Raw genomic sequence first — 52,085 nt, forward strand, 5'->3', positions numbered from 1 at the left:
TAAGCGCGACTCACCACTATCGAAATGCAATGAGAGTAATCGGAACCGTGGGCCTGCCGGGGAGCGGAAAGGGCGAGGCCGCCGCCGTCGCCGAGGAACACGACATTCCGGTCGTGACGATGGGCGACGTGATTCGTCGGGAGTGTCGGGACCGCGGTCTCGACCCGGCCGAGCACCACGGCGAAATCGCCGGGGCGCTCCGCGAGGAGAACGGCCCGGACGCCATCGCTCGGCGGTCGCTTCCCGTCATCGAGGAGGCGCTCGAAGAGAGCGAGATCGTCCTCGTGGACGGCATCCGCGCGGGCGTCGAAGTCGAGCGATTCGAAGAGGCGTTCGGCGACGCGTTCACGCTGGTCAGCATCGAAGCGCCGTTCGAGGTCCGGGCCGAGCGCATCGAGGCGCGGGGTCGCGACGCGACCGACGACGGCGAGTCCCTGCGCGAGCGAGACGAGCGCGAGCGCGGGTTCGGGATGGACGAGGCCATCGCACGCGCGGCGGTCCGAATCGACAACACGACCACGCTGGAGGCGTTCCACGAGAAGATCCGCGCCCTGCTGACCGAGGGCGTCGAAGGACTCGAACGCGAGCAAACCGCAAGAGAAGCATGATCTACAGCATCGACGTGCAGATTACTGCACCCGTCACGGACACCGAAATCGCGGACCGAGTCGCCACCGCTATCACGAACATCTTCCCCGGCGCGGAAACCGACGAGCAACACGGCGAGGTCGTCGCGGAGACCCACTCGCTCGACCACTTCTCGGAACTACTCCACCGCCAGGAGATACTCGACACCGCCCGCGGCGAGTTCCTCGGGAACCGCCGCGGGAACACCCTCGCGTTCGACCTGAAGAAGCAGGCCGCCTTCGAGGGCGTCGTCAACTTCGCGGTGGGGAACCCCGACGAACTCGGCGACATCCACGTTCGGGTCCGCGTCGAGCAACCGAGCGTCGAGGAGTTCGTCGACCACGTCGCTCCGCCGACCGAAGAGGGGAAGCCTGTCACTCAGGACGACTTCGAGTAGAACGACCATTCGATAGACATCTCCTCCACCGGGGTTTCCGCTAGTTTCTCCTCGGCTCTCGGGAGGACTCTCACCGAGTTCGAGAAACTAACGCACCACAGTCCACGTTCCACGACGGTTCAGAGGGACCGCAGTTCCGAACCGAGCTCGTCCAGTGCCTCGTCCGCCGCGGAAACCGATTCGCTCGTGCTGAGGAACCCGTGTGGCTGGTCCGGGTGGTGGTCGTGGCGGACCTCGACGCCCGCCGACTCCAACCGCCCGGCGTACGCCACGCCCTCGTCGCGCAGGGGGTCGAACCCGCAGGTGACGACGGTGGCCGGCGGGAGTCCCGAGAGGTCGGGCGCGCGGAGCGGCGAGGCGTAGGGGTTCGCGCCGTCCACCTCGCTCCGGAGGTAGCTGTCCCAGAACCACTGCATGTCGGACTCGGTCAGCAGGGGGCCGTCGCCGTTCTCGGCGTAGGAGTCGGTGTCGAAGGCGTAGTCGGTGATGGGGTAGAGCAGGAACTGGCGCGCGAGGTCCGGAGCCGATTCCACCTCCCGAGCTCGCAAGGCCGTCACTGCGGCGAGATTCCCGCCCGCGCTCGTCCCGCCGACCGCGAGTCGGTCCGGGTCCCCGCAGAAGGCGTCGGCGTTCTCGGCGACCCATCGGAGCGCGGCGAAGGCGTCGTCCACCGCGGCGGGGAAGGGATGCTCGGGCGCGAGTCGGTAATCGACCGACACGACCACGCACTCTCCACGGCGCACGAGGCGGCGACACACCCCGTCGATGGAGTCGAGGGTTCCGAGGACCCACCCGCCGCCGTGGTAGTAGACGAGGACCGGCGCGTCGTCGGAGTCGGTCGCAGTGTCGGCGGACTCTCCGAGGTCGGCGTCGCGGTAGACCCGAATCGGTATTTCGCTCTCCGGTCCGGGAATCGCCAAGTCGCGCACGAACTCGACTTCGGGCGGGTCGTCGCCGGAGAACACCTCGTCCTCGATTCTGCGGGCGGACTCGACCGACATGGCCGACCACTCGGGGACGCCTGCGGCCTCGATCTCCTCGATAATTTCCACGACTTCGCGGTCGAGTTCGGTGCGTCGGAGTTCGGTCATGCTCTCGGCTTGGGAGGCGAGTGGGAAAGTAGTGGTCCTGTTTTGCACGGGACGAAGACATCGCCGCTAGAATCGTCTGCCTTTTCTAAAGCAATAATCGAACGTGTTTAGAGATGTTTTAGTTGTCTTTACATTGATATTAGTCACGTCACCAGGGAAGCCAAATTCGCTACTCCGCGCGGCAACGAGTCGAAACGCCCGGTCGTTTCGAGGGGAACGACGGGAACGCGACGCTAGCTACCGTGAGACGAGAACGCGACGCTACGACACGACGAAAACGCAGCCGTGTCTCGAGTCGATGAATTACAGCACCGCACTGCACCGCCACTGCAGCGCGCCCCCGTTCTTCCCCGCCGGGTTCGCGCCCGTCGGAGATCTCTCGGCGCGTCCCGTGGATCGTCGGTCCGAGTGGGTCCCGCGGTCCGAGACAACCCATCGAAGCGAGATTCGTGACCGTCCACGCGGTTTCGGCCGGTGACGCGGGTCAGTGATTCGAGGAGTAGCTAGCCGCGTGCTATCGTCGTTCCCTTTCGCTCACCCGTCCCGCCCTCATCTCGCCCTCGGTCGCGTCGTCGGTCCCTGCCGACAGGGCGACGAGATTTTCGAGTCGATGCTCGAACTCTTCTTCGGAAATCTCGCCCGCAGCGTATCGCCGCTTCAGGGTCTCGATCCCGTCGTCCTCCTCTTCGGCGTCCTGCTGGTCGGTCACCGAACGGTCGGGAGCGAGTAGGATGGTCGGAACCGCCGCCGCTGACAGTAGCGTGAGTACCACGCCGACACCGACGAGCAGGCTTGGGAGGTTGCCACTCCAGGGACTCGAAATCAGCGAGACGGTCTGGTAGAACAGGATTAATGTGGTAACCATCGACACACTGGCCATCACTCGCCGCCATCGTCGGCTATCGGGGGTCAACACGCCGAGGACATCGGAGGAGCGCGTCGTGTTTCGGGGACGGACCATACAGGCGCCGTTACCCGAGAAGTGTAAAATAAGTTCTGTTAAATGGGTGGGTATTATCCTCGCGTTCCGAAGTCCGGTCCGAAAGACCAAACTACTAACCCGGTTCCGCCGCTCGAATCGCGCATGGACGCCGACGCGGACTTCGAACTCGGGGCCGACTACGCCTCCGAGCGTGACGAACGCGACCCCCTCGCGGACCTCGCCGACCGGTTCTACGACCCCGACGACGAGTGGTATATGGACGGCAACTCGCTCGGACTTCTGTCGGAGGACGCCGAGGACGCGCTCGACCGGGCCGTCTCGGAGTGGCGCGAGATGGCGATTCGCGGGTGGACCGACGTCGACCCGCCGTGGTTCTACTACGGCGAGCAGTTGGGCGACAGACTCGCTCCGCTGGTGGGTGCGGACGAGTCCGAAGTCGTCGTCGCCAACTCCACGTCGGTCAACATCCACACGCTGGTCGGGACGTTCTACGACCGCACCGAGGGGACCAAAATCGTCGTGGACGAACTCGACTTCCCGACCGACCACTACGCCGTCCGGGCGCAGTTGCGCCAGCGCGGCGTGGACCCCGACGAGGCCCTGACCGTGGTCGAGAGCCGCGACGGCCGGACCATCGAGACCGAGGACGTAATCGACGCGCTGGACGACGACACCGCGATGGTGTTCCTCCCGTCGGTCCTCTACCGGAGCGGCCAGTTGCTCGACGTCGAGGCGATTACCGAGGCCGCCCACGACCGCGATATTCTGGCGGGCTTCGACCTCGCGCACTCCGTCGGCGTCGTGCCCCACGACCTCTCGGCAATCGGCGTGGACTTCGCGGTCTGGTGTAGCTACAAGTACCTCAACGCGGGTCCCGGCGCGATCGCGGGCCTCTACGTCCACGAAGACCACTTCGGCGCGAAACCCAATCTCGCTGGCTGGTGGGGCCACGAGAAGGAGACCCAGTTCGAGATGAACCAGACCTACACTCCCGCGCCGGACGCCGGAGCCTACCAGATCGGCACTATCCCGATTCTCTCGGCCGCACCGCTCGCGGGGTCGCTCGACGTCTTCGAGGAGACTTCAATCGAGGCGGTCCGCGAGAAGTCCCTCCAACTCACGGAGTACCTCGTCTTCCTCGTGGACGAGCGTCTGCCCGACTGCGAGATAGGGACGCCGCGGGACCCCGAGCAGAGAGGCGGCCACGTCGCCGTCGAGCATCCCGAAGCCTATCGGGTCGGCGAGGCCCTGAAAGAGCGCGGCGTCGTCGTGGACTTCCGCCCGCCGAACGTCGTCCGAATCTGTCCGTCGCCGCTCTACACGGGCTACGAGGACGTGTGGGAGGTCGTCGAGCAACTGAAGCGAGTCGTCGAAAATCGGGAGTACGAGGAGTTCGCCGAGCGCGGCAGCGGCGTGACCTAACCGCGACCTCCGCGGTTCACTCCCGGACCTCGAACTCGACGCCGAGTGCGTCGAACTCCCCTGCACCGCCCCAGTAGAGGAACCGGTAGGTGCCCGACTGGAGGGGTTCGCAGGCCGCGTGTTTGTCACCCTCGACCGAGAGGCCTGCCTGCGTGAGCCGTCGCCGCCAGACGAACCCTTCGCCCGGGTCGTGTTGCATTCCGAGGTCCTCGTACCACGGTCGCTTCGTGAACAACACCGGCTGCCACCCGTCGTCGGTCTCGCGGTGGATGTCGTACTTTTCCTTGATTCCGGTCGTCTGCTTCTCGTCGCTTCGGTCCGTGAGTCGGACCGTCACGCAGTCGCCGAGCGCGAGCGTCGTCGGTTCCGCGGTCAGCTCGAATCCCCCGCCACTTCCCCACCGAATCTCGCCGTCGGTGTAGCTGCTCACTCATTCCCAGTCGTCGCCGCAGGTCGGTGCTGGCTGGTCTTTCGGCGGGCAGTCCGGCGTTTTCGTCCCTTCCGGCGCGTCGTCCGTGGTCGTCTCCGTCGTGTCGGCCGTCGTCGTGTCTGGCACGTCGGTCGCGGTTGCAGTCGTCTCGCCCGTCTCCGTCTCCGGGGTCCCGTTCGCTCCCGGGACAGCCAGCAATCGGGAGGCCGACCGATGCGCTCGTGAGGGCTTTCAGGGCCGTTCGGCGTCGCATGGCCGAGAATGTTTCCCTATTCGGTAAAAGTCTTGTGCTGCTAACACGACTGCGACCGCGTCACACCAACACCTGCACCACCACGAACAGCACCACGACGCCCAGCACGTCGCAGACGTTCGTCACGACCGGAATCACCACGTCGTCGGGGTCGAGCTCGAAGCGATACGCCGCGTAGGTCGCCACCAGCGTCACCGCGATGGCGACCACCGCGAGCGCCGCACCGCTGGCCAGCGCCACCGCGACGACCGTGAGCAGGGGGAGTTGAGCGTTCCCGAGCGCGAGCGACAGCACCCACGCGCCCGCGCCGACGACCGGAAAAATCGTGAGCGCCAGCGCCACGGTCGCCACCGCGTTGCCCGCGAGATGGTCGTCCGTGGGGTCGAACGAGAGCGTCCCGAGGTGGAACGCGGTCGAGAGTCGCGCGGCCAGCACGCTCCCGAGGTTTCCGGCGGTTCCGATGGTCACGGGCACGAGAGTCAACAGCGAGGGGTAGGTCAGCAGCGTCGTCTCGAACGACCCCAAGACGAGTCCGCTCCCGATTTCGACCACCGTGAGTACGAGCAAGACCGGCAGCATCGCTCGCGTGATGGCCCGAACGCTCCACTCGGTCTGCACTTACACCCCTCCCAGCGTCAAGACGAACCGGACCGCGAGCAGGAGAAAGGAGATACCGAACACGTCGCCGGTCGTCGTCACCAGCGGACCGACCAGCGTGTCCGGATTGTACCCCCGACGAAATCCGACGAACACGACCAAGACGACCGCGACGGTCAGCGCGATTCCCGAGAGCAGGCCCGCCACCAGAGCGATGGCGAGCAGGGTCGGCAGGGGTGCGACCGGTTCGGCGAGCAGTCGCAGGACCAGAAACGCCACGGTCGCCGCGAAGAGACTCGCCAGAATTCCGTTGCCGAGCGCCGCGGCCACGGCCGCCATCACTCGGTCGTCGAAGTCGAGCGCGGGTTCGACCAACCCCTGGTGGAGACCGGTCGAGAGTCGCGCCCCGAGCGACCCGTAGACGTTCCCGCGGGTGGCCAGCAGGGCGGGCACGAGGACGAGCAGGCCCGGTACGTCCCGCAACTCCGCGCGCATCCCGCCGAGGACGACCCCGGCGAACAGGCCGCCGATTACGCTCGCGGCCAGCGCGGGGAGGGCTTCTCGATACGCCTGCGCGGCGACTTCGCGGACGGACATCTACCCACACGTCACGTCGCTCGGACAAAAAAGCGGTGTGTTGGCGTCTCAGTCGAGTTTCGCGTGTCGCCTCGCCAGATACGCTATCGCCGCGAACACTCCGAACAGAACCACACCGATGGTAGGGAGTTTCCGAGCGAGTGGGAGAAGTAGAACGACGACGCCACCGACGGAATCAGTCGCCGAACGGTCCCATACCGCCCATTCCGCCACCACCGCCGCCACCGCCGCCGCCCTGCATCTTCTTCATCATGCGCTCCATGTTGCCCTGGCCCATGCCCTGGAACTGCTTGAGGGTCTGGGACATCATCTTGTGCTGTTCGAGGAGTTCGCGCACGCGCTCCTCGTCCTTCCCGCTCCCGCGGGCGATTCGCTCGACCTGACTCGCGCCGATGGCGCGGGGGTTTTCGAGTTCCATCTCGGTCATCGAGTCCATGATGACCTCGAACGACCGCATCCGGTCCTGGGTCACGTCCATCGCGTCGTCCGGGAGTTCGTCCATCAGACCGCCGCCCATGCCCGGAATCATGTCCATCACCTGGTCGAGCGGTCCCATGTTGTTCATGGCCTGCATCTGGTGGCGCATGTCCTTCAGGGTGAACTCGCCCTTCAGCATGTCCTCGGGGTCCCAGTCCTCTTCGTCCTCCTGGGTCTCCTCCATCGCGCGTTCGACGCGCTCGGTGAGTTGCTTCAGGTCGCCCATCCCGAGCAGTCGAGAGATGAACCCCGACGGCTCGAACCGCTCGATGTCGCGGACCTCCTCGCCGGACCCGAGGAACGCGATCGAGGAGCCGGTCTCGTTGACCGCGGTCAGCGCGCCGCCACCTTTCGCGGTACCGTCGAGTTTCGTGACGACGACGCCCTCGATGCCGATGGAGTCGTCGAACTGCCGGGCCTGTTCCTTCGCGCCCTGCCCGATTGCAGCGTCCAAGACCAGCAGGTTCCGGTCGGGGTTCACCGCGCGCTCTATCTCCTCTATCTCGTCGATGAGGTCGTCTTCGAGCGCGTGGCGACCCGCGGTGTCCACGATGTGAACGTCGGCGTCGCTCGTGGCTTCGAGTCCGTCGCGGGCGATTTTCACCGGGTCCTCCTCGTCGGGGTCGCCGTAGAAGTCCACCTCCGCGCGCCCGGCCATCTCCTTGGCCTGGTCGTACGCGCCCGGGCGGAAGGTGTCGGTCTGGACGATAGCGGGTCGGAGACCCTTCTTCGAGAACCACCACGCCATCTTGGCCGTGGTGGTGGTCTTCCCCGACCCCTGCAAGCCGGCGAGCAGGATAGTCTGCTCTTCGAGGGGAATGTCGGTGCTGTCGCCGACGAGGTCCACCATCTCTTCGTAGACGATGCTGAGAACGTGGTCCCGTGCGGAGGTGCCTCCGGGCGGTTCTTCCTCCAGTGCGCGCTCCTTGATGGAGTCCGAGAGGTCCATCACGAGGCTGACTTCGACGTCGGCCTGCAGGAGCGACCGCTGAATCTCCTTGACGATGTCCTCCACGTCCTCCTCGGTCACGCGGGTTTGCCCGCTGAGTTGGCCGAGGGAGTCGCGGAGAGAACTTCCCAAGTCGTCGAGTACCATTGTTACCGTAGGGTAGGCCGCGCGGGCGTTAAAGGCTTTTTCTCAAGAAATCCCTGGCTCGGCGCGGCCGCAGGCCGCTCCGTCTCGGGCGCTAAAGGCGGTATTCCACCGGATGCGGTCGAACTGCCGACCTCGACGCGATAGTCGAAACCGACGGCCCCGGCATCCGATGCGGTCGAAACCAGTTCGACGACCGCGCTTTCGACCTCGCGGCCGGACCGCCCATCGCCCAGAGACACACCAAGCGCGCGATGTTAGTCGGTCGGAGCGACACCGACGCCGGACTGGAAGTCGAATCACCGATGTTCGGCCACCTGACGACCACCGACGACCTGATGGAGGGCATCACGGCGTTTACGGGCGACGGTGAGCCGAACTTCGAGGAGACGGAGGCCAGCTAGAAGTCGGAAGTCGAACTTGGAGCGTCCGGGACTACTTCCGGTCGAAGGTGTAGCCGCCCTTGGCTGATAGCGACGAGTCTGGTCACGGTGAACGCAGTCGTGGCGGTGCGACGCCGGTACGCCTGACGGGTGGAAAGTACGTCGCGGCACGCCGGTCCCCCGGCTCTCACCGTCGAAGACGACTCGTACTAACCGAACGCGTCGGGCCGAACGGACGGCAAAATCAGTGCCGGACTACTCCTCGTCGCCGAGGAGGCGGTCGACCAACTGCTCGGGGTCGAACTTCTCGATGTGGTCGTAGCCCTGTCCGGTGCCGAGGAAGAGGATGGGTTTGCCCGTGACGTGCGCGATGGAGATGGCCGCGCCGCCCTGGGAGTCGGCGTCGGCCTTCGTCAGAATCGCGCCGTCGATCTCGGCGGCGTCGTTGAACTGCTTGGCGCGCTGGACTGCGTCCTGTCCGGCCACGGCCTCGTCCACGAAGAGGGTCATGTCCGGGCCGACCACGCGCCCGATCTTCTCCAACTGGTCCATCAGTCCCTCGTCGGTGTGGAGGCGACCGGCGGTGTCGCCCAGCACCACGTCGATGTCGTGGGAGTCGGCGTACTCCACGGCGTCGTAGATGACCGCCGCGGGGTCGCCGCCCTGTTCGTGGGCGATGAGTTTCTTGTCGAGGTTGTCGGCGTGTTCCTGAATCTGCTCGTTGGCCCCGGCGCGGTAGGTGTCGCCGTTGGCGAGCACCGCCGAGAGACCACGCTCCTCGAAGTACTTCGAGAGTTTGGCGATGGTGGTCGTCTTTCCGACGCCGTTGACGCCCGTGAAGATGATGGTGACAGGCTTGTCGGCCTCGGCGATTCGCTGGTCGAAGTCGAACTGGCCGACCGAGATGACCTTCAACAGCGAGTCGTGGAGCGCCTGCTCTACCACATCGGCGGTCTCGCTGTTGAACGAGCGAGTCGCACCGACGAGGTCCTCTCGGATGTTGTCCAGAATCTCCTGGGCGACGCTCATCTCCACGTCGCTCTCCAGCAGCGCCATCTCCAACTCCCAGAGCGGGTCTTCGAGGTCCTGTTCTTCGATGACGATTTCGCCCTTGGCGAACGACTTGGCCTTCTGCGCGAACCCACCGCCGGACGAGGCGCTCTCGTCTGACTCCGAGTCGGACTCGGCGTCTACCGACTCTTCCGTAGCGGCGTCAGCGTCGGCCTTTGCCTCGGCGTCGGCTTTCGCCTCGGCTTCGGCTTCCGCTTCTGCCGTGGCTTCCGCTTCTTCGGCCTTCTCCTCGGTCGTCTCCTCTACGTCCTTCCGAAAACTCCCGAGTTTGTCCTTCAGGCTATCGAACATCGCCGATTACTCGTCCTCGTCGTTCTGCTGGCCCTGCATCTGCTGCATCTGCTGTTGCATCTGTTGCTGCTGGAGTTGCTGGGCCTTCTGCTCCAGTTGAGCCGACTCTTCTTCCACGTCGCTAACCTCGTCTTCGAGGTCCGAGATGCGCTCGTCGAGCGTGTCCTGTTTGTTTTCGAGCGTCTCGACCGCGTTCTCCTCGTCGCGCTCGGCCGCGTAACCGCCGCCCAGTTCCACGACGATCTCGTCGAGGTCCTGAACCTCTGCGCGGACGTGTGCGCCGCCACCGAGCGGGACCTGCACGGTCGAACCGCTTTCGAGCGCGTCGATGGTCTCGATGGCTTCGTCGATGTCGCTCTTCTCGTCGCGGAGGTTCTCGATTTCGCCTTCGAGTTCTTCCTGCTGCTCTTCGAGTTCCTGAAGCTGCTGGGACAGTTCCTGCAGTTCGGGGTTGCCGCCACCCATCATTAGGCTTCGACCTCCTCTACCTCGACCTGCGTGCGCTTCAGTCCGTGACGTCCGCCGAAGTTGGTGTAGGTGCGCTCCTCGGCCACGTCCTCGTTCTCGGCGTCGACACTCGTTTCGAACTCCTGCCAGCCGTCTCTCGACTGGAACTTGCCGCGAACAGTAAACTCACTCATGGGGGAATCTGGGACGCGCGGAGGGAAGAATCTTCCTACTCGGGGACGGCCGGTCCGAACTCGGTCGGCCGGTTCGGACGCGCTTCGGCAGGTCGGTGGGGTCGCCGCGCTCGGCCACGACGCCACGCTCGGCGAGCGACCGGAACTCGCGTCTGCCCGCGTTCACGTCTCTCGTCGGCCTTCTGCCGGGCGCCCGCGTTCCAACTCGTCGAACAACGCCTTGACCCGCTCCTCGATTTCGTCCCGAATCGCCCGCACGGCGTCGAGGTCCTGCCCGTCGGGGTCGTCGAGTCCCCAGTCGCGGTTCTCGCCCGACCACGTCGCCGGACAGACGTCCTTCGCGGAACAGCCCATCGTGATCACGTAGTTGCAGGCCTGCAACTCCTCGTGGGTCACCTCGCGCGGCGTTCGGTCCGAGAGGTCGAAATCGCGCTCGGCCATCACCTCGACCACTTCGTCGTGAACGTGGGCGGCGGGGTCGGTGCCGCCGGTGACGATTTCGACCTGCTCCGCCTCGCGCTCGGACGCTCCGTGACGCTCGTCACGCTCGGACGCTTCGCGTCGCTCGCGGGCCTCGCGCTCGGCGAACGCGGTCGCCATCTGACTCCTCCCGGCGTTCTGGACGCAGACGAAGGCGACTTTCACGCGTCGTCCTCCGATTCACCGTCTTCGCCCGCGAGCGCCGCGAGCAGTCGCTCGGCCCGGTCGGTCGTCCGGTAGTAGCGCCACCTGCCGTCCTTCCGGCGGACGACCAGTCCGGCGTCGGTGAGTTCCGAGAGCGCGTGGCTTATCCCACTGTCGCTCACGTCCACCAGCGGCGAGAGTTCGCAGACGCAGAGGTCCGACTCCGCCGCGGCGAGCAGTTGGACGATTCGATACCGGGTGTCGTTGGCGAGCGCCGACAGCGCCCGGACGCGCTCTGGCACCTGCTCGGCCTCGGTCGCGTCTCCGAGCGCGCGCAGGTCGTCCAGTCGGTTCTCCACGTCTGTCTCGCGGCAGGATTCCGTCTCGTCGGCGAGGAGTCGCCGGAGCCGGTCGTCGGCTTGGGCCATTGGTCGAACGCTTGAACAGGTGTTCAGATAAGCGTTGCGCGTTAGCGGACAGAGGTCTCCCCCAGACACTCCTCTATATTTCTTTCGACAATACAAATACGTCTCAAACACCGAAAACCACGCCCCGGTCGTCTCGACCACCTCGGCACGCGACCAGCGACTACGGCTCGAACGCGCGGAGCGCGTCGAGCCGTTTCGCGGCGCTCCCGTCGGCGAGCGCGTCCCGCGCTCGCTCGACGCCCGCGCCGACCGACTCGGCGTCGCCGCCTGCGTAGACGCGGAATCCGGCGTTGAGCGCTATCGCGTCGGCGACCGGTCCGTCGCGTTCGCCCGTCAGCACGTCCTCGGTGACGCCGGCGGAGTCTGCCGGGAGGTCGTCCACGCGGAGGTCCTCGCGCTCGAACTCGACGCCGAGCGCGGTCGTCTCCACCTCACCGTCCTCGATTTCGCCGTCGCCTCCCGCACTACCGTCCCACTCGGCGACTCGCGTCGTACCGGGCCGAACGTCGTCGTACCCCTCGATTCCCTGCGCCATCACGACTCGCTCGACGGGCAGTCGCTCGCTCTCGCGGACGGTACCGGCGATGCGCTCGGCGTACGAGAGGTGGTAGAAACTCCCGAAGTGGACGCTCGCGTTCGCGGGGTTCGCCAGCGTCTCGACGGTGTTGATGGAGGTCCGGACCCCGATGGACTCCCGGGCCGGACGACGCTCGTGGACGAGGGGATTGAACCGCGACTGAGCGTAGAAGCCGAAGCCCACCTCGTCCACCATCGCCGCGCTCTCGGCCGGTTCGAGGTCGGTGGGGACGCCCAACTCGGCCAGCACGTCCCCGTAGGTCGTACCGTACTTGGCGGGGAGGTCGGGGCCGCTGTGGGCGACCACGGGCGTTCCCGCGGCCGCGGCGACCAGTCCGGAGGCGACTCCCAGCACGGCGGTCTTCTGCTTACCGTCGTAGTTGCCGCCGCAGTCCACCGGGTCGGCGTCGGGTTCCGCGACCCGGACCGACAGCTCGCGCATGGCGTCGGTGAACCCGGCCAACTCCCGGGGGGTACTCTCCTTCCAGCGATTCGCCAGCAGGAACGCCCCGAGCGTCTCCGGGTCGGGGTCTCCGGCGAGAACGCGGGCGAACGCCTCTCTGGCCTGCTCGTAGCTCATGTCGTCGGCGGTCTTCGGGCCGGAGCCACAGACCTCGGTCAGGAGTCGGCGGAGCGGCCATTCGCCCTCGATTGCGGCGTCGTCTCTCCTCGACTTCGAAATCTGGTCGCCGCTCACTGCTGGTTCACCCCGATTTCCTCTTCGACGCGGCCGACGCCGACCGCCGGAGCCACCTCGCCCGCGGACCCGCCGAGACAGTTGGCGACCGTCTCCCTGACGTTCACCACGTCGCCGACGACGGTGACGGCTGGTGGTTCGACGTCGGCGTTTTGCGCCTTCTCCACGATGGTTTCGAGCGTTCCAGTCACGGTCCGCTCGGACGGAAGGGTCGCGCGCTCGACCATGGCGACCGGCGTGTCCGGGCAGACGCCGCAGTCTTCGAGGGCCGCCACGTTGTCCGGAAGCCGCCCCACGCCCATCAGGACGACGAGGGTGCCGCCCGCCGAGACGATGCTGGCGAGGGCGTCCCAGTCTATCGCGCTGTCGGGCTTGGTCGGGTCCTCGTGGCCGGTGACGACCGCGAGCGCGGAGGCGTGGTCGCGGTGGGTCGCGGGGATTCCGGCGGCGCTCGGGGCCGCGATGGCGCTGGTCACGCCCGGCACGAACTCGAAGGGGACGCCGTGGCGGGCGAGGTACTCGGCCTCCTCGCCGCCGCGGCCGAAGGTGGTCGGGTCGCCGCCCTTGAGCCGAACCACGTCGCGGCCCGCCCGGGCCTCGCGGACGAGCAAGTCGTTGATCTCGGCCTGGGGCGTCCGCTCGCCGCCGGGACGCTTGCCGACGTTTTCGACGCTCGTGCAGTCTGGAATCGTTTCGACGAGGTCGTCGCCCACGAGGTTGTCGTGGAAGACGACGTCGGCCTCGTCGAGCAGTCGCCGGGCCTTCACGGTCAGCAGTTCGGGGTCGCCCGGGCCGGCACCGACGAGGTACGCGGTTCCGGTGGTCGTGTTCTGGTTCGGGTGGCTCATGGTTCTGGTCGGGTCTGTGCGGAGTCGGTTCGAGTTTGTACGGAGTCGGTCCGAGTCTGCGCGGCGTCTCGCGCCCGCCGGTAGCGAACCCGGTAGACGTTCGCGGGGTCGGTCAGGTCGCCTCGCGGGACGGACGCGTCGCTCTCGGTCGGTCGGTCGTCTGTCGATGCCTCCTCGCTCGCCGTCGGTTCGCGTTCCGGGTCGGCCACTGCGCCCTCGTGGTGGTGGAACTCGCGGGCAGCCGCGACGAGGAACGAACACGGCTCACGGCAGGGAATCTGCCCCTCGTCTTCGAGAGATTCGCCGCCCTCGCCGTCCCATGTCCGGCGCTTCGTACAGTTTTCACAACACGCCTCGACCGCCCCGGCCACTTCGGCCTGCGAGCAGTCGGCGACGCACTCGTAGATGCCAGTCTGGCGGTCGGCGACCTCGCGGAACGGAACCGGGTCGAGGTCGCCCGTGCGCTCGGCGGCCCAGTGTTCGACGCTGGCGGGGTAGACGACCGAGACGGCCCGGAGCAACTCCCGCCGGTCGAGACCCGAGCAGAACCACCCGGTCGGGAGCGTCGATTCACCGACGAACGGGCGATACCGGCCGTCGTCGGCGTATCGAACCAGTTCGTGGAGGTCGGTGACCGACCGCGCGTCGAGGTCCTGATCGGAAACGCCGCGGTCGCTCCGGTGGCGCAGGTCGTACCTGCCCGCGTCGGTCGCGGTGACTGCGAGTTCGCCCCAGATTCGGGTGCCAACGTCGGCCGTGTCGCGCTCTCCCTCGTCGCCGGGTGCGTCCTCGACCCACGAGACGAACGCGTTCCCGGCCGCCTCGCGGACCGGGCGCGAATCGTCCACGTCGGTGGGTTCGCCGAGACTCGCGCCCGCTTCGGCCGCCCGCTCCAGCACCACGTCCGCGACGAGCGGGTCCGTGCCCACCGCCGAGGCGTACCAGATGCGCCGGTCTTCGACGGTTCCCGGGACGGGGTAGCCGGTTCTGGGGTCGTCGGTCAGACCGAGCAGTTCTGGAATCTCGTCCTGGGTGTGGAACCCGTCGGCGACGAACAGCGGGACGACGGCTATCTCGTCGGCCGAGAACTGGTCGAGGACGTCCTCGACGTAGGGGGCCTCGTCCATGAACAGCGCGCCGACTTCGGCGAACTGGCCCTCCTCGCGGAGCGCCTCGACGTGGTCGTAGATGGCGTCGGCGCTGTTCGGATTGCGCTCGGTGCCGTGGCCGATTACCGCGAGTGCGGCGTTCTCTGTAGTGACACCGTCGAGCATCCGCCGGGCGCGGGCCGCGATGACGTCGGTCATCGCGGGGTGGGTCCCGACCGGGTCGGCGTACTGGAACGTCGGCGCGTCGTCGCCGCGGTCACGCTCGCCGAGACCGAACTCCCGGGGCAGGACCTGATCGACGAAGTAGCCCTCGCTGACGAACAGCGGGACGACGACGGCTTCGTCGGCGTCGATAGTGTGGCAGACGTTTCGGAACGACGGCGACTCCTTCCAGAACGCCGGGCGAACCTCCGCGAACGCGGCGCGTTCGCGGGCGGCCTCGACCGCGACCCGAACCGGTGTCGCGGAGTCGGGATTTCGGTGCGAACCGTGGCCCGCGACGACGAGTGCTCGCTCAGTCATCGCTCGTCCCGGTCGCGTCGGACTCCTCGGCGTGGTCGTCGGCCTGTGCGCGTTCGACCTTCTCGGCGTATCGATTCAGGTCGTCGGCGAGCGTCCGGGCCTGCTCCGGCGAGAGGTCCGCGTGGTCGGCGTGAGTCGGGAGCGCGTCGAGTCCCGTGTTGTCGAGTTCGAACTGGAGTTCGACGCGGTCGGGGTCGTTGCGCGGCGCGGTCACGTTCAGCGTGGCGTACGCCGACTCCTCGAAGCCGTGGCCCTCGGCGCGGGCGTCCACGAGGTCGAGCGTCGTGTACGCGTTGACTTTGAGTACGCGGTCGGCCATGGTCAGTCGTCGCTCGTGATTGGCTCGCCCTGCGCGTCGGTCGGCGCGGGCGAGTCGTCCAGTCCGTCCTCGTCGGCGTAGGGGTACCACGTCATCTTCGTGTTGTGCATGTACGGGTCCTCGTAGTCGGTCTCCTCGGGGTCGGCGAGGGCCTGAATCTCGTCCTCGTCGCGCTCGCCGACGAACTCCCGGAAGCTCTGGCCCGCCTCGCGCTCGGCCTCGAACGCTTCGAGCAGGTTGCGAATGTACCCCGGCACTTCGTCGGCGGGCACCCGCATCTCTACCCAGTCGGCGAACTGCGGGTTCTCGCCGAGACCGCCGCCGAGTCCCACATCGAACGCCTCGACCGGTTCGCCGTCCTTGCGCGCCTTCATCCCGCGAAGCGAGATGTCCGCGATTTGGGGCTGGGCGCAGGAGGCGGTACATCCCGAGAGGTGGACGTGGAAGTCCTCGACGCCCTCCGGAACCGGCACGTTATCTTCAAGCCAGTTGGCGTACCGGACCATCCGGTTCTTCGTCTCCACGATGGACAGCGAGCAGTACTCGGTGCCGGTGCAGGCGATGGACCCCCGACGGAACGGATGAGGGTCGGGCGAGTAGGAGTCGAGGAACGACTCGTCGAGGAAGTCGTCGAGGTCGTCGGGCGAGACGTCGCCGACGATGAGATTCTGGCGCTGGGTGACGCCTATCATCTCGGAATCGTAGGATTCGGCGAGGTCCGCGAGTTCGATTACCTCCTCGGCACCCATCCGACCGACCAGCACCGAGAGACCGACGAAGTGGTTACCGTCGTTCTGCTCGTGGACGCCGACGTAGTCGCCGGGGGCGTCGGCCCGCCCGGCGTTGTAGTCGTACTGGTCGCGCAGGTTCTCGCCCGCGGTCGGGAGTTCGTACTCGACGTACTCCTCCTGAAGAACGCTGCGGACCTTCTCGGGTCCCCACTCGTCCACGAGGAACTTCATGCGGGCGTTGAACCGGTCCTCGCGGTCGCCGTAGTCGCGGAACAGTCCCGAGAGACCCGCGGCCACGTCGCTGGCGTTCTCCGGGCGGCAGAACACGTCGATGTCTCGGGCGAACCGGGGTTCCTTCCGGGCGAGACCGCCGCCGACTCGGACGTTGAATCCTTCGATTTCCTCGCCATCGACGGTCTTGACCGCCGGTTCGAAGGCGAGGTCGTTGATGTCGCCCTGTCCCGCCCCGCGGGTGTCGCCCGTGACCGCGACCTTCCACTTGCGGGGGAGGTTGTCGTACAGGTCGTTGCCCTTGAACTCGTCGTGGAGGTCCTGCACGACGGGCCACACGTCTAGGAGTTCGTCGGCGTCCCGGCCCGCGACCGGCGACCCGACGATGTTGCGCCACGAGTCGCCGCAGGCCTGAATCGTGGAGAGACCGACTGATTCGAGTTTCTCGAAGATGTCGGGCACGTCCTCGACCTTTATCCAGTGGAGTTGGATGGACTGGCGCGTCGTGAAGTCGGCGTACGCTCCGCCGAACTCGGGGTTCTCGACCGGACCGGTCGCGTACTCCCGGGCCACCTCGCCGACGACTCGGAGCTGTTCGGGCGTGAGTCGGCCCATCGGGACGCCGACGCGCATCATGAAGTACGACTCTTGGCCCTTCCGCTGGTGGTACAGCCCCCACCACTTGAATCGCTCGAACCACGCGTCGTGTTCGTCCTCGGGGATCGCGTCCCACCCCTCCTCGGCGAACCGCTCCAGGTGGTCGCGTATCTCTACGCCGTATATCTCGTCTTTCCAGCCCTCGACTTTACTCGGCATGGGCATCCAAACGGAAGCCACCAATAAAGCCGCGGTTTCCCCGTCAATCTTCCCCGAGGCTCCGGACAACCGGCGGGAATTGCGGTCGTCGGTGACGCGCTGTTTCGGCTACTCCGAGGTCGCCAGCCGCGTCCGTCGCCGCGGAACGTGGACGCTCGACGGAACCACGCCTCTGAACTCGTCGTTCTCTCGGTCTACGCGACCCAGCGTCAACCAGTCGGTGACGCCACTGGCCCCGCACTCGACGCACTGCCCGGCGATGCGACCTTCGATGTCGGGCCAATCGACGCCGACCTCCACGAACCCCTCCGCGAGGAAATCCGCGGGTTCACACCCGCAGAAGTCGTGGCGCGCGAGTAACCACAGTTGGCTCACGGGGACCGACCGCGAGTCGTTGACGCTGAGCCACGCCCCGTCGTCTAACTGGTGAACGGAAACGACCATGCCACCGTGGAGTACCAGACCGGCGGTAAGCGTGTCGTCGTCCGCGACGCTTGCCGACTGTCACTCGATTCGTTGACGCCGGGTTCGCGCCGAAACCGACGACGCTGGCCTCCAGCGTGGCACCCCGTCCGTCTCCCTCCACTGAGCGCCGTCGTCACTACCGGAGAGACTCGCCCCTGTATCTAAGCATCGGTAGCGATTACGGACGAACACGGCCTTATCTACGTCGTCTCCCTACTACGTTCCAATGACTGCCGAGGAAACACTCGACGGACCTCCGACGACGGAGGAGTCTACAGACGAGGATACCGACCCCGACCAGAGCCATCTGGCCGACGTGGAAGACGGAGCGGGATGCACCGAGATATGGGAACACCTGAGCGACCGACGCGAAGACGACTCCGACGAGAAGTAGCGCGAGGGCCGGGAGTGGCGTAATCGGTCCGCGACGCATCCTCCCGGAGATAACTCTCTATTGCTTTAGGAGAGAAATACCAATACAAAGACGACAAAATGTTGTCTACTACTCGATGTAGCCGAGCGCCTGGTCGATGCGACCGAGTTCCGGGCCGGTCGTCTCCTGCCCGACGACGTAGCTGTGTTCGTTGGCGAGCAGGCCGGAGCCGACCAGCGGCGCGCCGTAGTTGATGGTGCCGATGTCGGCGGGCACGTCCAGCACGTCCTCCAGACGGTCGAGTTGGGCGTCGGTCGTCTTCGGGTGACAGAGGACGCCCCGGTTCGTGGCGACGGCGGCGGTGCCGACGGTCCGTACGTCGGCGAGCTCGCCGCGTTCCACGTCGACTTCCAGCGCGTCTTTGACGGCTCGGACCGCCTTTCGCGGGAGGTCCGGATGGACGTAGGCCCCGCTGTCGTTGGCGAGGACGACGTTCCCCGCCGCGTTGATCTTGCCCGGGAGTTCGCTCACCGAAACGCCCGTGGCGTCCTCGATGCGGTCGCGCTCGCGGTCGGTGACGCGACTGCTGACCAGCAGGCCGTTCTCGTTGCCGACCGCCAGCGCACCGACGGTAGACGACCCGCCGACCGTGGTCTCGATTGCTTCGACGTCGAGTTCGTCGCTCACGTCGGCGACGATGTCGCCCTCCAGGTCCGGACGGACCAGCAGGTGCTCGTCAGTCGCGCGAGCGAACACCCCGACGTACGACGACCCGACGAAAGCGGCGCGGAGCAAAGCTCTACTCGGCGTGTTCCGCTTCGACGATGGTCTCGCCCTCTTCCTCGAAGCGGGCGGCGCGAACGCGAAGCTTGCTCGGGGGCTTCTTGCGACCGCGCGACCAGACTGCTTCGTTGATGGAGGGGTCGAGACGAACCTCGTCGTCTTCGACCTTGAAGTGCTGTGCGAGGTGGTCGCGGACGAGCGTCATGGCCTTGTCGGCGCGCTCGTGCTTCGCCGCCGCCTTCGCGTCGCGGAGCGGTACGGTGATGACGCGCTCCTCGAATTCGTTCGCGCTCATTATTCGTCGGTGTCGTTACGCCGCCAGTTTCGGCGCTTGGGGTTGCGCTGCGTCTCGCGGTCGGTCTTCATGATGACCCACGCGGGAACGCGACTGTTCTGCCGGTCGAGCTTGGACAGGCGCTTTTTCTTCGCCTTCGACTTTTTACTCATGGTACCACGTTCTTCCCCGCCATCGCTTAAAATCTTGTTCCTTTGAGGCCGGTCCGAGAGTCCGTCTGTCCGGGGCCAGTCCGGGCGATGCGCTCGGTCCCGACCGCCGACGCGCTCGGTCTCCAATCGACGACTCCCGGGTCAGATTCGGCCGTGCCGCTCGCCGAGAGCCAACGCCTCGCGTCGCTCTGACTCGTCGAGTTCGACCAGCGTTCTCGGATTTTCGAGGTCGTCGCGGTCCTCGGGCCGGTCCCGTAACTGCAACTGCCACCAGCCAACGTCGCGCCACTCGCCGCGCTTGTAGCCGACCGACTCGTAGACGCCGACCTGCTCGAAGCCCAGCGACTCGTGGAGCGCCACGCTGGCCTCGTTGGGGAGCGCGATTCCGGCGTAGGCGTTGTAGAACCCCTGTAGTCTCAGGAGTTCGAGGAGGGATTCGTAGAGTCCGCGTCCCAGTCCCTTCCCACGGTGGTCCGCGGCGACGTAGACCGACACGTCTACCGACCAGCGGTAGGCCCCGCGCTTGCGATGGGTGCCCGCGTAGGCGTAGCCCGCGATTTCGTCTCCGCTTTCGGTCTCACAGACCAGCCACGGATACCGCGGGAGCGTGTCGGCGATTCGGTCGGCCATTTCGCCCTCACTCGGCGGTTCGTCCTCGAAAGAGACGGCGGTGTTCTCGACGACGGGAGCGTAGATGTCCCGAACCGCGGCGGCGTCGGCTTCGTCGGCGAGTCGAATCCTCATTTCAGCGCGAACGACTCGACCGTCGAGTACTCCGGCCCGTCGTCGGTCAGGACGCTCTTCGTCAGGCGGACCTCCGTCACCTCGGCGGTGCCCACGGTCGGGTCCAACTCCTCGACCTTCTCCTGGACCAGTTCCTTGCCGCCCGCGTGCTTCATCCGCGCGAGGGTGACGTGCGGCGTGAAGTCGTGGTCCTCGGGGTCGAAGCCGAGTCTCGTCACTTCGCGCTCGATGGCCTCGTGGAGGGCCGTCATCTGTTCGCTGCCCGCGCCGACCCCGAGCCAGAGGACCTGAATGTAGCTGATGTCCGGGAAGACGCCCACTCCCTCGTAGGTCGCCTCGAAGGGTTCGACCCCGGCGTCGGGGACGGCCCGCCGGAGGGCGTTTTTCACCCGCGGGAGTTCGCCGCGGTTCACGTCGCCGAGGAACTTGAGGGTGACGTGGGCCTGCTCGGGGTCGATGAAGTCGAGGCCCGAGGCGTCGGCGAACTGCTCTTGGACCGCCCGAACGTCGTCGGCGAAGTCGTCGGGCAGGTCAATGCTGACGAAAAGTCTCATTCGCTCTGTGTTTTGGTCGGACACGTGCTTGAAGGTGGGTGGTCGTGCGGGCGAATCGAACTTCGGATTCCTATGGCGTAGTCCTTAACACCGCTGAACGCCAAACCGATTCACATGACTAACTCGAAGGACGACGACCACGACTTCTCGGAGGGCGAGGGATTCGACGAACCGTACGAGGAGTTCGACCTCGACCCGCCGGAACTGGACGTGGACCCCGACAAGGTGGACCCCGTAGACTCCCGGGTCGTCGCCGACCTGCTCGACGACCAGAACGTCGGCGACGACGTCGACGTGGAGGAACTCATCGACGTGGGGCTGAACTACATGAAGATCAACCGGTTCGAGCAGGCTGCCGACACCTTCGAGCGCGCGGCCCAGTACGCTCCCGACGACAGCAAACTCGAACAGGAAGCGTGGACGAACAAGGGCGCGGCCCACGCCGAACTCGAAGAGTGGGACGCCGCCATCGGCGACTATCGGGAGGCCATCCGAATCGACGAGGACAGCGAACACGCCGCCACCGCCGAGACGAATCTCGCCTACGCCCTCTGGGAGTCGGGCCGGAGCGAGCAGGCGCTCGAACACGCCGAGCGCGCGGTCGAGATAGACGAGCGATTCGCCGAAGCGTGGTTCAACCGCGGGTTCTTCCTGCTCGAACGCGGTCTCGCCGAGGACGCCTTGAACAGCCTCGAAAACGCCATCCGACTCGGCCTCCGAAACTCCCAGATACTGGATGAGAAAGCTCGCGCCCTCGAAGAACTCGGCCAGTACGACGAGGCCGAGGAAATCGCCGAGGAGGCCGAAGAGCTACGCGAGCAGGCCGAACAGGAACTCGTCGAAGAGCGCCAGCAACAGCAAGAACAGCGATGATTCTCAACGAGCGCGAGACCGACGAAGGGTTGCTCGTCGCGGTCTGCGACGACGACGTACTCGGCGAGACGTTCGAGGACGACGGCGTCTCGCTGACCGTCACCGAGGAGTTCTACGGCGGCGACGAGGTGGACGAACAGGCCGTCGTGAACAGCCTGACTCGCGCGTCGGTCGCCAATCTCGTCGGGAGCGAGGCGGTCGAACTGGCGATTCGAGAAGGGTTCGTGGACGAGGAGAACGTCCTCGACGTGGAATCGACCCGCCACGCCCAGTTCCTCCGGATGTAGCCGTCAGTCGGCGTCTCCCCGGTCGCCCTCTCCACCGTCGCCCTCGCCGAGGGCCGGGAGGTTGACCACCATCAGCGACAACACCGAAACCCCGGCAAGCCCCGCGCCCACCGACGCCAGGCCGGTGTCGAACGCGACGGCGGCGACAGCGTGGAACGCGCCGACGAACGCGAGGCCCAACAGGAGCAGACTCGCGCCGAGTCGTCGTTTCGAAACCATACAGTGCCATCGGGTCGCAGGCTCTTAATCCCGTCCCCGGGGACCGCTTTCACTCCGGTTTCGTCCACCGCGTGCTCGGTCCCGAACGAAACCGATACCGGTTACGACGGGCCGTCCGGACCGAAGGAATGTTCTTGCTCGAAACCGTACTTACTACCAATGGGACTTCAGAAATCGGACGCGCTCGACGCGGAGCGCATACGCGAAGACTTCCCCATCCTTCAGCGGGAGTTCGACGGCGAGCAACTCGTCTACCTCGACAACGGCGCGACGAGCCAGACGCCGAACCAGGTCATCGACGCCATTTCGGACTACTACCGGAATTACAACGCCAACGTCCACCGGGGCATCCACCAGCTCAGCCAGGAGGCCTCCGTGGCGTACGAGGAGGCACACGACACGGTGGCCGAGTTCGTCGGGGCCGACGGCCGCGAGGAGATGGTGTTCACGAAGAACACCACCGAGGCGGAGAATCTCGTCGCCTACGCGTGGGGGCTGAACGAACTCGGGCCGGGCGACGAAATCGTCCTGTCCGAGATGGAACACCACGCCTCGCTGGTGACGTGGCAGCAGATCGGCAAGCGGACCGGCGCGGACGTGAAGTACATCCCCGTAACCGAAGACGGCTACCTCGACATGGACGCCGCCGAGGACCTCATCACGGACGACACCGAGATGGTCAGCGTCCTCCACGTCTCGAACACCCTCGGCACCGTCAACCCCGTCTCGGAACTCGCGGACCTCGCCCACGACCACGACTCGTACATCTTCGTGGACGGCGCGCAGGCCGTCCCCACGCGACCGGTGGACGTGAAGGACATCGACGCCGACTTCTACGCGTTCTCGGGCCACAAGATGCTCGGCCCGACCGGCGTCGGCGGTCTCTACGGCAAACAGGAGCTTCTGGACGAGATGGAGCCCTTCCAGTACGGAGGCGGCATGATTCGGAAGGTCTCCTTCGAGGAGACGACGTGGCACGACCTGCCCTGGAAGTACGAGGCCGGGACGCCGCTCATCGCGCAGGGCGTCGGCTTCGCCGAGGCTGTCGAGTACCTCGAAGACGTGGGAATGGAGAACGTCCAGCGCCACGAGGAGCGCCTCGCGGGGTACGCACTCGACCGAATGGCCGAGTTCGACGACGTCGAAATCTACGGCCCGACCAGTCCGGAAGACCGGAGCGGACTGGTCTCGTTCAACCTGGAAGGCGTACACGCTCACGACCTCACGTCCATCTTGAACGAGTCCGCCGTCGCCATCCGGGCGGGCGACCACTGTACGCAACCCCTCCACGACAAACTCGGCGTGGCCGCCTCCGCGCGGGCGTCGTTCTACATCTACAACACCACGGACGAAATCGACGAGCTGATCGACGCCATCGACGACGCCCGCCAGCTGTTCGCGTAATAGTCAGATTCGAAATCTTTTACCGCGGCTGTTCCGACCACCGACTCATGATAGACGAGGTACGGGAGCGTGCCGAGACCTACTTTCGAGGCGTTTCTCCGGCGCACGATTGGCACCACGTCCAGCGAGTGGCCCAGTTGGCCGAGACGCTGGCCGAGGAGTACGACGTGGACGACGACGTACTGTTCGCGGCGGTCTGGCTCCACGACGTCGGCCGGGCGAGGGAGGACCGCGGCGAAATCGCGGACCACGCCGAGTGGGGCGCGAGGGAAGCGGGCGGGATTCTGTCCGACCTCGGCGCGGACGAGGAGACCATCGGCGCCGTTCGACACTGCATCCGGGCGCACCGCTACTCGAACGACGTGGAACCGGAGACCCCGGAGGCCGAGATTCTCTGCGACGCCGACAACCTCGACGCGCTCGGAGCCGTCGGAATCGCACGCATCTTCAGCTACGGCGGCGAACTCGGCCAACCGATACACGACCCCGACCTCCCGCCGGAAGACGACGACACCGACGCCGGAGAGACCCAACTGAACCACCTCCACAAGAAGCTCCTCTCGCTCCGCGACCGGATGTACACCGACGCCGGTCGGGAAGTCGCCGCCGAGCGCCACGCCTACGTCGCCGAGTTCGCCGAGCGGTTCGAGCGCGAAGCGATGGGCGAACGCTGAGTCGTCTCCACCGCACACGCTCGACCGGAACCGGCCGCTTTTTGGCGGTTCCGTCACACCGTCCGGACATGGTCGACTGGACGCTTGCGGCCGTGATGGCGATTCACGTACTGATGGCCGTCCTCTGGACCGGCGGCTACCTCGTAACGGGAATGCTCGTCATTCCGGCGGCGCGGCGAAACGGGGACCCCGAGTTCGCGTTGGACGTGCTGGACTCGCTGAAGTGGTTCGCGTTCGGAGGTATCGTGGTGATGGGCGCGTCGGGCGGCGGCGCGCTCTGGTTCCTCTACCAGAACGACCTGCCCGAGGGTCCGCGCGGAACTGCGCTCGTCGCCATGATGACTCTCTACGGCGTCTTCGCGCTGACGAGCATCTGGTCGTGGTACGAGACCAAGATCGCCCGCGAGGACGGCGTCCGGGAACTTCCGACGCGACTGAAGATGGCCTTCCGGACGAACTCGCTGGTCGCCACCCTGCTCGTGCTGGACGCGGCGCTCATCGGATACGTGGTCTGACGCATAGTCTCCGATAACAAATTTTCATTCCCCTAAGCAATAAATACACTAGTTAAATAAACTATTTTATTTCCCGATACCCGTCCCTGTTCCCTCGCGCTCGTAGCGAGCGGCCGATGGGAGCGAGCGCACGGGATGCTGCCGACGGCCGAGCAGGCCGAGCGAGGACCGGAGCGAAGCGAAGGGACGAGCGTCGGCTTTTGACCGACCGCAGCAACAGGTTGTGCGGTAGGCTTTTAGGTCGGACTCGCCTATTCGGCAGTAACAATGGGCATGGGCTCGGACATGTATCGCCAGCAGATTCTCGACCACTACAAGAACCCCCGCAACTACGGGGAACTGGAGGAGAAGACCTTCTCCCACGCTGGCGAGAACCCGATGTGTGGCGACGAAATTACGATAGACGTACAGCTCGACGAGGACGACGAGGTCATCGAGCGTGTCGCGTTCCGCGGCGACGGTTGTGCCATCAGTCAAGCCAGCGCGAGTATGCTGAGCAAAGAGCTGAAAGGCATGAGCGTCGAGGAGATGCAGGAACTTGACCGCGACGACGTTATCGACCTGCTCGGAGTGGACATCAGTCCGATGCGGGTCAAGTGCGCGGTCCTCGCCGAGAAGGTGGTACAGGACGGCGCGGACATCTACGAAGGCGAGAAGCAACTCGACAAGACGACGACCGAAGAAGACAACGACTAGCGGGCTTTTGACGTTTTGCGTTTTCGTGAACTCGCTGGTGTGGTAGCACTGCGTTCGGGGATTTCTGTGAAGACGTAGGGAGCTACTGACACGTCTGTGAACTGCACTGCAACCGCGAACTGCAACAGCACCGCGACCGCGAACCGCACTGACGCCGACTCCAAGGAGTTACCGCACCGCAACCCTACAGCACCGCCCTCACACTTCCCCAGCCTCCTCCGTCACTCCCTCACTGCGTTCGGTCGTTCCGTCGTCCCTCGCGCGATAGGGCGCGGCACGAGGCCGCGCCCGCCCGCGCCGGAGTCGTGGTGGAGTACAGCGCACGGGCCATCACTCGGCGGATCCGAGCGCTCGCGCCATCGCCAGCAGGAAGCCGAGGCCTTGCTGGACCTCCGGGTCGCGGACGGTCTTCACCAGACCGACCGGGCCGACGCGCTCTGGCGACTCCTCGTTGGCCTCGCCGACCGCCGCGAGCATGGTCTGAAGCCCCTGCGCCGTCTCCGGGTCGGCCGCGGTGTCGGCTACCTCGCCGAGCGCGGTGCCCGAGTGTGCAAGGTTCGTGACCATTTCGTCGTCCATCGCGCCCGACAGGAGGGGGACGACCTCGGCCAGTTGCGCCAGTTCGTCCAGCGTGCCCTGCCGTTGGAGGCGGACCAGCGTCTCCAGCGCGTCGGCGAGTTCGTCGCCGCTCTCGCCGACCGACTCGCTCAGCCTCGCGGTCTCCTCGGTGGCGAGACCGTCGGCGGCCTCCGCGAGCGTGGCCGCGGTGTTGGCCGTGTCTGCGACCATCCGGTCGTCTGCCGCCACGGTCACGAGTTCGGTGGCGTCTAGGAGTTCGCTCACGAGGCCGAGTCGGTCCACGAAGTCGGCGACCTCCTCGGGGTTCTCGGCGATAGCGGCTTCGAGCGCGTCACGCGTCTCCTCGCCCGCGGCGTTCTCGACGTCCGCCTGCTCCTGCTCTTGCTCGGTCATCGTGACCCCCTCACAGCAACCCCTTGGCGGTCAGCCAGTACGACTCGTTGTACGAGAGCTTCGCCCAGTGGATGAACCGCGACGGGTCGGGCAGACTCGGCTGTTCGCCGTAGTTGAACTTCACGAACGTCGCCTCGTCCATGCCCGTCTCGATGAAGCACACCGTCTTGCCGTCGTAGCGCGCGGTCGGGGTCCGACCCCGGACCCTGCTGGCGATGCGGTCGGCGACGACGCCCGCCTCGAAGTGGGCGACGCTCCCGGCCTTGCTGGTCGGCACGTCGGCGCTGTCGCCGAGGACGTACACGTCGTCGGCGCGCTCGGATTCGAGGGTGTGGTTGTCCACGTCGGCCCAGCCGTCGTCGCCGAGTCCGGCCGCCGAAATCAGGTCGTCGCCGGTGTGAGGCGGGATGGCGACGAGGAGGTCGTACTCCATCTCGGTGCCTTCGGCGGTCGAGACGACCTGCTCGTCGGGGTCCACTTCGGTCGCGTTGAAGAACGTCTCGACCGCGATGTCGCGGTCATCGAGTCGCGGGGTAGCCCACTCGGCGATGGACTCGAGCCCGTGCGCCCGGCCGATGGGATAGGTGTAGGTGATGTCCACGTCCTCGCGTCGGCCCTGCTTGCGAAGCCAGTCGTCGGCCATGAAGACGAATTCGAGCGGTGCGGCCGGGCACATGTGCGGCGTGCCGACGACGCTCAGGACGAGGTGGCCCTCCTCGAAACTTGCGAGTTCGGCCCGGAGGGTTTCGGTACCGTCGGGATTGTAGAAGTGGTGACCGCCCTCCTTCAGGCCGGGCGTCTCCTCGGGCACGACGCTGGCCCCGGTGGCGATGGCGAGGTGGTCGTAGCCCAACCTCTTCCCGTCCCGTCGCTCGATTCGCTTCGCCTCGGCGTCCACGTCCACGACGCGGTCGACGTGCAGGTCCACGCGGTCGTCCAGTAGTTCCGAAAGCGGTCGCCGGGCGTCGGCGACCTCGCGCTCGCCGAACGCGACGTAGAGGAACGTCGGTTTGTACGTGTGGTTCGGGTCGTCGGTGACGAGTTTCACGGCGACCTCCCCGGCGTCGATTTCGGACGCGAGGTCCTCCGCGAGTCGGTTGGCGAGGACTGTGCCACCGGTGCCACCACCCACGACGACGATGGTTTCGGTCATGATTTCCTCACGTAGATGCTCCAGTAGTCGCCCCGGTCCACGGTGTCGAGCAGTTCGTGTCCGGCCTTCTCGACCCACGCCGGAACGTCGTCCTTCGACCCGCTGTCCGTGGTCTGGAGTTCGTACACGGTTCCCGGTTCACCGCTCTCGACCTTCCCGATGAGGTCCATCATCGGACCCGGACAGGTCGCCTCGCGGGCGTCTATCGTCACGTCTGCCTCGATTGTCGTCTCGGTCATGGGTTTCCTCGTTCGAACGGACGGACTCCCCTGGAATAATATTGTGCTCTAGTTCCAAGATTGTGGGAATCCGAATCTTCGGGCCCGAACGCCCGCCGGAACCGGAAGATAGCGTGCCGTCAACCGAGGTCGTAGTAGTCGGTGAACACCTCGACGGTCTCCTTGAACAGCGCGAGGATGATGGGACCGACGAAGATGCCGATAGCGCCGAGGAAGTAGGCCGCGCCGAACACCCCGAGGAGGATGACGCCCGAGTGGAGTGACGACTCCTTGTCGATGACCAGCGCCCGGAGGTAGTCGTCGGTGACCGCGACCACCGTCATCCCGTAGATGACCAGCAACACGGCCCCGAGAACTCGGCCGTTCACCGCGAGATAGATGGTCGCACCGCCGAGTACCGGAGCGACGCCGACGATGGGCACCATCGCCAGAAACATCATCACCACGGTCCAGAACGCCGCGTTCGGAACTCCGAGCGCGAACAGGCCGAGGCCGGACACGAACCCCTGAATGGAGGCGACGAAGACGTGACCCTTCAACACCGCCCACGTCGCCTCCTCGGCCTCGGCGTAGAGGTCGTCCTGCACCGCCCGCGGAAGCGGGGTGACGTTCTTGGCCCATCTGACCAGCGTGTCGCCGTCCTTGAGCAGGTAGTAGAGCAGAAAGAGGAGCAGGAGGAGGCCCAGCGTGAAGTGAACCCCGGCGCTCGCCAGTCCGGAACTCCGCTCGGCGAGCGCGGAGGTGAAACTCCCGAAAAGTTGGTCGAAGCGCCCGCCGATTTGGACGCCGATTACGCGTTCGACGATTCGCTCGACGGACTGGTACGTCGGCAGTTCGCTCACGCTGGTCGGGAGTTCGCCCACGTCGGCGAGCGCGACTCGCAGGAACAGTCCGACCGGACCGACGAAGAGTACGACAGTCAGAGTGACGAGCGTGAGCGCCGAGAGTCGCGACCCGATTTCGGGGGCGAGACGCCGCTGGGCAGGCCTGAGGACGAACGCCAACAGCATCGCTCCGAGGACGTAGGTGAGGAACGGTCTGACGACGAGAAACGACAGCCATGCGAGTACCCCGACCAGAACGGCGGCGAACGCGGTCCGCGCCTTCATACCTCCGACTAGAGACTTCCGGAGTGTAAAGTCCAAGCGGCCGAAGCGGAGGGTAGCGGTCGGTTTCGCGCGGTTCGGCGTCGGCATCGTCGAGCTCGTTACGAAAGAATGGAGAACATCCGGATAGAAATTATAATTATTGCTAAGAGAAACGTTTTGAATCCCAATTACACGCGAAGCGAAGGAAAGAGGTTGGACGTCGTTTACTCGGGCTTCAGACCGGCGTCTTCGACGCGCATGACGGCCTCGCCGTCCGCGAGGTTGGGCGCGTCCACGAGGCGGACGATACGCTTGTCGCCCTTCGACTTCCGGAGGTAGATGCGGAACGTGGACTTGTGGCCCAGGATGTTACCACCGATTGGCTGAGTCGGGTCGCCGAAGAACGAGTCGGGGTTCGACGCGACCTGATTCGTCACGACGACCGCGGTGTTGTGGAGGTTGCCCACCTTGTCGAGGTCGTGGAGGTGCTTGTTGAGTTTCTGCTGGCGCTCGGCGAGTTCGCCACGGCCGACGTACTCGGCGCGGAAGTGAGCCGTGAGCGAGTCCACGCAGAGCAGGCGGACGGGATACTCGTCGTCCTGGGTCTCGTTGGCGAGTTCCTCGGCCTTCTCGGCGAGGAGCATCTGGTGGTTGGAGTTGAACGCCTTGGCGACGTGGATCTTGTCGAGGAAGTCCTCCACGAGTTCCTCCATTGCCTCGTCTTCGTCGGGCGTGCCCTCGATTTCGCGCTCGTCCATCGCGGCCTGAATGGCCTCGTCGGGCAGGCCTTTGACCATGTCGTCGATACGCTCTGGTCGGAACGTGTCCTCGCTGTCCACGAACATGGCGCTCCCGCCGAGACCGCCGTGTTCGCGCGGAAGCTGGACGTTCACCGCGAGCTGGTGGGTTACCTGCGACTTCCCGGCACCGAACTCGCCGTACACCTCGGTGATCGACTGGGTTTCGACGCCGCCGCCCAGCAGGTCGTCAACCTCGTCGATCTTCCACTTGAGCTTCCCTATCTTCTCGCGGCGCTCCAGCACGGCCGCTCCGGTCTCGAACCCGCCCACGTCGGCGGCCTCGCGGGCCGCCTGAACGATGTCGGAGGCGGTCGAATCGCCCACGTCGGCAGTGTTGGAGAGTTCGCTAGGGGCCGCGACTGCGAGGCCCTCGTAGGAGTCGAAGCCTGCGTCTCGGAGCTTTTCCGCCGTCGCCGGACCGACGCCCGGCAGTTCTTCGAGGTCTGCGTCTGCTGCCATCGTATGCCTGCCTTGTGCTCCATGGGTTATAAACCCCAGTTAACACCAAACTGAAAGTGAAAATGTGGGACGGGAGCGGGGTGGTGACGTTCGTCTGACGGGGTTTAAAATGAGAAGAGTCGGAGTGCCGTCGGTCCCGCGCTACTCCCACGGGTGCCGGCCGGGAGAGTCGGGCAGGAGCGCGTACCAGTACTCTTTGTTCGCCTCGATGTCGAGTTCGCCGTCGAGGTTACTCTCCAGTTTGAACTCGGCGCTGGAGTCGCGGTCGTCGGTCCCCTTCGGCACGAGGGGGTAGTACGCCCCGCGACGGAACGAGTAGACCCAGTAGGCCTTCTGTCCGTCGCGTTCGAAGGCGAAGAGGGCCGCGAGGAGTCTGGACCCGTAGCCGCGCTCCATCAGCGTGTCGGCGGCGAAGTTGAGGCTGGTCACGAGGTCCTCGAAGTCGGAATCCCGGAGGACGACCCACGAGTAGCCGTAGTCGTCGGTGCGGGCCTCGGTCTCGGTGCCGGTCTCCTCCGCGCCGACTTCCAGAATCTCGTGGACCTCCTCGACGGCGTCGGAGAAGTCGGCGCTATCGACCTCCGAGAAGCAGAGCGCCGCTTCGCCGACCGCCTCGTAGCCCAGTTCGGCCTCCATCGTGATGTACGCGGTGCTCATCCCGAACAGGTCCTCGGGGTCGGCCTTTCTGGTGGCGTCGGCCTCGGCCCGGATGCCCAGCACTTCCCGCAGTCCGTCGAGCAGTCCCATGTCTCTCCCTTCGGGTTCTCGGATAAAAAGGGTCGGCTACGGGACCGAGACGCTCATCGACGCCCGGTAGTACGCTCCGTCGTACTCGACGTAGGTGCCGAGCGACCCGTCGGGGAGTTCGCCGCTCCCGAGTCGTTCGAGTAGGCTCCGGAACTCGTCGGAAATCGGGTCGAACTCCGAGTAGTAGTCCTCGCTGGCTTTCCGCAGCATCTCCTCTTGTTCGGCGGTGAGGTCGGACGGGCGGAAGGTCGCAGTCACCACGGTCTCGGCGGCGCGTCGCTCGAACGCCGCGTCCGAGGTCGCCACCTGCTCCAGCGCGTAGGTGTACTCGGTTTCGGTGACGGTCCGCTCCTCGACAGCGAGGCGGACGTACCGCTCGCGGTATTTCAGGTACTCGTGTTCCGGTTCGGGGAGTAGTTCGGTCTCGCTCGCGTCACGACGAAGCACGTAGAACTCTCCCTCGTCGCCGGCGGTGGCGAGAGCGAACTTGACCGCTCGGCGGTCGCTGTGGATGTACCGGTCGATATCGACCGCCGATTCGACTTCGCTGGCGTCCACGTACTCCCCACGGAGCGTCGGCCGGGACAGGGATTTCTCACCCGTCTTCTCGACGCTGACCCGGTAGTAGACGCCCTCGTACTCGACGTACGCGCCGTCCTCTATCGGTCGATGACCGTAGACCCAGGCGTCTTCGTCTCCATCGACGGCGTTGGCGACCAGTCGTCGCTGTTCGGGCGCGTAGTCGTCCGCACCGAGGGCGGCCGCTTCGGCGAGACCGCCGGGACCGACCGAATCGAGCGACAGGTCGTAGCTTCGGCTGCCGTTTCCCGCGCCGAACAGGACGCATCCCGGGAGGGAAGCGACGCCGAGGAAACTCACGGTAGTGCGACAGAACCCGCGTCTGTTCATGCAGTCGAACAGCGAACGAGAAAGTGAATACTTTGTGTACCGCCGCCTACATCTCGCGTTCGAGTTCCCGGAGGCGCTCGACGCGCTTCTCCGTGCTCGGATGCGTGCTGAACACCTTGCCGATGAAGTCGCTCTTGACGGGGATGATGAAGAAGGCGTTCATCTCGGACTGCTCGCGGAAGTCCTCCTTCGGAACCTTGCTCATCCCGCTGTCGATGGTCATCAGCGCGGAGGCCAGCGCCGAGGGCTTGCCCGTGATGGTCGCACCGCCGCGGTCGGCCGCGAACTCGCGGTAGCGCGAGAGCGCCCGGATGAGCAGGAAACTGATTATCCAGACCACCAGCGACGCGACGATGGCGACCCAGACGGGGGCCTGATTCCGGCCGCGATCGCCGCCGAACCACCAGCCCCACCGGACCACGAGGAACGCGATGGTCGAGAGGAACGACGCGATGGTCATCACCATCATGTCGCGATTCTTGACGTGGGCGAGTTCGTGGGCCAGCACGCCTTCCAACTCGTCCTTGTCGAGCGTCTTCATCAGACCCGTCGTCACCGCGACTGCGGCGTTCTTCTGCGAGCGCCCGGTGGCGAAGGCGTTGGGAACGCGACTGTCCACCACGGCCACCTTCGGTTTCGGCAGGTCGGCCTGCTGGGAGAGTCGGCCGAGCGTTCGATGGAGTTCGGGATACTCGTCCTCGCTGACCTCCTTCGCACCCATGCTCCAGAGGGCCAGTTTGTCGCTGAAGAAGAACTGGCCGAGCGAGAACGCGCCCATCACCAGCACTATTCCGAGTAGGCTCGCGTACTGGGAGAGGATGGCGATAAAGACGATGTACAGCACGAACAGCAGGAACATCGTCAGGGCCATCCGGCCTCGTAGCCCCCAGTCTGCTTTCCATTTCATGTACGACCCTAGGGGTTCACCGTTTTTAAACGTTCGTCGCCCCCGACCTCCGGACTGCACCGCCATCGGCGGTCGGTTCCGTCCACGCAGAATCTACTTGGTCCTCCCCGCTGTCAGTTTCTCGTAGTGTCTCACCAGTCGACCAACCCGGTCCGGCGGGTCGGGGTCGCCACCGGACTCACCGTTCTCGGGGTCCTCTTCAGCGTCTTGCTGTCGATTCCGGCGCTCGCGGTGTCGCTGAACGCACTTGCGCAGTTCACGCTCGCGCTCGTCCTCTCCGAACTGGGGTTCGTCGCGGCCGCGCTCCTGTTCCTCCGCGCGACCGACCAGGGCCTCGACTACCTCCGCGTCCGGATTCCGGACTCGCGTGCGCTCGGGTTCGTGGTCGCCGGGACCGTCGCGCTGTTCGTCTACCGACTCGTCGCCATTCTGACCGCGCAGGCCGTCGGTCTCCCGCTTGCGGGCAACTCCGTCACGCAACTCGCTGAGGAGGGCGTCCTGTCAACACTGCTCCTGCTGGTCCCGCTCTCTATCCTCGTGGTCGGCCCGGCCGAGGAGTTGCTCTTCCGGGGAGTCATCCAGTCGTATCTCGACGGCGCGTTCTCACGCGCGCCTGCGGTGGTTCTCACGAGCGTCCTCTTCGCGCTGGTCCACTTACCGACGACGTGGGTCGCCACCCCGAACCCCGTTGCGGTGTCGGTGACGCTCGTCATCCTGTTCGGTCTCTCGATTCTGCTCGGGTATCTGTACGCCTGGACCGACAATCTGGTCGTCCCGATTCTGGTTCACGGTCTCTACGACGCGCTGCTGTTCGGCTTGGCGTATCTGGTGTTGTCGTCGGACGTGTTACCTGACGGGTCTTCGATGGTCGCCCTGAACGTTTAGGCCCGTCTGGTCGTACCCCGAGTCGATGCCACAGCAAGCAATCGTCACGGGCGGTCTCGGACGCTCCGGCCAGTGGATAGTCGACCACCTCGCCGACGAGGGCTGGAAGGTGGTCTGCGTGGACCAGACCCATCCCGGGTGGGAAATCGACGCCCGCGACAATCTCGATTTTCGGGCCGCGGACCTCACCGACCGCGGGCAGACGCTCGACCTACTCGCCGAACTCGACCCCGACGCCGTGGTCCACTGGGCCGCCCTGCCCTCGCCGACGCGACACGCCGGAGGTCGGGTGTTCGAGACGAACGTGCTGGCGGCGTACAACGTCCTCGTGGGCGCAGGCCGGGCGGGTGCGCGCGTCGCGTGGGCCTCCAGCGAGAGCGCCTACGGCTTCCCCTTCGCCGAGGAGAAGCGCCTGCCCGACCGCCTGCCAATTCGGGAGGCCGACGCTCTGCGCCCGGAGGACCCCTACGGAACCTCGAAGGTCGTCGGCGAGGAGGTGGCCAAGATGGTCACGCGCCGGTTCGGGGTCTCGGTCGCCTCGATTCGACCGTCGTGGATTCAGTACCCCGGCGAGTACAACTGCGTCGAGGCCCGCGAGGACCTCGCGGCGGGCGCGGGCAACTTCTGGTCCTACGTGGACGCTCGTGACGTGGCAGGCGTCGTCGCGGCCGCGCTGGACGCCGACTTCTCCGGTCACGAACCGTTCCACGCCGCGGCGGCGGACAACTATCTGGAGATGCCCATCGAGGATGCGCTCCAGGAGTACTTCGGCGAGGTGCCCGACGACTGCAACGTCTCGGGCGGCGAGTCGGCCCTTTCGGTGAGGAAGGCCGACGAAGTGCTGGACTGGGAACCGGACCACTCGTGGCGTGAGGCGGCCGACGAGGACGTAGTAGGCCCGGAGTTGACGCGTAACAGTTGACGCGTAACGGTTGAGTCCACTGTAGACCCCCGACCACCGTTTCCGATACGAGTCCGGAAGCGACGTCGTGCGACCGTATCGGCGCGGTTCACCGCGGTTCTCCGACTTCCCTTCTCGGCGACAACCGGGCGTTACCTCGGGGTACCGAACCGGGTTCGTCCCGTATCGGTCTCTTTACGCGTGAATAATCGGCTCGGGAACAGTTCACCCGGAAGCGGTCGTTCTCGGACGGGCTATCACCGAATCCGAGTTACGGTGTCCCCTACGGGGCTAGTCGTCCAACAATCACTTTTTCGCTGTCAACACGTCCTTGTTCCGTAGACGCATACCTGGACCCGGAGGGGTGGCGCGAACAGTGCGGCGATTACCGAAACTATAACGCGGTCGGATATTCAGAAACGAGAAAGGGAACTGGACCGTTGCACGCCCGTAATTTCCGAGCAGTGTGTTGATACAAACGTTACTCTTCCTAACGATGATGCGGGTTGATGTAGAATAGCATGGGTAATGATATCATGGTGCGAGAAACTGGACCATCCGCGACAGCATCTCGTCGAACCGTTCTCAAGATTCTCGGCGCAGCGGCAGCGACGACAGGTGGCGTCGGTACGGCGGTCGCGCGAGACAGGCAAGCGAGTGCCAGTCTCGAAAAACTCGGTCACTCCCTACTCTCGAACGTCGAGGGAGGGTACACCGAAGCCGCTATCCGGGACGACGGTCGGTACGGACTCACCGGGAGTTTCCTCGGAACTGGGGGGAGTTATCTCGTCGACCTCGAAGACCCGAGTAATCCGACGGAAGTACATCGACTCCCATCGTCACCGCTCGTCAGGAACGCCGACGTGAAGTTCGACAGTCGAGACGGTCTCTACTACCGGTCACAGGAACCGAACCGGGGTGACGTGTCGGTCGAGGGTGCGGCCGTAATCGACTACGGGTTCAGCGAGGGGTCCCCCGAGAATCCGGTCTTCCTCTCACATCTCAACTCCGGACCGACCCACAACCTCTTCCCACATCCGAACGCGTCCGTGGTATACACCGTGAACGCTCACGAAGGGGAGTTCGGTTTAGACGTCTTCGACGTCAGCGACCCGGCCAACCCGAGTAAAGAACGGGTTGCCGGACCTCCCGGTGCACTTCACGACATCGTCATCGACCCGAACAGCGAACACATGCACGCCGCGTACATCGATGGGGAGACGCGAGGTTACGTCATTCTCGACGTGAGTGACCCGCTGAGTCCGAGCGAGGTAGGCAGATTCAGCTACGTGGACAGACCGACGTACAGCGATGCGGGCATCGTCGGCTTCGAGAACGCCCATTACGCCGATTACGACCCACGGGGACTCGGAATCGTGGGAGACGAAATGGCATACGGCATCCCCGGCGGGAAGCACTTCTTCGATATCGGTTGGGAGGAGGGGTCGCCGAGCAACCCGATACACGTCGGATTCACCCGGTCGCCGAACGCCGAGATGATGGACCCGGACCCCGACAAAGACGGCGAGGTCGAAGGATGGGAGGCGTTCGACTGGACGACGCACAACCACGACGTGGTGCCGATGGGCGACCAGTCGCTACTCGTCAGCGGCGACTATCTGGAAGGGGTAGTCCTCTACGATATGACGGACCCGACGAATCCGACGCCCATCGACCGGTATCCGACCAAAGATAGGGCCAACGAGGTCGAGGGGCCGATATTCGACGTCGGCCATCCGCCGTTCTGTTGGGGTGCCAACTACAACGAGGCGACCGGTATCGTGTTCGTAACCGACCTGATCACCGGGGTGTACACGTTCCAGGTCAACGCGTAGCGCCGCACTCCGCGACGAACTACGCCGAATCGGCCGTGACGAACAGCGCCGTCGTGGGTCCGTGGCGGCCGGGGTTCGGCCCGGGCGGTTTTTTCCTCGGCACCCGAAATCCGCACATGAACCGGACCGACCGCGGGAAGGTGCTGCTACTCGGTAGCGGGACGCTCGGTTTCGGGTTCGGCGCGCTCCTCGACGTGGTGGTCTTCCACCTGACGCTCCAGTGGCACCACCTCCTCTCGGGCCGGATTCCGACGACGACGCTCGGCGGCCTGCAGGCGAACGTCTACTACGACGGCCTGTTCTCGCTCGCCATGCTCGGCGTCGCGCTGGTCGGCGCGGGCCTGATGTGGCGGGTACTGAACCGGTCGTCGGAACCCTACTCCGCGATGCGAACGTTCGGGAGTCTCCTCGTCGGTGCCGGACTGTTCAACGTCTTCGACGGCACCGTGGACCACTACGTGCTGGGGCTTCACGACGTGGTTCACGGGACGCAGGCGTTCAACCCCCACTGGGTCGGTGCGAGTTTGTTGCTGTTGGGTGTGGGAATACTGATTTCGACGAGGTAGGGTTTACTCGTCCGTTCCCTCCCGTCTCGTCGGCGCGGCCGTCTCGCCAAATGAGAAATGTACGGTCTCCCGGCGATGTAATCGAGGGTGTACGTCGATGGTCCCCTTCACTCGATTCGCTGGCCTCTCGAAAGCTAGTGTTGACTGACTCCGTTCTTCAGACTTAAACCCCCGAACGCCCTACGAACGCCCATGACTACTGAAGCCCGCGAGTTCTGTCCGAACTGCGGGGACCCCATCGAGGTAGACCCCGCCGAGCGGACGCCCCTCCCAGACGCCGCCGGAAAGCGCGGCAAGGAGCAGAAGCTCTGCGATTCGTGCTACTTCGACCGCTTCGACCTCGTGGACGCGCCCGACCGCATCGAGGTGCTGGTCTGCGCTCGGTGCGGTGCGGTCCACCGCGGCAACCGCTGGGTGGACGTGGACGCCGACGACTACACGGACATCGCTATCGAGGAGGTCAGCGAGGCGCTGGGCGTCCACCTCGACGCCTACGACGTGTCGTGGCAGGTCGACCCCGAGCAGGTCGACCAGAACACCATCCGGATGCACTGTCACTTCTCGGGCATCGTCCGCGAGACGTTCGTCGAGGAGGAGGTCGTGGTGCCCGTCAAGATTTCGCGCCAGACCTGCACGCGCTGTGGGCGCATCGCGGGGGACTACTACGCCAGCACGGTCCAGGTCCGCGCGCGGGACCGCGACCCGACCAGCGAGGAGGTAGAGCGCGCCGAGGCCATCGCCCACGAAATCGTCGCCGACATGGAGGCGACCGGCGACCGAGACGCCTTCGTGACGGAAGTGAGCGAGACCGACGACGGCGTGAACATCAAGGTCTCGACCACCAACATCGGGAAGAAGATCGCCGCCAAGGTGGTCGAGGAGTTCGGCGGAAGCTACTCGGACTCCGAGACGCTCGTGACCGAAGACGAGGACGGCGAGGAGGTGTATCGGGTCACGTACGCCGTGCGCCTGCCGCCGTACTCGCCCGGCGAGATTATCGACCTCGCGGACGACGACGACGGCCCGGTTCTGGTCCGGAGCGTTCGCGGGAATCTGAAGGGGACGCGACTCACCACCGGTGAGCAGTACGAGGCCGGATTCGAGGAGGGCGACGCGCCAGAGGCCCGGCGACTCGGCCGGATGGAGGACGCCGAGGAGACGACCCTCGTCGCGGTCGAAGACGAACGCGCGGTGCAGGTGCTCGACCCCGAGACCTACAGGACGGAGACCATCGCGCGGCCCGACTACATGGACCCCGACGCCGAGACGGTGCCGGTGCTGAAGAGTCGCGCGGGCCTCCACGTCGTGCCCGACGAGGGCGGAGACGGTGAGGATGGCGAGTAACGACGGTCTCGACCTCGCCGCGGTCGTCCGCAAACCCGAGAGCGAGGCGACCATCGCGGCCCTACGGGACGAAGGCGTCTACGACGCGACTCGGAAAGTTCGGGAGTACGACGAGGAGACCGTCGCGATTCCGGTAACCGACCCGCCGCAGGAGACGCCGGTGTCGAAGGTAGTCGAGCAGGTCGCCCCCGAGCGCAGACTGCCGGACCTCGACGCTCTCCTCCGCCAGCGCGGGTGGTCCGACGAGGAAATCGAGCGCGCGCCGGGGTCGTGGGCGGTTGTCGGGAGCGTCGTCCTCGTCACGTTCGAGGACTGCCCGCGCAGAGCCGAGGTCGGCGAGGCCCTGCTGGACCTCCACGGCGAGGCCGACACCGTGCTGGCCCACGAGGGCGTCTCGGGCGACCACCGCGAACCCTCCGTCTCGGTCGTGGCGGGCGCGGGCGACACCGAGACGGTCCACACCGAGCACGGCACACAGTACGCGCTGGACTTCGCGGAAGTCATGTTCTCGCCGGGCAACAAGGCCGAGCGCGCCCGGATGGGCGAGGTGGTCGAACCGGGCGAGCGCGTCTTCGACATGTTCGCCGGTATCGGCTACTTCACCCTGCCGATGGCACGCGCCGGGGCCGAGGTGACGGCCGTCGAGCGCAACCCCGCCGCCTTCCGGTTCCTCGTCGAGAACGCGATGCTCAACGACGTGTCCGAGCGCATCTCGGCGTTCCGCGCGGACTGCCGCGACGTGGAGGTGGACCCCCGAGCAGACCGCGTGGTGATGGGCTACTACGAGGCCCACGAGTATCTCGACGCCGCCCTCGCCGCACTCGCTCCCGGCGGGGTCGTCCACGTGCACGAGGCGACGCCCGAGGACCTGCTCTGGGACCGCCCGGTTTCGAGGCTTCGAGACGCGGCCGAGAACGCTGGTCGGGACGTGGAGGTTCTGGACCGCAGGAAGGTCAAGAGCCACAGCGAGGGCGTCTGGCACGTCGTCGTAGACGCACGAGTCGAGTAACCGGTCGAGAGAAGAGTCGGAGAGACGCGACCCGACCTGTGACGTCGGGCGAACGCTCGGTGAACAAGTCCACCGAGCGCGACTGACGAGGTAGAAGGTCGTCGTTTTCTTCGTTTCCGCGACCGCAACCGCCGACTCGGAGGACGACAAGCCGCTAGCTACTGCTCGAACCGGTGACTCGTTCAGTCGGCCGACCTCGTGGACGGTCCACCGGCCGTTTCGTGAATCGTCGCAGAACACAGGACGCGCTGAAGGGGGCGATTCACGGGACGCGCAGAAGGTGACAACTCACGGGTCGGAGAGCGGTTGCGGTGGCGGTGCGGTACGATTAACTCAAGCAATAGCTAGCTTCCCGTCACCTTCGCCGTCTCCGGCGCGTCGGTTCGGACCCGTCTCGCTACTGCTCGGCCGCACTTTTAAGCGTCGCCGTTCTGACGTCAGCGTATGCCCAAGTGTCCGTCCTGCGGCGGTGACGCGGCGAATCCGGACTACCACCAACAGATGGTCGAACCCAAGTCGAATCGAGACGGCGTGACCGTGACCGCGACCACCGGTCAGCGGTACTGGATGGTGTTGTGTCCGAACTGCGACGCGATTCTCGGCACCGTCCAGAAACGGCAGTAGGCGAGAAACGTCTGCATATGGATGAGGAATGAAAATAGTTGTTTAGGAATCATCCACCTATGTCTGCCTGGAGTGGACTTCCGACGAGAACTGGCATCGAGTCCGCCGCGGTGGTCCGGTCGGCCCGCCGTCGCATGGTCGACCGTCCCCGTCGCATGGTCGAACGCCGCCATCGCGCGAACCAAAATATTATCTCGCTCGAATCGCTTCCGTTCCGTATGGACGACGACACGCGACAGAAACTGATCTCACTGCTTCTCGTGTTCCTGATGCTCAGTTCGGGCATCGCCTACACGATTTCGCTCATCTGAGCGGCGGTCGGCGAGCGACCGCCGCGCCGATTCTACCGCCCGTAGCGCGTCGTCGGTCACTCCACGTCCCACACGTCCGCCATCGGACTCTTGCGGCCGGTCGAAGTGCCACCCGACGCGTTCCCGTCGGACGGACTCTCGCCGGACGAACTCTCGCCGGACGCGTCGTCGTCCGACGACTGATTGCTCGCGGACTGCCCGCCCGAGGAGCGCGACGCCGACCCGGAACGAGACTCGCCGCGAGAACGCGACTGCCGACTCTGCCGCCCGCGCCGACCTCCGCCCGCTCCCGCCCCGGCCGCCGACTGACTCGCGCTCCGGGGGGCGAACTCCGGCAGGTCCGGGCGACTCGTTCGCTCGACCTGCTCGCGGAACCACGGCGGCGTGTCGGCCTCGGCGCGGTCGAACACTTGCAGGAGACTCGAATCCGCGAGGTAGGTCGCGCCGTAGTCGTCGGGCGACCGGACCACCCGACCGCAGGCCTGAATCACGGTCCGGAGCGCGGCCCGGTAGTACCACGCCCACTGACCCTCTTCGAGGCGGTGGGCCACCCGCGAGTCGTTGGTGTTGAGGAACGGGGCCTTACAGAGGACCTGCCAGCGCGCCAGGTCGCCCTTCAGGTCGAGCGCCTCCTCCATCTTGACCGAGAGGAACACCTCCTCGCCGTCGGTGGCCTTCCACGACTCCAGTTGCGCGTCCCGGCTCTCCTTGTCGTGGGTCCGAATTCGGTCTCCCACTCCGAAGTCGTCGAGTCGGTCGGCGAGTCGCTCCTGAATCGCGTAGGAGTGGGCGTGAATTATCCCCTTCTCCCCGCGATGCTTCTGCATGATTCGGACCACGGTCCGGGCGATGTCGGGCAGGGTGTCGTCGCGGTACTCGTAGGTCATCTTCCCCTGGGTCACGTCGTAGAGCGGCCGGTTCTCCACCGGGAAGGTGTGCCCCACGTCCACCAGCGCGACGTTCGCGGGGTCGAGACCCACTTGCCGACAGAACGCCTGCTTGTTCAGAATCGTCGCCGACAGCAGGGCGAACTTGTTCCCGCGCTCCCAGACGGTGTGAGAGAGGTACCGCTCGGGATTCATCGGCTTGATGGTGATCGGGCCGCCCTCGTCGCCGCTTCCGCCCTCTTGCTGGTCCACGACCCACGTCGTCGCGCTCTCCGAGTCGCGGTAGTCCTCCACGAACCAGTCTAACTCGCCGATGAGTTCTTGCAGTCGGTCGCGTTCGGCGGCCTCCTGCGGCGAGAGTTCCTGCTTGGCTATCAGGTCGTCCTTCCGACGCTCGCAGACGTTCTGGAGTCGGTCGGCGTACTCGACGGCCCGGTCTACCCCGGTCATCTCGGGTATCTTCAGGTCGTCCCAGATCGGGACCGTCCGGGGGTTCAGGTCGATGGCGGCGTACATCTCCGCCCACTCCGCGAGTCCGTGGGCCTCGTCTATCACCACCACGTCGCGCTTCCGGAACACCTCCGACCCGGCGGTCCGCATGAAGTAGGCGAGGGTCATGGCGGCGATCTCGCGGTTGCTGGCGATGGCCCGGTCGGAGAAGTAGGGGCATCGGTGCTTCACCGAACAGTCGTACCCCTTCTCGCGGGCGCAGGGAGCGCGGTTCACTGGAGTGTCGGTCTCGCCCGGCAGGATACAGGAGTAGTTGCGCTTGCCCCGGATTATCTTGAGGTCGTCCAGCAGGTCGTCCTCGGCCACGTCGTCCAGTTGGGAGACCTGCGGCGTGGTGTAGTACGCGCCGGTCGCGTCGCTCGGCGCGGCCTCGTCCGGCGGCCGGGCGCACCCGGCGATGGCCCGCGCGAGCAGGGACTTTCCGCTCCCCGTCGGTGCCCGAATCAGCACCACGTCGTTGCCGCCCTCGAAGGCGTCCCTGACGTCCGAGAGGGCGTCGCGCTGGTTGCCGCGATAGGAGGGCGCGGGAAACTCCTCGGTTATCCGGTCGGGGTTCACTGTTCTAAGTCACGACGGTATCGTGAATAAAGCCTGTTGGTTCGGGCGATTCGGCTATCGGTCGGAAGACGCCCGACGATTCGAGGTGGCGGAACTACGACTCCCTCAGCGCCGCCACGTCTTCCGCGTTCGGGTCGTCGGGCAACCGCTCGATGCAGTCGAAGCAGAGGAAGTGTTCGGTCCCGTCGCTGTCGAACTCCAGCGTCATCCCGCCGGTCGCGTCGTGTTCGAGGGTCCAGAGGTTGGCGATGCCACCTGCGATTTTGACCTGCTCGCCGCAACCGTCGCAGGTTTCCTTGGCCATGGCCGGAATCAGCGCCTCCAGCGACAAAGCCCTGCCGACGAACCTCCGTTGACGCATCGTTCAAGACGAACTCCGAACCGTATTTATCCTAGTTCGTAGTGAGAGTGTGTATCAGAGTCGGCCCCGGCCGACGTGGGAGAGAACTAATGCACGAACCAGAATCGTTCGTAGCGACCGCGGTCGAACTCGGAAACTACTCGTCGAACGTCTCGCAAGCGTTCTACGACGCGGACGGCGACGAGACGCTCGTCCAGACCGTCTTGGAAGCACTGGAGGCCGCCTCGGAGTGTCCGAGCGACGAACTGAAAGTCTGTCTCTACGACGCCGTCGACCCGGACGCGCTCGAAGCCGTCTTCCGACCGACGCGCAACGGGCCGCCGCGCGACGCCGGCCGCGTCTCGTTCTCCGTCGGGGAGTTCGCGGTCGACGTCCACGCTAACGGACACGTCTTCGCCCGGCGGACGAACTGACTTCGGTCGGACACGCCAACTTCGGGACCATGGCGGTTCCGGGCCGTGACGATTCCGACTACACCTCGTCGTCGGGGTCGTGTCTGTCGGCCATCCGGGATACTTCTGCGGCGTACCGTTCGCGGATTTCGGGGTCTTCGACCGATTCGAGGCGGTCCGACGTCACGTCGATGGCGGCAGTCGTCGGTTCGACCAGTACTTGCTTGGTTCGGTTCGTCCGGAGGTACCGTCCGCCGTCCGGCGTGGCGTAGGTGATGACGATGTTGTGTTCGTCCCGTGCGTAGGTTCGTTCGACCATCCAGACCCTGACGGACTCGCCCTCGGCGTCGGTGGCCGTCTGCTCGCGTTTCATGCCCGACGGTTCCCGTTCGGGGGCTTTAGTCGCAGTCCCGAACCTGTAGGGTCGCGGAATCGGGGCACGGAACTGAAGACACTCACTCGTGAGTCGTTACCGGCCACCCTTCCCCTTATGCTACTCGTCCGCGTACTCCCGCGAGACAGCTATGGAGGTGAACTGCGAGGGGTGTGCCGGCTGTTGCATCGACTGGCGGGCCATCTCGTCCGCGCCGAGCGACCACGAGCGCAGGGGGCCGCGCGAGCCCTTGGACGACGACTACAACCTCGTACCGCTGACTCGCGGAGACGCCCGCGACTTCCTCAATGCGGGGCTGGCCGACGTGCTGACGCCGCGACTCTGGCGCGACGAGTCGGGCGTCGAAATCGACGGCGTGTCGCTGTCGGCCATCGACGACAAGCCCGCGTTCTTTCTCGGACTTCGGAAGTCCCCGAAACCGGTCGCTCTGTTCGACGCGGATTCGACGTGGCTCCCGACGTGCGCCTTCCTCGACCCGACGACGCTCCAGTGTCGGATTCACGACGAGGAGACGTACCCCGCGGAGTGCGCCGACTATCCCGGTCACAATCTCGAACTCGGCCAGGAAACCGAGTGCGAGCGCGTGGAAGCGACGTTCGGCGGGGAGCGACTGGTCGACGACGAACCGCCCGACGACCTCTCGGGATTCCTGTTCGGTCCGCAGGCCATCGGCGAGAAGGTGTTCGTCTTCCCGGACCCCGAGCGACTGGAGGGCGTCGTCGCGCGCGCGGCGGTCGACGAACTCACCGCCGAGGACCGTGCGCTTTTCGCCGCGGCCGCGGTCTCGTCCGCGCCCGGCACGACGACGGTGAACCGCGACCGATTCGAATCCGCGCTCGCGGCGGCCCGCGAGACCGACTCGTGGGTCGGACGGGCCATCGACGACTGGGAAGACCGTGCCGCGGACGTCGGTTCGGCGGCCCCGGACCCGACGCTGGCCGAGCGAGTCGAGGACGACCGCGGCGCACCCGAGACCCCCGGCTGGAACGGGTGAGTTCGCCGTAGCGACCGGGAGTTTACGGCCCCAAAAGTACTCTCTGCTACTCTACGAGTGTCGAGTAGAATCAGTAAATCGCTATTTACCTGACTTGATCTCCTCGAACTTGTCGAGGAGCGCTTCAGTGGAGTCGCCCGAATCGTATTCTACGGAGCCGTGATACGTGGTTCGGTCGTCGTCTTCGCTGACGTCGACAGTGTTGTTCTTGCGTTCACGGCGCTCGTGTTCGTCTTCGTCATAGGCACCCATTGACATGACAACCACACTCATGGGTTGGTCTCGGCCGGTAATGAATGTAACGGATAATCACATTCTTTTCGTTCCTCGAAAACAGGTCAAAATCTACGCGAACACGTTCGGAGTCCGGCCTCTTCCCGACCGTCTCCCCGCAATGCGTCGGGCGCAGGAATGGCCTAAAGCGAGATTCCCTCGCAGTTGACGTTTCGTTTCACCGAGAGTGACCGTTTACGTATCCCCTCGATTGCCTTCGACGTAGCGTCCGAGAGCGTTCGTCCAGCGAACGCGGCCGCGAAATCCCGGCCACAGCGGCACAAGAGGTAAATTCCTCGCGTGACTACACACGACCGTGGCAAGCCCGCTCCGCTTTCGCCGCTCTACGGAGCGGTGGACCGAAGAGAAGATCGAACGCGACCTCTACGAACCGCTCGAAGCCAAGTTCGGTGCGCAACTACTGACGCCCCACTACGTCGGGCCGTCGGGATACGAGACGCGACGCATCGAGATGGGGAACGGCGATCTCGCGCTGTTCCTCTGGAAACCCGACGACGGTGAGGCCTACTGGCTCGGAAACACCGAGACGCCCTCCGCGCTCTGGCGAACCGAGAAGTACACCTTCGAGGAAGTTCCCTACTCGGTCGCTCGGTGGGCCCAGCGCGAACTGCTCGCCGACCTCCGGACCGAAGACGCGTGGCTGGCCGACTACGACCACCTCTCGTGGTTCTTCCTGCCGGTGCTCTTCTCGAAGGACGGCAGACACTCCTCCCGGACGTTCTTCCGGGAACACGCCATGGGCTTCCCGGACGCGACCCGCGACGGCGCGCTCTCGTTCTACGAGGAGTTCCTCCGGTCGGGCGCGCTTGACGAGTACCGCTACGAGATGGCATCGAAACTCGGCACGAGTCCACAGGTCGACCCCGTGCGGATGGCCTCGGCGATGAGCGAGTTCACCGCGGCGAAAATTCTCACCGACGCCGGGTACGACGTGACGCCCGAAATCGAGGTGACGACCGGCCACTCGCTCGACTTCCGGGCGGAACCGCCCGGCGGCGGCGAGTCGCCGCTGGTCGAAGTGACCCGCCCCCGACCGCCGACGAGACGCCACGCCGACACGCCGGTCGCCGCGGTGCGCGAGACGGCCGAGACCAAGACCTCGGGCCAACTGCAGAAGCACGGCGGTGGCGCAGTGCTGTTCGTGGACTGCTCGGGATTCCGCGACGACGAGTGGGCCGCGGTCCGCGGCGAGCAACCCGCCGTGCGACACCGGCCCGCGGTCGTCTTCCGGGCGCGGCCCGACGGCTCTGTCGAGGCCTACCAGAAAGGGTCGCTCCCGCTAGACCTCGGCGGTGCCGTGCAGTGGATTTGACAAAAAACAGGAGTTAGCGAATCCCGAGGTTCAGAAGCTGACTTGGTTCGGGCCGAGCGTTCCGAGCGTCGTCGGGTCGCGGTCGCTGTACCCTTTTCGACCGATGGCTCCACTGCTGACGGCCGAGTAGAGCATCTCTTCCGCTTCGCCGGAGGTTCCGAACGTCTCGGACCCGACGCGCTGGAGTACCTCGCCGAGCGTCTCGGACCCGTTCGGGTGGTCGAGTCGGTAGTCGCCGTAGGAGTCGGCCAGTTGGTTCGTCGTCGCAGGGTAGTCGTGTTGGCGAAGTAGTTCGCTCGCCTGCTTCAGTGACATCGACAGCTTCTACATCAAAGTTAATTATAAACCTTGCTGCGGTAGGTCATTGCAGAATTTAAGGAATCTAAGGGCGGCTTATCCCGCCGATGGTGTCCGTTTCCATAGCGAAGCGTTTTCGGCGACCCACCGCGTTCTGGAGGTATGAGCGTCTTCGCGGACCTTCACGTCCACACGACCAACTCCGACGGCGAAATGACGCTGTCGGAGGTGCCCGCGGCCGCCCGCGACGCGGGCGTCTCGGTCGTGGCCATCACCGACCACGACCGCCTCCACCCGGAACTCCCGACACCAGTCACCGCGTTCGAGGGCGTGACGGTGGTTCACGGCATCGAGTTGCGCGTCGAACCGGAAGACAGCGAGCGCGTGGACCTGCTCGGCTACGGCGTGACCCCGACACCGGACCTCGTGGACGAACTCGACCGCATCCAGACCGATCGGAAGGAGCGCGGTCGGCGGATAATCGAGAACGTCGAGGACCATCTCGGTATCGACCTCGAAATCGAGGCCCGCGAGGGTCTCGGCAGGCCTCACGTCGCCCGCGCCGTCGTGGACTCCCCCGAGAGCGACTACGACGAGGTCGGCGACGTGTTCGACGACCTCATCGGCGACGACGGCCCCTGCTTCGTCGCCCGCGACGTGACCTCGTTCGAGCGCGGCGTGGAACTCCTCTCGGACGCCTGCGGACTCGTCGGACTGGCCCACCCGTACCGCTACGACGACCCCGAGACCGCACTGGAGTTGACGCGCCACCTCGACGCCGTAGAGCGATACTACCCTTACGGGGAGGAGACCGACCCCCGACCCGTCGAACGCGCTATCGTGGACCACGACCTGATTCCGACCGGCGGGAGCGACGCCCACGACGACCAACTCGGCAAGGCAGGTCTGTCGAAACCCGAGTACCGCCACTTCCGGTCGTCGGTCAACCTATAGATTGCTTAAAGACGTACTTTCGTTTCTTTATACTAATTATTTGTTTCTACCGCTGTCCGAGAGTCTTCCGGGGGAATCTGAGAGTGGAGAGCCGACGAATCGGAAACGAACGATGAAACCTAGGCGAGAAAGCAGTGTCGGGAAGAGAACGGGGAGTGGAGTCGAGTGGAGGGTAGCTACTTCGTGAGCCACGGAGTTACCGCACGGCACTGCAACCGCACCGTAACCGCGCCCCGTGCCTCCCCGCTTGCGCACTCGTCCGCGCACCGCAAGCGCGGACGAGTGCGCGGCGCATCCCGTGAACTGTGGCCTTCAGCGCGTTCCGTTGATTGCGACAATCCACGAAATCGGAGTCTGTCACACCCTGCGGTCACGCCTGGCGGACTGGTCCACGAGTCCCGTCCGGTGTGTCGAGTCATCGGTTTACGTAGTAGTGGTCTGCCGTGTTCGCGTCCCGTCGTTCGCTGTCTTCCTCGCCGCCAACTCTTCCCGCCAACTGTCCTACTTCTCGCCAGCCCCGGGTTTCACAGTCGATTTCTCTCCCCGACTGAACAGGTCCGGCGGACCGAACGCAGACGTTAAATTCCGTGACCGAGTAATTCGTGATATGCGGTGTCACTACTGCGACCGCGACGCGTCGTTCGCGCCCGAACTGAACGGCGTCCAAGTCGGCCTCTGCGAGACCCACTTCCGCGAGCAGTTCGAGTATCTCGCGGACACCGAGGCGCTGGCCTACCTCCGACAGGAGTTAGATGTAGACCGGCCGGAGTAGCCACTCCTTCGTTCACTCGCGCTTTCGATTCGAGAGAAAACGCTAGGTCAGGCCCGGCCGGCGTCCACGTCGATGGCGTCGACGGGACACACGTCCACGCAGAGCATGCAGTCGATGCACTGGGCCTCGTTCGCGGGGTCGGCCTTCTTCTCGCTCTCGGGGTGGTCGGGGGTGTCCACCCACTCGAACACGTCCACCGGGCAGTCCTCCAGACACGCGCCGTCGGCGATACAGAGGTCGAAGTCCACCGCGACGTGGGTGCCGTGGATGCCCAGCTTCTCGGGTTCGTCTACGGGACCCCACACGTCGTGGCCCTCGTGGTCGTCTACTTTCTCGCGGTTCTCGTGAAATTGCGGGTCAATTGCCATGGTAGTTCACCTACTCCTACTTGGGCGACTGACCACTTAAAACACGGTCATTCATTTAAACGTACCGACGCGGAGATAGGGTTTAGGCCGGGCTAAAAACGCGTGACGGGCCGGATTTGCGGATTTCGGCCGTTAACTCACTCGAAAGGTTTTAAATAGAGGTAGGGAGCGGTCGTCGGCCTCGTTCCGTGTCGGACTTGCCTCCGCGAGAGTTTTATCAGCGGCCTGCGACGGAACCCCTATGGAGAAGGTCCGCATCGAGAACGTCGAGTCACGAACCGGCCCCGCGGACGTGAAGCGACCGCTCACGCGCGCACTCGGCGCGACCGACCTCTCGCTGAACTACTACGAACTCGCGCCGGGCGACAGTTTCGCGTTCGGCTATCACGCCCACTCGAATCAGGAAGAGGTCTTCTACGTCCAGTCGAGTACCGTGACCTTCGAGACCGACGACGGCGAGGTCGAAGCCACTTCCGGAGAGGTCGTCCGATTCGCTCCCGGCGACTATCAGCGAGGCGTGAATCGAGGCGACGAGCGCGTCGTCGCGCTCGCACTCGGCGCACCGCAGGACAGCGGCGACCTCGACCTGCGCCGGGACTGTCCGGACTGCGGCGAGCGGACCACGAACACCATCGAGCGCGCCGGGGACGAAACGGGCCTCGTGACGGTCTGCGAGGACTGCGGTGCGGAGACCGGTCGGTTCGACTAGTCGCAATCGCAGTTCGGGTCCGGACCGAACGCGCTCCAGACGACTCCGAGAACCCCGACCGTCAACATCGTCACCAACACCTGCACGACGCCCGCACCCATTCCTCCGGCGACTGCACCGCTCGCCAGCGCGGCCCCGCCGACCGCGCTCCCCCCGACGCAACAGAGACTTGCGAGGCCACCGATTCCGAGTAGACGCCACGGCGCGTCGCCTTCGGCCATGACCGTGAGTTCGCGGGCACTCCCTTTCGCTCTTTCGTCTATAAATTTACAATAATTCCGTTCAGCGAGCGTTTTTACCGGATAGCGAACAACTTCCGGCCGATTCCCGTGTTCGGTCGCCTGTCGTCGCTCGCTCCCGACCGCCTACCTCCCTCGCCCGTCCGGAAGTACTATCTCTATCAGGTGACGGTGTCGTTCGGCTTCTTCTCGCCCATCTTCACCCTCTTCCTGCTCGACCGTGGTCTCGACTACACCGCTATCGCGTCGCTGAGCATGCTCTACTCCGTCCTGACCGTAGTCGGGGAGATCCCGACCGGCTACGTCGGCGACCGACTCGGCCGCCGGACCAGTCTTCTCCTGAGTTCGGGGTTCATGACCGTCTCGATTCTGGGATTCGCGGTCGTCCAGACGTACCTGGGATTGGTCGTGCTGTACGTCCTCTGGACGCTCTCGCTGGTGTTTCGGTCGGGTTCGGGCGACGCGTGGCTCTACGACACCCTCGAAGCCGACCTCGACGCCGACCGGTTCGCCCACGTCCGCGGCCGGGGCCAGTCGGTCCAGCAGACGGTCACCGTCGTCACCATGCTCGTGGGCGGGGTCCTGTTCAGCGTTCGCCCGACGCTCCCGTTCGTCGCCTCCGGAATCCTGAACGGAGCGGGCGTCGTCGTCCTCCTGACGTTCCCGAAGAATCGCCAGTACGCCGACGCTACCGATTCCGCTGACCCCGCCGACTCGGACGAGAGCGACGACACGTTCACCGTCCTCGACGCTCTGCCGGTCCTCCGCGAGCAGTTGGCCCGGCCGTCGCTCCGGTGGTTCGTGGCGTACGCCGCCCTCTTCTTCGGCGTGGTCGAGGCGGTCAACACCTACGTCCAGCCGATCAGCACGCAGACGCTCGGCGTTCCAGTCGCCTCCATGGGTCTGCTCTACGCCGCCTTCACGGGCGTCTCGGCGGTGGCGAGCTACTACACCGGGGCCGTAGAGGCTCGACTCGGTGTCCGGGGTGCAGTCCTCGCGGTCCCTCTCGTCCTCGGCGTCGCACTGGTCGCGCCCCTACTGTGGCCCCTGATCGCGTTCCCGGCGTTCTTCGTCCTGAAGGGGTCGCGCTCGCTCCTCTACCCAATCGTGACCCAGCACGTCAACGGCGAGGTGGAGTCGGTCGGGCGCGCCACGGTCCTGAGCGCGGTGTCGATGGCGTACGCGCTGGTCAAACTACCGCTGTACCTCCTCGGCGGTGTGGTCGCCGACGCCACCTCTGCGGTGGTCGCAGTCGGCGTCCTCGGCGGTGTTTTCCTCGCCGGGATTGCGGCGGTCCGGACCCTCGCGTCGCCGGTCGGCGAGCGCGGCCCGGATTCGACGTCCGGATAGCCGCACCGAGGTGCTACGGGTTTGCCGACGCGCGTAGCTTTTTCCCCGCGGCCGGACACGAACCGGTATGCCAACTCTCCCGAGTCCGGGTCTCGGTACCTCCGGCAACGACGACCCAGACCAGTGCGCCGAGACCGTCCGACGGGCCCTCGAAATCGGGTATCGTCACGTAGACACCGCCCAGATGTACGACAACGAGGCCGCGGTCGGCGACGGAATCGAGGCCAGCGACGTGTCGCGCGAGGAGGTCTTCCTCGCCACGAAGGTCCATCCCTCGAACCTCGCGCCTGAGGACGTGCACGAGACGACCGACGAGAGCCTGGACCGACTCGGCGTCGCTGCGGTGGACCTGCTCTACGTCCACTGGCCCATGCGGGCCTACGACGCCGAGGAGACCCTGCCGGTCTTCGACGAACTCCGCGACGACGGGAAGACCGAGAACGTCGCCGTGAGCAACTTCACGACCGAGTTGCTGGACGAGGCCCGCGAGATTCTCGACACGCCCGTCGCCGCGAATCAGGTCGAGATGCATCCGCTGCTCCCCCAAGACGACCTGCTCGACTACTGCCGGGAGCGCGACATCACGGTGGTCGCCTACGCGCCGTTGATGCAGGGCGAGGCGGGTGACGTGGACGAACTGGCCGAAATCGCCGACGACCACGACACCACGCCGGAAGCCGTCAGTCTGGCGTGGCTTCTCCAGCGAGACGGCGTGGTCCCCATCCCGAAGGCCACGGGCGAGGACCACCTCCGGGCCAACTTCGAGGCTCCGACCCTCTCCGAGGAGGACGTCGCGCGAATCGACGCCATCGAGGAGCGCGAGCGACTGGTGGACCCCGACGACGCGGCGTGGAACTGACGCCGCCGTTGCTTCTTCGGACCGCCTCCGTGGCTCGGCTCGGAGCGGTTCCACTTCGTCGCCGACCTCGATAGCGCCCGACCCGGACGCGAGGTGGATGGCTTCGATTGTTCCGGTTCCGTCCGTAGTCGGGTCTCGGAGTAGCGGGCCCTAAGCTTCTCCCGTCGTCCCCTCGCGTTCGCCGGCCCACTCGAGTACCGGCTTCAATCGCTCGGCGAGTTCGCTGCCGTCGGCGGTCATCTCGTACTCGACGCGGGGTGGAATCTCGTCGTACTGGGTTCGGTCCAGCAGTCTCGCCTCGGCGAGTTCGTCCAGTCGCGCCGACAGCGTGGAGGTGCTGGCGTCGGGTAGCAACTCCTCCAGTTCCCGGAACCGGGTCGGCTCCGTCGCGTTCACGACACAGAGGACCTGCATCGCGTACTTCCGACTCAGGAGGTCCATCACGCCGCCGAGTCGACAGTAGCAGGCGAGTTCGTCGGCCGCGGATTCGAGAGCTTTGGATTCGTCGGTCATGGCTTCGACTCCTCGAAGTTGATCCAATACTTCGGACTCGACAGTATAAGCACTTTGGGTACCAAAGTAATATCGATGCGAGAACGGAACTCCATCGACGACGACTCGAACGACGAACCGAACTCCGAACCAGTCGAGGACCGGCGACTGCCGCCCGAAATCGGCGGAAACCTCAAGTCGCTCCTCGGCACCGACGACCGTCCCGAGACGTTCGGCGAGTGCATCGACGCTCTCGCCGTCACGTTCGGCGACGACTGGCCGCCGGACGTCACCGACCTCTGCCACGACGACGAGGGCCACCACCGCGCCGAGACCGAGACCGACA

General features: G+C 65.5%; 66 protein-coding genes and 3 pseudogenes (1 of these 69 only partly in view). 27 read left to right on the top strand and 42 right to left on the bottom strand.

What is annotated here, in order from left to right:
• The first annotated feature begins 29 nt into the window (after positions 1–29).
• Positions 30–608: an AAA family ATPase gene (locus E2484_RS05365; protein ID WP_137284206.1), complete on the top strand. Its 579-nt coding sequence runs from the start codon at positions 30–32 to the stop codon at positions 606–608.
• The gene (locus tag E2484_RS05370) at positions 605–1,024 is read left to right on the top strand and encodes an RNA-binding domain-containing protein (RefSeq protein ID WP_137284207.1); all 420 of its coding nucleotides are present in this window, start codon (positions 605–607) and stop codon (positions 1,022–1,024) included. The genes E2484_RS05365 and E2484_RS05370 overlap by 4 nt, the downstream gene beginning before the upstream one ends.
• Before the next feature lie 119 nt (positions 1,025–1,143).
• On the opposite strand, the gene E2484_RS05375 is transcribed toward E2484_RS05370, so the two are convergent.
• Complete coding sequence (locus E2484_RS05375; protein ID WP_137284208.1) at positions 1,144–2,115, bottom strand: alpha/beta hydrolase; 972 nt, start codon at positions 2,113–2,115, stop codon at positions 1,144–1,146.
• A 514-nt stretch (positions 2,116–2,629) separates the two neighbouring features.
• Positions 2,630–3,076, bottom strand: a complete 447-nt coding sequence (locus E2484_RS05380; RefSeq protein ID WP_321111885.1) for an SHOCT domain-containing protein — start codon at positions 3,074–3,076, stop codon at positions 2,630–2,632.
• 123 nt (positions 3,077–3,199) lie between these two features.
• Here E2484_RS05380 and kynU point away from each other — a divergent pair, with 123 nt between their 5' ends.
• Positions 3,200–4,480, top strand: a complete 1,281-nt coding sequence (gene kynU / locus E2484_RS05385; RefSeq protein WP_137284209.1) for a kynureninase — start codon at positions 3,200–3,202, stop codon at positions 4,478–4,480.
• A gap of 16 nt (positions 4,481–4,496) precedes the next feature.
• Here the strand turns inward: kynU and E2484_RS05390 are convergent, their stop codons facing one another.
• From E2484_RS05390 to E2484_RS05410, 5 genes are all read right to left on the bottom strand, one after another.
• On the bottom strand, positions 4,497–4,910 hold the full coding sequence (locus tag E2484_RS05390) for a hypothetical protein (RefSeq protein ID WP_137284210.1): 414 nt from the start codon (positions 4,908–4,910) through the stop codon (positions 4,497–4,499).
• A complete protein-coding gene (locus tag E2484_RS05395) occupies positions 4,911–5,108 on the bottom strand; it encodes a hypothetical protein (RefSeq protein ID WP_137284211.1) in 198 nt (65 codons plus the stop codon).
• Positions 5,109–5,223: 115 nt separating this feature from the next.
• Positions 5,224–5,781, bottom strand: a complete 558-nt coding sequence (locus tag E2484_RS05400; RefSeq protein ID WP_137284212.1) for a magnesium transporter — start codon at positions 5,779–5,781, stop codon at positions 5,224–5,226.
• Positions 5,782–6,357, bottom strand: a complete 576-nt coding sequence (locus tag E2484_RS05405) for a magnesium transporter (RefSeq protein ID WP_137284213.1) — start codon at positions 6,355–6,357, stop codon at positions 5,782–5,784.
• A gap of 175 nt (positions 6,358–6,532) precedes the next feature.
• Positions 6,533–7,930 carry a signal recognition particle protein Srp54 gene (locus tag E2484_RS05410; protein ID WP_137284214.1) on the bottom strand — a complete coding sequence of 466 codons (1,398 nt, stop codon included), beginning with the start codon at positions 7,928–7,930 and terminating at the stop codon, positions 6,533–6,535.
• Between the two features lie 203 nt (positions 7,931–8,133).
• On the opposite strand from E2484_RS05410, the pseudogene E2484_RS05415 reads away from it, so the two are divergent.
• Positions 8,134–8,331 (top strand): annotated as a pseudogene (locus tag E2484_RS05415) (hypothetical protein); the annotation flags it as partial.
• Between the two features lie 234 nt (positions 8,332–8,565).
• On the opposite strand, the gene ftsY reads toward E2484_RS05415, so the two are convergent.
• The 13 genes and pseudogenes from ftsY to E2484_RS05470 form a co-directional block, all read right to left on the bottom strand.
• Positions 8,566–9,672: a signal recognition particle-docking protein FtsY gene (gene ftsY, locus E2484_RS05420; RefSeq protein ID WP_137284215.1), complete on the bottom strand. Its 1,107-nt coding sequence runs from the start codon at positions 9,670–9,672 to the stop codon at positions 8,566–8,568.
• A 6-nt stretch (positions 9,673–9,678) separates the two neighbouring features.
• Positions 9,679–10,140, bottom strand: a complete 462-nt coding sequence (gene pfdA, locus E2484_RS05425; protein ID WP_137284216.1) for a prefoldin subunit alpha — start codon at positions 10,138–10,140, stop codon at positions 9,679–9,681.
• Positions 10,140–10,313: a 50S ribosomal protein L18Ae gene (gene rpl18a / locus E2484_RS05430; protein WP_137284217.1), complete on the bottom strand. Its 174-nt coding sequence runs from the start codon at positions 10,311–10,313 to the stop codon at positions 10,140–10,142. Before rpl18a ends, pfdA begins: the two co-directional genes overlap by 1 nt.
• Entirely contained in the window at positions 10,306–10,479 is a 174-nt protein-coding gene (locus E2484_RS24790; RefSeq protein WP_170977247.1) for a hypothetical protein, read from the bottom strand. The genes rpl18a and E2484_RS24790 overlap by 8 nt, the downstream gene beginning before the upstream one ends.
• On the bottom strand, positions 10,476–10,913 hold the full coding sequence (locus E2484_RS05435; RefSeq protein ID WP_137285305.1) for an arsenate-mycothiol transferase ArsC: 438 nt from the start codon (positions 10,911–10,913) through the stop codon (positions 10,476–10,478). The genes E2484_RS24790 and E2484_RS05435 overlap by 4 nt, the downstream gene beginning before the upstream one ends.
• A 41-nt stretch (positions 10,914–10,954) precedes the next feature.
• A complete protein-coding gene (locus E2484_RS05440; protein WP_137284218.1) occupies positions 10,955–11,365 on the bottom strand; it encodes an ArsR/SmtB family transcription factor in 411 nt (136 codons plus the stop codon).
• 160 nt (positions 11,366–11,525) lie between these two features.
• Positions 11,526–12,638 carry an anthranilate phosphoribosyltransferase gene (locus E2484_RS05445; RefSeq protein WP_394347899.1) on the bottom strand — a complete coding sequence of 371 codons (1,113 nt, stop codon included), beginning with the start codon at positions 12,636–12,638 and terminating at the stop codon, positions 11,526–11,528.
• Complete coding sequence (cobA, locus tag E2484_RS05450) at positions 12,635–13,486, bottom strand: uroporphyrinogen-III C-methyltransferase (RefSeq protein WP_137284219.1); 852 nt, start codon at positions 13,484–13,486, stop codon at positions 12,635–12,637. The genes E2484_RS05445 and cobA overlap by 4 nt, the downstream gene beginning before the upstream one ends.
• A pseudogene (locus E2484_RS25930) lies at positions 13,483–13,932 on the bottom strand (DR2241 family protein); the annotation flags it as partial. The pseudogene E2484_RS25930 and the gene cobA, both read right to left, overlap by 4 nt.
• A 27-nt stretch (positions 13,933–13,959) precedes the next feature.
• Positions 13,960–15,117, bottom strand: a pseudogene (locus E2484_RS25385) (CbiX/SirB N-terminal domain-containing protein); the annotation flags it as partial.
• Complete coding sequence (locus tag E2484_RS05460) at positions 15,110–15,436, bottom strand: DUF6360 family protein (protein WP_137284221.1); 327 nt, start codon at positions 15,434–15,436, stop codon at positions 15,110–15,112. The gene E2484_RS05460 and the pseudogene E2484_RS25385, both read right to left, overlap by 8 nt.
• 2 nt (positions 15,437–15,438) lie before the next feature.
• Entirely contained in the window at positions 15,439–17,214 is a 1,776-nt protein-coding gene (locus E2484_RS05465) for a nitrite/sulfite reductase (RefSeq protein ID WP_137284222.1), read from the bottom strand.
• Positions 17,215–17,322: 108 nt separating this feature from the next.
• Positions 17,323–17,658 carry a hypothetical protein gene (locus E2484_RS05470; RefSeq protein ID WP_137284223.1) on the bottom strand — a complete coding sequence of 112 codons (336 nt, stop codon included), beginning with the start codon at positions 17,656–17,658 and terminating at the stop codon, positions 17,323–17,325.
• Between the two features lie 247 nt (positions 17,659–17,905).
• Here E2484_RS05470 and E2484_RS24795 point away from each other — a divergent pair, with 247 nt between their 5' ends.
• Positions 17,906–18,073 (top strand): hypothetical protein, encoded by a 168-nt coding sequence (locus E2484_RS24795; protein ID WP_170977248.1) that lies wholly within the window; start codon positions 17,906–17,908, stop codon positions 18,071–18,073.
• A 108-nt stretch (positions 18,074–18,181) separates the two neighbouring features.
• On the opposite strand, the gene E2484_RS05475 is transcribed toward E2484_RS24795, so the two are convergent.
• From E2484_RS05475 to thpR, 5 genes are all read right to left on the bottom strand, one after another.
• Entirely contained in the window at positions 18,182–18,847 is a 666-nt protein-coding gene (locus E2484_RS05475; RefSeq protein ID WP_137284224.1) for a translation initiation factor IF-6, read from the bottom strand.
• Between the two features lie 4 nt (positions 18,848–18,851).
• A complete protein-coding gene (locus tag E2484_RS05480) occupies positions 18,852–19,130 on the bottom strand; it encodes a 50S ribosomal protein L31e (RefSeq protein WP_137284225.1) in 279 nt (92 codons plus the stop codon).
• Positions 19,130–19,282, bottom strand: coding sequence for a 50S ribosomal protein L39e (locus E2484_RS05485; RefSeq protein ID WP_128476843.1), 153 nt, complete (start codon positions 19,280–19,282; stop codon positions 19,130–19,132). Before E2484_RS05485 ends, E2484_RS05480 begins: the two co-directional genes overlap by 1 nt.
• 141 nt (positions 19,283–19,423) lie before the next feature.
• Positions 19,424–20,026, bottom strand: a complete 603-nt coding sequence (locus tag E2484_RS05490) for an arsinothricin resistance N-acetyltransferase ArsN1 family B (RefSeq protein ID WP_137284226.1) — start codon at positions 20,024–20,026, stop codon at positions 19,424–19,426.
• A complete protein-coding gene (gene thpR / locus E2484_RS05495; protein ID WP_137284227.1) occupies positions 20,023–20,580 on the bottom strand; it encodes an RNA 2',3'-cyclic phosphodiesterase in 558 nt (185 codons plus the stop codon). Before thpR ends, E2484_RS05490 begins: the two co-directional genes overlap by 4 nt.
• A 114-nt stretch (positions 20,581–20,694) precedes the next feature.
• Here thpR and E2484_RS05500 point away from each other — a divergent pair, with 114 nt between their 5' ends.
• Both E2484_RS05500 and E2484_RS05505 read left to right on the top strand, forming a co-directional pair.
• Complete coding sequence (locus E2484_RS05500) at positions 20,695–21,453, top strand: tetratricopeptide repeat protein (RefSeq protein ID WP_137284228.1); 759 nt, start codon at positions 20,695–20,697, stop codon at positions 21,451–21,453.
• Positions 21,450–21,740, top strand: coding sequence for a DUF424 domain-containing protein (locus E2484_RS05505; RefSeq protein WP_137284229.1), 291 nt, complete (start codon positions 21,450–21,452; stop codon positions 21,738–21,740). The genes E2484_RS05500 and E2484_RS05505 overlap by 4 nt, the downstream gene beginning before the upstream one ends.
• Positions 21,741–21,743: 3 nt before the next feature.
• On the opposite strand, the gene E2484_RS05510 is transcribed toward E2484_RS05505, so the two are convergent.
• On the bottom strand, positions 21,744–21,959 hold the full coding sequence (locus E2484_RS05510; RefSeq protein ID WP_137284230.1) for a hypothetical protein: 216 nt from the start codon (positions 21,957–21,959) through the stop codon (positions 21,744–21,746).
• Between the two features lie 159 nt (positions 21,960–22,118).
• Between E2484_RS05510 and E2484_RS05515 the strand changes: the two genes are divergently transcribed.
• The 4 genes from E2484_RS05515 (at position 22,119) to sufU (ending at position 25,248) form a co-directional block, all read left to right on the top strand.
• The gene (locus tag E2484_RS05515; protein WP_137284231.1) at positions 22,119–23,363 is read left to right on the top strand and encodes an aminotransferase class V-fold PLP-dependent enzyme; all 1,245 of its coding nucleotides are present in this window, start codon (positions 22,119–22,121) and stop codon (positions 23,361–23,363) included.
• Positions 23,364–23,410: 47 nt separating this feature from the next.
• Positions 23,411–24,037 carry an HD domain-containing protein gene (locus E2484_RS05520; RefSeq protein ID WP_137284232.1) on the top strand — a complete coding sequence of 209 codons (627 nt, stop codon included), beginning with the start codon at positions 23,411–23,413 and terminating at the stop codon, positions 24,035–24,037.
• A gap of 68 nt (positions 24,038–24,105) precedes the next feature.
• Positions 24,106–24,552 (top strand): hypothetical protein, encoded by a 447-nt coding sequence (locus tag E2484_RS05525; protein WP_137284233.1) that lies wholly within the window; start codon positions 24,106–24,108, stop codon positions 24,550–24,552.
• Between the two features lie 267 nt (positions 24,553–24,819).
• The gene (gene sufU, locus E2484_RS05530; protein WP_137284234.1) at positions 24,820–25,248 is read left to right on the top strand and encodes a Fe-S cluster assembly sulfur transfer protein SufU; all 429 of its coding nucleotides are present in this window, start codon (positions 24,820–24,822) and stop codon (positions 25,246–25,248) included.
• Positions 25,249–25,578: 330 nt separating this feature from the next.
• Here the strand turns inward: sufU and E2484_RS05535 are convergent, their stop codons facing one another.
• The 8 genes from E2484_RS05535 to htpX form a co-directional block, all read right to left on the bottom strand.
• Positions 25,579–26,220: a DUF1641 domain-containing protein gene (locus tag E2484_RS05535; protein ID WP_137284235.1), complete on the bottom strand. Its 642-nt coding sequence runs from the start codon at positions 26,218–26,220 to the stop codon at positions 25,579–25,581.
• Between the two features lie 10 nt (positions 26,221–26,230).
• Positions 26,231–27,373: an NAD(P)/FAD-dependent oxidoreductase gene (locus E2484_RS05540; RefSeq protein WP_137284236.1), complete on the bottom strand. Its 1,143-nt coding sequence runs from the start codon at positions 27,371–27,373 to the stop codon at positions 26,231–26,233.
• Positions 27,370–27,612 carry a sulfurtransferase TusA family protein gene (locus tag E2484_RS05545; protein WP_137284237.1) on the bottom strand — a complete coding sequence of 81 codons (243 nt, stop codon included), beginning with the start codon at positions 27,610–27,612 and terminating at the stop codon, positions 27,370–27,372. The genes E2484_RS05540 and E2484_RS05545 overlap by 4 nt, the downstream gene beginning before the upstream one ends.
• A 119-nt stretch (positions 27,613–27,731) precedes the next feature.
• On the bottom strand, positions 27,732–28,721 hold the full coding sequence (locus tag E2484_RS05550; RefSeq protein ID WP_170977249.1) for an AI-2E family transporter: 990 nt from the start codon (positions 28,719–28,721) through the stop codon (positions 27,732–27,734).
• 203 nt (positions 28,722–28,924) lie between these two features.
• Entirely contained in the window at positions 28,925–29,959 is a 1,035-nt protein-coding gene (gene radA, locus E2484_RS05555; protein WP_137284239.1) for a DNA repair and recombination protein RadA, read from the bottom strand.
• 141 nt (positions 29,960–30,100) lie between these two features.
• Positions 30,101–30,706, bottom strand: a complete 606-nt coding sequence (gene pspAB, locus E2484_RS05560) for a PspA-associated protein PspAB (protein WP_137284240.1) — start codon at positions 30,704–30,706, stop codon at positions 30,101–30,103.
• Between the two features lie 36 nt (positions 30,707–30,742).
• Positions 30,743–31,615: a hypothetical protein gene (locus E2484_RS05565; protein WP_137284241.1), complete on the bottom strand. Its 873-nt coding sequence runs from the start codon at positions 31,613–31,615 to the stop codon at positions 30,743–30,745.
• 46 nt (positions 31,616–31,661) lie between these two features.
• Positions 31,662–32,522, bottom strand: coding sequence for a zinc metalloprotease HtpX (htpX, locus tag E2484_RS05570; protein ID WP_137284242.1), 861 nt, complete (start codon positions 32,520–32,522; stop codon positions 31,662–31,664).
• Between the two features lie 126 nt (positions 32,523–32,648).
• On the opposite strand from htpX, the gene E2484_RS05575 reads away from it, so the two are divergent.
• From E2484_RS05575 to E2484_RS05605, 7 genes are all read left to right on the top strand, one after another.
• On the top strand, positions 32,649–33,407 hold the full coding sequence (locus E2484_RS05575; RefSeq protein ID WP_170977250.1) for a CPBP family intramembrane glutamic endopeptidase: 759 nt from the start codon (positions 32,649–32,651) through the stop codon (positions 33,405–33,407).
• A 25-nt stretch (positions 33,408–33,432) separates the two neighbouring features.
• Positions 33,433–34,329 (top strand): NAD-dependent epimerase/dehydratase family protein, encoded by an 897-nt coding sequence (locus E2484_RS05580; RefSeq protein ID WP_137284244.1) that lies wholly within the window; start codon positions 33,433–33,435, stop codon positions 34,327–34,329.
• Positions 34,330–34,844: 515 nt separating this feature from the next.
• Positions 34,845–36,143: an LVIVD repeat-containing protein gene (locus E2484_RS05585; RefSeq protein WP_170977251.1), complete on the top strand. Its 1,299-nt coding sequence runs from the start codon at positions 34,845–34,847 to the stop codon at positions 36,141–36,143.
• 116 nt (positions 36,144–36,259) lie between these two features.
• Complete coding sequence (locus E2484_RS05590) at positions 36,260–36,709, top strand: DUF2243 domain-containing protein (protein ID WP_137284246.1); 450 nt, start codon at positions 36,260–36,262, stop codon at positions 36,707–36,709.
• A 192-nt stretch (positions 36,710–36,901) separates the two neighbouring features.
• Entirely contained in the window at positions 36,902–38,053 is a 1,152-nt protein-coding gene (locus tag E2484_RS05595; RefSeq protein ID WP_137284247.1) for a 60S ribosomal export protein NMD3, read from the top strand.
• Positions 38,043–39,062: a class I SAM-dependent methyltransferase gene (locus E2484_RS05600; protein WP_137284248.1), complete on the top strand. Its 1,020-nt coding sequence runs from the start codon at positions 38,043–38,045 to the stop codon at positions 39,060–39,062. Before E2484_RS05595 ends, E2484_RS05600 begins: the two co-directional genes overlap by 11 nt.
• Before the next feature lie 444 nt (positions 39,063–39,506).
• Positions 39,507–39,686: a hypothetical protein gene (locus E2484_RS05605; RefSeq protein WP_137284249.1), complete on the top strand. Its 180-nt coding sequence runs from the start codon at positions 39,507–39,509 to the stop codon at positions 39,684–39,686.
• 367 nt (positions 39,687–40,053) lie between these two features.
• Here the strand turns inward: E2484_RS05605 and E2484_RS05615 are convergent, their stop codons facing one another.
• Both E2484_RS05615 and E2484_RS05620 read right to left on the bottom strand, forming a co-directional pair.
• Positions 40,054–41,952, bottom strand: coding sequence for a helicase C-terminal domain-containing protein (locus tag E2484_RS05615; protein ID WP_137284251.1), 1,899 nt, complete (start codon positions 41,950–41,952; stop codon positions 40,054–40,056).
• A 94-nt stretch (positions 41,953–42,046) separates the two neighbouring features.
• Positions 42,047–42,256: a DUF7561 family protein gene (locus E2484_RS05620; protein WP_137284252.1), complete on the bottom strand. Its 210-nt coding sequence runs from the start codon at positions 42,254–42,256 to the stop codon at positions 42,047–42,049.
• Positions 42,257–42,402: 146 nt separating this feature from the next.
• Here E2484_RS05620 and E2484_RS05625 point away from each other — a divergent pair, with 146 nt between their 5' ends.
• Positions 42,403–42,726, top strand: coding sequence for a HalOD1 output domain-containing protein (locus E2484_RS05625; protein WP_137284253.1), 324 nt, complete (start codon positions 42,403–42,405; stop codon positions 42,724–42,726).
• A gap of 58 nt (positions 42,727–42,784) precedes the next feature.
• Here the strand turns inward: E2484_RS05625 and E2484_RS05630 are convergent, their stop codons facing one another.
• Complete coding sequence (locus E2484_RS05630; protein ID WP_137284254.1) at positions 42,785–43,078, bottom strand: hypothetical protein; 294 nt, start codon at positions 43,076–43,078, stop codon at positions 42,785–42,787.
• A 151-nt stretch (positions 43,079–43,229) separates the two neighbouring features.
• Here E2484_RS05630 and E2484_RS05635 point away from each other — a divergent pair, with 151 nt between their 5' ends.
• Positions 43,230–44,093, top strand: a complete 864-nt coding sequence (locus tag E2484_RS05635; protein ID WP_137284255.1) for a YkgJ family cysteine cluster protein — start codon at positions 43,230–43,232, stop codon at positions 44,091–44,093.
• Between the two features lie 81 nt (positions 44,094–44,174).
• Here E2484_RS05635 and E2484_RS05640 read toward each other — a convergent pair whose 3' ends face one another.
• Positions 44,175–44,351 carry a DUF5786 family protein gene (locus E2484_RS05640; RefSeq protein WP_321112431.1) on the bottom strand — a complete coding sequence of 59 codons (177 nt, stop codon included), beginning with the start codon at positions 44,349–44,351 and terminating at the stop codon, positions 44,175–44,177.
• A gap of 331 nt (positions 44,352–44,682) precedes the next feature.
• On the opposite strand from E2484_RS05640, the gene E2484_RS05645 reads away from it, so the two are divergent.
• The gene (locus tag E2484_RS05645; protein WP_137284257.1) at positions 44,683–45,699 is read left to right on the top strand and encodes a DUF5784 family protein; all 1,017 of its coding nucleotides are present in this window, start codon (positions 44,683–44,685) and stop codon (positions 45,697–45,699) included.
• A 30-nt stretch (positions 45,700–45,729) separates the two neighbouring features.
• Here the strand turns inward: E2484_RS05645 and E2484_RS05650 are convergent, their stop codons facing one another.
• Positions 45,730–46,014 (bottom strand): DUF5789 family protein, encoded by a 285-nt coding sequence (locus tag E2484_RS05650; protein WP_137284258.1) that lies wholly within the window; start codon positions 46,012–46,014, stop codon positions 45,730–45,732.
• Between the two features lie 144 nt (positions 46,015–46,158).
• Here E2484_RS05650 and E2484_RS05655 point away from each other — a divergent pair, with 144 nt between their 5' ends.
• Together E2484_RS05655 and E2484_RS24800 are read left to right on the top strand one after the other, a co-directional pair.
• Entirely contained in the window at positions 46,159–46,950 is a 792-nt protein-coding gene (locus E2484_RS05655) for a PHP domain-containing protein (RefSeq protein WP_137284259.1), read from the top strand.
• 607 nt (positions 46,951–47,557) lie between these two features.
• Positions 47,558–47,722 (top strand): DUF6757 family protein, encoded by a 165-nt coding sequence (locus tag E2484_RS24800; protein ID WP_170977252.1) that lies wholly within the window; start codon positions 47,558–47,560, stop codon positions 47,720–47,722.
• 47 nt (positions 47,723–47,769) lie between these two features.
• On the opposite strand, the gene E2484_RS05660 is transcribed toward E2484_RS24800, so the two are convergent.
• Entirely contained in the window at positions 47,770–48,090 is a 321-nt protein-coding gene (locus tag E2484_RS05660) for a 4Fe-4S dicluster domain-containing protein (protein ID WP_135853481.1), read from the bottom strand.
• A 241-nt stretch (positions 48,091–48,331) separates the two neighbouring features.
• Here E2484_RS05660 and E2484_RS05665 point away from each other — a divergent pair, with 241 nt between their 5' ends.
• A complete protein-coding gene (locus tag E2484_RS05665; RefSeq protein ID WP_137284260.1) occupies positions 48,332–48,799 on the top strand; it encodes a cupin domain-containing protein in 468 nt (155 codons plus the stop codon).
• Here E2484_RS05665 and E2484_RS05670 read toward each other — a convergent pair.
• On the bottom strand, positions 48,796–49,020 hold the full coding sequence (locus E2484_RS05670; protein ID WP_137284261.1) for a hypothetical protein: 225 nt from the start codon (positions 49,018–49,020) through the stop codon (positions 48,796–48,798). The two genes, E2484_RS05665 and E2484_RS05670, sit on opposite strands and share 4 nt — an antisense overlap.
• 108 nt (positions 49,021–49,128) lie before the next feature.
• Here E2484_RS05670 and E2484_RS05675 point away from each other — a divergent pair, with 108 nt between their 5' ends.
• Together E2484_RS05675 and E2484_RS05680 are read left to right on the top strand one after the other, a co-directional pair.
• Positions 49,129–50,388, top strand: coding sequence for an MFS transporter (locus E2484_RS05675; RefSeq protein WP_321111913.1), 1,260 nt, complete (start codon positions 49,129–49,131; stop codon positions 50,386–50,388).
• Positions 50,389–50,455: 67 nt separating this feature from the next.
• The gene (locus E2484_RS05680; protein WP_137284262.1) at positions 50,456–51,247 is read left to right on the top strand and encodes an aldo/keto reductase; all 792 of its coding nucleotides are present in this window, start codon (positions 50,456–50,458) and stop codon (positions 51,245–51,247) included.
• Positions 51,248–51,397: 150 nt separating this feature from the next.
• On the opposite strand, the gene E2484_RS05685 is transcribed toward E2484_RS05680, so the two are convergent.
• Positions 51,398–51,760, bottom strand: a complete 363-nt coding sequence (locus E2484_RS05685; RefSeq protein ID WP_321111916.1) for a winged helix-turn-helix transcriptional regulator — start codon at positions 51,758–51,760, stop codon at positions 51,398–51,400.
• A gap of 75 nt (positions 51,761–51,835) precedes the next feature.
• Between E2484_RS05685 and merB the strand changes: the two genes are divergently transcribed.
• On the top strand, positions 51,836–52,085 hold the start of the coding sequence (gene merB, locus E2484_RS05690; RefSeq protein WP_137284263.1) for an organomercurial lyase. The gene runs 350 nt beyond the window's last position; only the first 250 of its 600 coding nucleotides appear in the window; the start codon lies at positions 51,836–51,838; the stop codon falls past the right edge of the window.

The sequence above is a fragment of the Halorussus salinisoli genome (assembly GCA_005239435.1).
Classification (GTDB): domain Archaea; phylum Halobacteriota; class Halobacteria; order Halobacteriales; family Haladaptataceae; genus Halorussus; species Halorussus salinisoli.

Excerpts from the sequence above, each read along its gene's own strand:
- pfdA (WP_137284216.1), bottom strand. The coding sequence starts at position 10,140 with ATGATGGGTGGCGGCAACCCCGAACTGCAGGAACTGTCCCAGCAGCTT.
- E2484_RS05490 (WP_137284226.1), bottom strand. The coding sequence starts at position 20,026 with ATGAGGATTCGACTCGCCGACGAAGCCGACGCCGCCGCGGTTCGGGAC.
- E2484_RS05600 (WP_137284248.1), top strand. The coding sequence starts at position 38,043 with ATGGCGAGTAACGACGGTCTCGACCTCGCCGCGGTCGTCCGCAAACCC.
- thpR (WP_137284227.1), bottom strand. The coding sequence starts at position 20,580 with ATGAGACTTTTCGTCAGCATTGACCTGCCCGACGACTTCGCCGACGAC.
- E2484_RS05670 (WP_137284261.1), bottom strand. The coding sequence starts at position 49,020 with ATGGCCGAAGGCGACGCGCCGTGGCGTCTACTCGGAATCGGTGGCCTC.
- kynU (WP_137284209.1), top strand. The coding sequence starts at position 3,200 with ATGGACGCCGACGCGGACTTCGAACTCGGGGCCGACTACGCCTCCGAG.
- E2484_RS05625 (WP_137284253.1), top strand. The coding sequence starts at position 42,403 with ATGCACGAACCAGAATCGTTCGTAGCGACCGCGGTCGAACTCGGAAAC.
- E2484_RS05465 (WP_137284222.1), bottom strand. The coding sequence starts at position 17,214 with ATGCCGAGTAAAGTCGAGGGCTGGAAAGACGAGATATACGGCGTAGAG.
- E2484_RS05435 (WP_137285305.1), bottom strand. The coding sequence starts at position 10,913 with ATGGCGACCGCGTTCGCCGAGCGCGAGGCCCGCGAGCGACGCGAAGCG.
- E2484_RS05585 (WP_170977251.1), top strand. The coding sequence starts at position 34,845 with ATGGTGCGAGAAACTGGACCATCCGCGACAGCATCTCGTCGAACCGTT.
- E2484_RS05510 (WP_137284230.1), bottom strand. The coding sequence starts at position 21,959 with ATGGTTTCGAAACGACGACTCGGCGCGAGTCTGCTCCTGTTGGGCCTC.
- E2484_RS05565 (WP_137284241.1), bottom strand. The coding sequence starts at position 31,615 with ATGAACAGACGCGGGTTCTGTCGCACTACCGTGAGTTTCCTCGGCGTC.
- htpX (WP_137284242.1), bottom strand. The coding sequence starts at position 32,522 with ATGAAATGGAAAGCAGACTGGGGGCTACGAGGCCGGATGGCCCTGACG.
- E2484_RS05620 (WP_137284252.1), bottom strand. The coding sequence starts at position 42,256 with ATGGCCAAGGAAACCTGCGACGGTTGCGGCGAGCAGGTCAAAATCGCA.
- E2484_RS24800 (WP_170977252.1), top strand. The coding sequence starts at position 47,558 with ATGCGGTGTCACTACTGCGACCGCGACGCGTCGTTCGCGCCCGAACTG.
- sufU (WP_137284234.1), top strand. The coding sequence starts at position 24,820 with ATGGGCATGGGCTCGGACATGTATCGCCAGCAGATTCTCGACCACTAC.
- cobA (WP_137284219.1), bottom strand. The coding sequence starts at position 13,486 with ATGAGCCACCCGAACCAGAACACGACCACCGGAACCGCGTACCTCGTC.
- E2484_RS05590 (WP_137284246.1), top strand. The coding sequence starts at position 36,260 with ATGAACCGGACCGACCGCGGGAAGGTGCTGCTACTCGGTAGCGGGACG.
- rpl18a (WP_137284217.1), bottom strand. The coding sequence starts at position 10,313 with ATGAGTGAGTTTACTGTTCGCGGCAAGTTCCAGTCGAGAGACGGCTGG.
- E2484_RS05660 (WP_135853481.1), bottom strand. The coding sequence starts at position 48,090 with ATGGCAATTGACCCGCAATTTCACGAGAACCGCGAGAAAGTAGACGAC.
- E2484_RS05410 (WP_137284214.1), bottom strand. The coding sequence starts at position 7,930 with ATGGTACTCGACGACTTGGGAAGTTCTCTCCGCGACTCCCTCGGCCAA.
- E2484_RS05460 (WP_137284221.1), bottom strand. The coding sequence starts at position 15,436 with ATGGCCGACCGCGTACTCAAAGTCAACGCGTACACGACGCTCGACCTC.
- radA (WP_137284239.1), bottom strand. The coding sequence starts at position 29,959 with ATGGCAGCAGACGCAGACCTCGAAGAACTGCCGGGCGTCGGTCCGGCG.
- E2484_RS05515 (WP_137284231.1), top strand. The coding sequence starts at position 22,119 with ATGGGACTTCAGAAATCGGACGCGCTCGACGCGGAGCGCATACGCGAA.
- E2484_RS05500 (WP_137284228.1), top strand. The coding sequence starts at position 20,695 with ATGACTAACTCGAAGGACGACGACCACGACTTCTCGGAGGGCGAGGGA.
- E2484_RS05525 (WP_137284233.1), top strand. The coding sequence starts at position 24,106 with ATGGTCGACTGGACGCTTGCGGCCGTGATGGCGATTCACGTACTGATG.
- E2484_RS05470 (WP_137284223.1), bottom strand. The coding sequence starts at position 17,658 with ATGGTCGTTTCCGTTCACCAGTTAGACGACGGGGCGTGGCTCAGCGTC.
- E2484_RS05375 (WP_137284208.1), bottom strand. The coding sequence starts at position 2,115 with ATGACCGAACTCCGACGCACCGAACTCGACCGCGAAGTCGTGGAAATT.
- E2484_RS24795 (WP_170977248.1), top strand. The coding sequence starts at position 17,906 with ATGACTGCCGAGGAAACACTCGACGGACCTCCGACGACGGAGGAGTCT.
- E2484_RS05630 (WP_137284254.1), bottom strand. The coding sequence starts at position 43,078 with ATGAAACGCGAGCAGACGGCCACCGACGCCGAGGGCGAGTCCGTCAGG.
- E2484_RS05665 (WP_137284260.1), top strand. The coding sequence starts at position 48,332 with ATGGAGAAGGTCCGCATCGAGAACGTCGAGTCACGAACCGGCCCCGCG.
- E2484_RS05635 (WP_137284255.1), top strand. The coding sequence starts at position 43,230 with ATGGAGGTGAACTGCGAGGGGTGTGCCGGCTGTTGCATCGACTGGCGG.
- E2484_RS05595 (WP_137284247.1), top strand. The coding sequence starts at position 36,902 with ATGACTACTGAAGCCCGCGAGTTCTGTCCGAACTGCGGGGACCCCATC.
- ftsY (WP_137284215.1), bottom strand. The coding sequence starts at position 9,672 with ATGTTCGATAGCCTGAAGGACAAACTCGGGAGTTTTCGGAAGGACGTA.
- E2484_RS05370 (WP_137284207.1), top strand. The coding sequence starts at position 605 with ATGATCTACAGCATCGACGTGCAGATTACTGCACCCGTCACGGACACC.
- E2484_RS05685 (WP_321111916.1), bottom strand. The coding sequence starts at position 51,760 with ATGACCGACGAATCCAAAGCTCTCGAATCCGCGGCCGACGAACTCGCC.
- E2484_RS05505 (WP_137284229.1), top strand. The coding sequence starts at position 21,450 with ATGATTCTCAACGAGCGCGAGACCGACGAAGGGTTGCTCGTCGCGGTC.
- E2484_RS05540 (WP_137284236.1), bottom strand. The coding sequence starts at position 27,373 with ATGACCGAAACCATCGTCGTCGTGGGTGGTGGCACCGGTGGCACAGTC.
- E2484_RS05365 (WP_137284206.1), top strand. The coding sequence starts at position 30 with ATGAGAGTAATCGGAACCGTGGGCCTGCCGGGGAGCGGAAAGGGCGAG.
- E2484_RS05485 (WP_128476843.1), bottom strand. The coding sequence starts at position 19,282 with ATGAGTAAAAAGTCGAAGGCGAAGAAAAAGCGCCTGTCCAAGCTCGAC.
- E2484_RS05550 (WP_170977249.1), bottom strand. The coding sequence starts at position 28,721 with ATGAAGGCGCGGACCGCGTTCGCCGCCGTTCTGGTCGGGGTACTCGCA.
- E2484_RS05380 (WP_321111885.1), bottom strand. The coding sequence starts at position 3,076 with ATGGTCCGTCCCCGAAACACGACGCGCTCCTCCGATGTCCTCGGCGTG.
- E2484_RS05405 (WP_137284213.1), bottom strand. The coding sequence starts at position 6,357 with ATGTCCGTCCGCGAAGTCGCCGCGCAGGCGTATCGAGAAGCCCTCCCC.
- E2484_RS05545 (WP_137284237.1), bottom strand. The coding sequence starts at position 27,612 with ATGACCGAGACGACAATCGAGGCAGACGTGACGATAGACGCCCGCGAG.
- E2484_RS05680 (WP_137284262.1), top strand. The coding sequence starts at position 50,456 with ATGCCAACTCTCCCGAGTCCGGGTCTCGGTACCTCCGGCAACGACGAC.
- E2484_RS05640 (WP_321112431.1), bottom strand. The coding sequence starts at position 44,351 with ATGTCAATGGGTGCCTATGACGAAGACGAACACGAGCGCCGTGAACGC.
- E2484_RS05480 (WP_137284225.1), bottom strand. The coding sequence starts at position 19,130 with ATGAGCGCGAACGAATTCGAGGAGCGCGTCATCACCGTACCGCTCCGC.
- E2484_RS05650 (WP_137284258.1), bottom strand. The coding sequence starts at position 46,014 with ATGTCACTGAAGCAGGCGAGCGAACTACTTCGCCAACACGACTACCCT.
- E2484_RS05580 (WP_137284244.1), top strand. The coding sequence starts at position 33,433 with ATGCCACAGCAAGCAATCGTCACGGGCGGTCTCGGACGCTCCGGCCAG.
- E2484_RS05535 (WP_137284235.1), bottom strand. The coding sequence starts at position 26,220 with ATGACCGAGCAAGAGCAGGAGCAGGCGGACGTCGAGAACGCCGCGGGC.
- E2484_RS05655 (WP_137284259.1), top strand. The coding sequence starts at position 46,159 with ATGAGCGTCTTCGCGGACCTTCACGTCCACACGACCAACTCCGACGGC.
- pspAB (WP_137284240.1), bottom strand. The coding sequence starts at position 30,706 with ATGGGACTGCTCGACGGACTGCGGGAAGTGCTGGGCATCCGGGCCGAG.
- E2484_RS05440 (WP_137284218.1), bottom strand. The coding sequence starts at position 11,365 with ATGGCCCAAGCCGACGACCGGCTCCGGCGACTCCTCGCCGACGAGACG.
- E2484_RS05520 (WP_137284232.1), top strand. The coding sequence starts at position 23,411 with ATGATAGACGAGGTACGGGAGCGTGCCGAGACCTACTTTCGAGGCGTT.
- E2484_RS05605 (WP_137284249.1), top strand. The coding sequence starts at position 39,507 with ATGCCCAAGTGTCCGTCCTGCGGCGGTGACGCGGCGAATCCGGACTAC.